At 39.4% G+C, this 57,671-nt stretch carries 53 protein-coding genes, 3 tRNA genes and 1 riboswitch (2 of these 57 running past the window's edge); of the genes, 11 read left to right on the top strand and 45 right to left on the bottom strand.

The features are described 5' to 3' along the window. The 5 genes from ACMKPP_RS02430 to hcp all read right to left on the bottom strand — a co-directional run. A protein-coding gene (locus ACMKPP_RS02430) for a penicillin-binding transpeptidase domain-containing protein (protein ID WP_182321337.1) crosses the window boundary here: on the bottom strand, window positions 1–1,378 show its 5' portion. The gene continues 590 nt to the left of window position 1, outside the view; 1,378 of the gene's 1,968 nt are visible here — the first part of the coding sequence; it begins with the start codon at window positions 1,376–1,378; its stop codon lies beyond the left edge, outside the window. Continuing rightward, on the bottom strand, window positions 1,378–2,796 hold the full coding sequence (locus ACMKPP_RS02425; protein WP_058948091.1) for a CCA tRNA nucleotidyltransferase: 1,419 nt from the start codon (window positions 2,794–2,796) through the stop codon (window positions 1,378–1,380). Before ACMKPP_RS02425 ends, ACMKPP_RS02430 begins: the two co-directional genes overlap by 1 nt. A gap of 68 nt (window positions 2,797–2,864) precedes the next feature. After that, window positions 2,865–3,737, bottom strand: coding sequence for an L-serine ammonia-lyase, iron-sulfur-dependent, subunit alpha (gene sdaAA / locus ACMKPP_RS02420; RefSeq protein WP_119206933.1), 873 nt, complete (start codon window positions 3,735–3,737; stop codon window positions 2,865–2,867). 11 nt (window positions 3,738–3,748) lie between these two features. Then, window positions 3,749–4,411 carry an L-serine ammonia-lyase, iron-sulfur-dependent subunit beta gene (sdaAB, locus tag ACMKPP_RS02415; protein ID WP_156720014.1) on the bottom strand — a complete coding sequence of 221 codons (663 nt, stop codon included), beginning with the start codon at window positions 4,409–4,411 and terminating at the stop codon, window positions 3,749–3,751. A gap of 552 nt (window positions 4,412–4,963) precedes the next feature. Beyond that, window positions 4,964–6,529 (bottom strand): hydroxylamine reductase, encoded by a 1,566-nt coding sequence (gene hcp, locus ACMKPP_RS02410; protein WP_418369262.1) that lies wholly within the window; start codon window positions 6,527–6,529, stop codon window positions 4,964–4,966. 272 nt (window positions 6,530–6,801) lie between these two features. Here hcp and ACMKPP_RS02405 point away from each other — a divergent pair, with 272 nt between their 5' ends. After that, complete coding sequence (locus tag ACMKPP_RS02405; RefSeq protein WP_021148534.1) at window positions 6,802–7,527, top strand: Crp/Fnr family transcriptional regulator; 726 nt, start codon at window positions 6,802–6,804, stop codon at window positions 7,525–7,527. Between the two features lie 156 nt (window positions 7,528–7,683). Here the strand turns inward: ACMKPP_RS02405 and ACMKPP_RS02400 are convergent, their stop codons facing one another. From ACMKPP_RS02400 to ACMKPP_RS02385, 4 genes are all read right to left on the bottom strand, one after another. Beyond that, window positions 7,684–9,447, bottom strand: coding sequence for an LPO_1073/Vpar_1526 family protein (locus ACMKPP_RS02400; protein WP_008602460.1), 1,764 nt, complete (start codon window positions 9,445–9,447; stop codon window positions 7,684–7,686). Between the two features lie 9 nt (window positions 9,448–9,456). Continuing rightward, window positions 9,457–10,008, bottom strand: coding sequence for a TIGR01440 family protein (locus ACMKPP_RS02395; protein ID WP_287510068.1), 552 nt, complete (start codon window positions 10,006–10,008; stop codon window positions 9,457–9,459). A 171-nt stretch (window positions 10,009–10,179) separates the two neighbouring features. Beyond that, entirely contained in the window at window positions 10,180–10,740 is a 561-nt protein-coding gene (locus tag ACMKPP_RS02390; RefSeq protein ID WP_004695073.1) for a Fe-S-containing hydro-lyase, read from the bottom strand. A gap of 19 nt (window positions 10,741–10,759) precedes the next feature. Then, the gene (locus ACMKPP_RS02385; RefSeq protein WP_004695072.1) at window positions 10,760–11,602 is read right to left on the bottom strand and encodes a fumarate hydratase; all 843 of its coding nucleotides are present in this window, start codon (window positions 11,600–11,602) and stop codon (window positions 10,760–10,762) included. 740 nt (window positions 11,603–12,342) lie between these two features. Here ACMKPP_RS02385 and ACMKPP_RS02380 point away from each other — a divergent pair. From ACMKPP_RS02380 to ACMKPP_RS02365, 4 genes are all read left to right on the top strand, one after another. Next, window positions 12,343–12,418, top strand: a tRNA-Asn gene (locus tag ACMKPP_RS02380). 4 nt (window positions 12,419–12,422) lie between these two features. Next, window positions 12,423–12,497, top strand: a tRNA-Glu gene (locus ACMKPP_RS02375). A gap of 4 nt (window positions 12,498–12,501) precedes the next feature. Next, window positions 12,502–12,577 (top strand) — tRNA-Val (locus ACMKPP_RS02370). A gap of 109 nt (window positions 12,578–12,686) precedes the next feature. After that, window positions 12,687–13,595 carry a hypothetical protein gene (locus tag ACMKPP_RS02365; protein WP_058948096.1) on the top strand — a complete coding sequence of 303 codons (909 nt, stop codon included), beginning with the start codon at window positions 12,687–12,689 and terminating at the stop codon, window positions 13,593–13,595. Between the two features lie 47 nt (window positions 13,596–13,642). On the opposite strand, the gene atpC is transcribed toward ACMKPP_RS02365, so the two are convergent. The 16 genes from atpC to ACMKPP_RS02285 form a co-directional block, all read right to left on the bottom strand. Then, window positions 13,643–14,050: an ATP synthase F1 subunit epsilon gene (atpC, locus tag ACMKPP_RS02360; RefSeq protein ID WP_418369261.1), complete on the bottom strand. Its 408-nt coding sequence runs from the start codon at window positions 14,048–14,050 to the stop codon at window positions 13,643–13,645. Window positions 14,051–14,053: 3 nt separating this feature from the next. Continuing rightward, window positions 14,054–15,478 carry a F0F1 ATP synthase subunit beta gene (gene atpD, locus ACMKPP_RS02355; RefSeq protein ID WP_004695069.1) on the bottom strand — a complete coding sequence of 475 codons (1,425 nt, stop codon included), beginning with the start codon at window positions 15,476–15,478 and terminating at the stop codon, window positions 14,054–14,056. 18 nt (window positions 15,479–15,496) lie between these two features. After that, window positions 15,497–16,351, bottom strand: coding sequence for an ATP synthase F1 subunit gamma (gene atpG / locus ACMKPP_RS02350; RefSeq protein WP_418369260.1), 855 nt, complete (start codon window positions 16,349–16,351; stop codon window positions 15,497–15,499). A gap of 3 nt (window positions 16,352–16,354) precedes the next feature. Then, window positions 16,355–17,893: a F0F1 ATP synthase subunit alpha gene (gene atpA / locus ACMKPP_RS02345; protein WP_004697546.1), complete on the bottom strand. Its 1,539-nt coding sequence runs from the start codon at window positions 17,891–17,893 to the stop codon at window positions 16,355–16,357. Window positions 17,894–17,909: 16 nt separating this feature from the next. Next, on the bottom strand, window positions 17,910–18,461 hold the full coding sequence (gene atpH / locus ACMKPP_RS02340; RefSeq protein WP_004697545.1) for an ATP synthase F1 subunit delta: 552 nt from the start codon (window positions 18,459–18,461) through the stop codon (window positions 17,910–17,912). A 4-nt stretch (window positions 18,462–18,465) separates the two neighbouring features. After that, window positions 18,466–18,963, bottom strand: coding sequence for a F0F1 ATP synthase subunit B (atpF, locus tag ACMKPP_RS02335; protein ID WP_004697511.1), 498 nt, complete (start codon window positions 18,961–18,963; stop codon window positions 18,466–18,468). Window positions 18,964–18,981: 18 nt separating this feature from the next. Next, the gene (gene atpE, locus ACMKPP_RS02330) at window positions 18,982–19,209 is read right to left on the bottom strand and encodes a F0F1 ATP synthase subunit C (RefSeq protein ID WP_004695064.1); all 228 of its coding nucleotides are present in this window, start codon (window positions 19,207–19,209) and stop codon (window positions 18,982–18,984) included. 23 nt (window positions 19,210–19,232) lie between these two features. Continuing rightward, window positions 19,233–19,925: a F0F1 ATP synthase subunit A gene (atpB, locus tag ACMKPP_RS02325; protein ID WP_004697507.1), complete on the bottom strand. Its 693-nt coding sequence runs from the start codon at window positions 19,923–19,925 to the stop codon at window positions 19,233–19,235. Window positions 19,926–20,170: 245 nt separating this feature from the next. Next, a complete protein-coding gene (locus ACMKPP_RS02320) occupies window positions 20,171–20,407 on the bottom strand; it encodes a hypothetical protein (RefSeq protein ID WP_004697515.1) in 237 nt (78 codons plus the stop codon). Between the two features lie 142 nt (window positions 20,408–20,549). Then, window positions 20,550–20,744: an AtpZ/AtpI family protein gene (locus tag ACMKPP_RS02315; RefSeq protein WP_418369259.1), complete on the bottom strand. Its 195-nt coding sequence runs from the start codon at window positions 20,742–20,744 to the stop codon at window positions 20,550–20,552. Between the two features lies 1 nt (window position 20,745). Then, window positions 20,746–21,888 carry a non-hydrolyzing UDP-N-acetylglucosamine 2-epimerase gene (wecB, locus tag ACMKPP_RS02310; RefSeq protein WP_060919022.1) on the bottom strand — a complete coding sequence of 381 codons (1,143 nt, stop codon included), beginning with the start codon at window positions 21,886–21,888 and terminating at the stop codon, window positions 20,746–20,748. A 57-nt stretch (window positions 21,889–21,945) separates the two neighbouring features. Next, window positions 21,946–23,097, bottom strand: coding sequence for a glycosyltransferase family 4 protein (locus tag ACMKPP_RS02305; RefSeq protein WP_156697260.1), 1,152 nt, complete (start codon window positions 23,095–23,097; stop codon window positions 21,946–21,948). A 34-nt stretch (window positions 23,098–23,131) separates the two neighbouring features. After that, on the bottom strand, window positions 23,132–24,490 hold the full coding sequence (locus ACMKPP_RS02300; protein ID WP_004697539.1) for a PFL family protein: 1,359 nt from the start codon (window positions 24,488–24,490) through the stop codon (window positions 23,132–23,134). 9 nt (window positions 24,491–24,499) lie between these two features. After that, on the bottom strand, window positions 24,500–24,775 hold the full coding sequence (locus ACMKPP_RS02295) for an ACT domain-containing protein (RefSeq protein WP_418369258.1): 276 nt from the start codon (window positions 24,773–24,775) through the stop codon (window positions 24,500–24,502). A 134-nt stretch (window positions 24,776–24,909) separates the two neighbouring features. Beyond that, window positions 24,910–26,547, bottom strand: a complete 1,638-nt coding sequence (locus ACMKPP_RS02290) for a phosphoglucomutase (RefSeq protein WP_418369257.1) — start codon at window positions 26,545–26,547, stop codon at window positions 24,910–24,912. A gap of 165 nt (window positions 26,548–26,712) precedes the next feature. Beyond that, window positions 26,713–27,669, bottom strand: a complete 957-nt coding sequence (locus ACMKPP_RS02285) for a YitT family protein (RefSeq protein WP_195213311.1) — start codon at window positions 27,667–27,669, stop codon at window positions 26,713–26,715. A gap of 211 nt (window positions 27,670–27,880) precedes the next feature. Between ACMKPP_RS02285 and ispE the strand changes: the two genes are divergently transcribed. The 4 genes from ispE (at window position 27,881) to ACMKPP_RS02265 (ending at window position 32,665) form a co-directional block, all read left to right on the top strand. Further along, window positions 27,881–28,777 carry a 4-(cytidine 5'-diphospho)-2-C-methyl-D-erythritol kinase gene (ispE, locus tag ACMKPP_RS02280; protein WP_418369256.1) on the top strand — a complete coding sequence of 299 codons (897 nt, stop codon included), beginning with the start codon at window positions 27,881–27,883 and terminating at the stop codon, window positions 28,775–28,777. Beyond that, entirely contained in the window at window positions 28,774–29,466 is a 693-nt protein-coding gene (locus tag ACMKPP_RS02275; protein WP_004697535.1) for a GntR family transcriptional regulator, read from the top strand. Before ispE ends, ACMKPP_RS02275 begins: the two co-directional genes overlap by 4 nt. Window positions 29,467–29,605: 139 nt before the next feature. Continuing rightward, the gene (locus ACMKPP_RS02270; RefSeq protein ID WP_418369255.1) at window positions 29,606–31,066 is read left to right on the top strand and encodes an alanine/glycine:cation symporter family protein; all 1,461 of its coding nucleotides are present in this window, start codon (window positions 29,606–29,608) and stop codon (window positions 31,064–31,066) included. Window positions 31,067–31,408: 342 nt separating this feature from the next. Continuing rightward, on the top strand, window positions 31,409–32,665 hold the full coding sequence (locus ACMKPP_RS02265) for a Glu/Leu/Phe/Val family dehydrogenase (protein WP_008602423.1): 1,257 nt from the start codon (window positions 31,409–31,411) through the stop codon (window positions 32,663–32,665). A 121-nt stretch (window positions 32,666–32,786) separates the two neighbouring features. Here ACMKPP_RS02265 and ACMKPP_RS02260 read toward each other — a convergent pair whose 3' ends face one another. From ACMKPP_RS02260 to ACMKPP_RS02230, 7 genes are all read right to left on the bottom strand, one after another. After that, window positions 32,787–33,278, bottom strand: a complete 492-nt coding sequence (locus ACMKPP_RS02260; protein ID WP_004697542.1) for a QueT transporter family protein — start codon at window positions 33,276–33,278, stop codon at window positions 32,787–32,789. 471 nt (window positions 33,279–33,749) lie between these two features. Further along, the gene (queC, locus tag ACMKPP_RS02255; protein ID WP_418369254.1) at window positions 33,750–34,439 is read right to left on the bottom strand and encodes a 7-cyano-7-deazaguanine synthase QueC; all 690 of its coding nucleotides are present in this window, start codon (window positions 34,437–34,439) and stop codon (window positions 33,750–33,752) included. A gap of 68 nt (window positions 34,440–34,507) precedes the next feature. After that, the gene (locus ACMKPP_RS02250) at window positions 34,508–35,263 is read right to left on the bottom strand and encodes an exodeoxyribonuclease III (RefSeq protein ID WP_004695049.1); all 756 of its coding nucleotides are present in this window, start codon (window positions 35,261–35,263) and stop codon (window positions 34,508–34,510) included. A gap of 137 nt (window positions 35,264–35,400) precedes the next feature. Beyond that, on the bottom strand, window positions 35,401–35,628 hold the full coding sequence (locus ACMKPP_RS02245) for a hypothetical protein (protein WP_004695048.1): 228 nt from the start codon (window positions 35,626–35,628) through the stop codon (window positions 35,401–35,403). A gap of 13 nt (window positions 35,629–35,641) precedes the next feature. Further along, a complete protein-coding gene (locus ACMKPP_RS02240; RefSeq protein WP_418369253.1) occupies window positions 35,642–36,460 on the bottom strand; it encodes a sulfurtransferase in 819 nt (272 codons plus the stop codon). A gap of 186 nt (window positions 36,461–36,646) precedes the next feature. After that, window positions 36,647–37,051, bottom strand: a complete 405-nt coding sequence (locus tag ACMKPP_RS02235; RefSeq protein ID WP_004695046.1) for a (deoxy)nucleoside triphosphate pyrophosphohydrolase — start codon at window positions 37,049–37,051, stop codon at window positions 36,647–36,649. A gap of 8 nt (window positions 37,052–37,059) precedes the next feature. Then, the gene (locus ACMKPP_RS02230; RefSeq protein WP_008714900.1) at window positions 37,060–39,963 is read right to left on the bottom strand and encodes a DEAD/DEAH box helicase; all 2,904 of its coding nucleotides are present in this window, start codon (window positions 39,961–39,963) and stop codon (window positions 37,060–37,062) included. Between the two features lie 314 nt (window positions 39,964–40,277). On the opposite strand from ACMKPP_RS02230, the gene ACMKPP_RS02225 reads away from it, so the two are divergent. Further along, window positions 40,278–41,207, top strand: coding sequence for a hypothetical protein (locus ACMKPP_RS02225; RefSeq protein ID WP_418369252.1), 930 nt, complete (start codon window positions 40,278–40,280; stop codon window positions 41,205–41,207). Window positions 41,208–41,274: 67 nt separating this feature from the next. Here ACMKPP_RS02225 and ACMKPP_RS02220 read toward each other — a convergent pair whose 3' ends face one another. The 11 genes from ACMKPP_RS02220 to ACMKPP_RS02170 form a co-directional block, all read right to left on the bottom strand. After that, a complete protein-coding gene (locus ACMKPP_RS02220; RefSeq protein ID WP_418369251.1) occupies window positions 41,275–42,828 on the bottom strand; it encodes an ABC transporter substrate-binding protein in 1,554 nt (517 codons plus the stop codon). 383 nt (window positions 42,829–43,211) lie between these two features. Next, window positions 43,212–44,027: an ABC transporter ATP-binding protein gene (locus tag ACMKPP_RS02215; RefSeq protein ID WP_024061594.1), complete on the bottom strand. Its 816-nt coding sequence runs from the start codon at window positions 44,025–44,027 to the stop codon at window positions 43,212–43,214. Further along, window positions 44,020–44,817 (bottom strand): ABC transporter ATP-binding protein, encoded by a 798-nt coding sequence (locus tag ACMKPP_RS02210; protein WP_024061595.1) that lies wholly within the window; start codon window positions 44,815–44,817, stop codon window positions 44,020–44,022. Before ACMKPP_RS02210 ends, ACMKPP_RS02215 begins: the two co-directional genes overlap by 8 nt. Window positions 44,818–44,829: 12 nt before the next feature. After that, window positions 44,830–46,398, bottom strand: a complete 1,569-nt coding sequence (locus ACMKPP_RS02205; protein ID WP_024061596.1) for an ABC transporter substrate-binding protein — start codon at window positions 46,396–46,398, stop codon at window positions 44,830–44,832. A gap of 173 nt (window positions 46,399–46,571) precedes the next feature. Beyond that, on the bottom strand, window positions 46,572–47,393 hold the full coding sequence (gene nikC / locus ACMKPP_RS02200) for a nickel transporter permease (protein WP_021148552.1): 822 nt from the start codon (window positions 47,391–47,393) through the stop codon (window positions 46,572–46,574). Further along, complete coding sequence (nikB, locus tag ACMKPP_RS02195; protein ID WP_004697516.1) at window positions 47,393–48,331, bottom strand: nickel ABC transporter permease; 939 nt, start codon at window positions 48,329–48,331, stop codon at window positions 47,393–47,395. The genes nikC and nikB overlap by 1 nt, the downstream gene beginning before the upstream one ends. Window positions 48,332–48,476: 145 nt before the next feature. Further along, window positions 48,477–48,664, bottom strand: a riboswitch (cobalamin riboswitch). Window positions 48,665–49,070: 406 nt separating this feature from the next. After that, on the bottom strand, window positions 49,071–50,402 hold the full coding sequence (gene potE, locus ACMKPP_RS02190) for a putrescine-ornithine antiporter (RefSeq protein WP_004697529.1): 1,332 nt from the start codon (window positions 50,400–50,402) through the stop codon (window positions 49,071–49,073). 589 nt (window positions 50,403–50,991) lie between these two features. Further along, window positions 50,992–52,419: an argininosuccinate lyase gene (argH, locus tag ACMKPP_RS02185; protein ID WP_418369250.1), complete on the bottom strand. Its 1,428-nt coding sequence runs from the start codon at window positions 52,417–52,419 to the stop codon at window positions 50,992–50,994. Beyond that, a complete protein-coding gene (locus tag ACMKPP_RS02180; RefSeq protein ID WP_004697508.1) occupies window positions 52,419–53,630 on the bottom strand; it encodes an argininosuccinate synthase in 1,212 nt (403 codons plus the stop codon). The genes argH and ACMKPP_RS02180 overlap by 1 nt, the downstream gene beginning before the upstream one ends. A gap of 343 nt (window positions 53,631–53,973) precedes the next feature. After that, on the bottom strand, window positions 53,974–54,675 hold the full coding sequence (locus tag ACMKPP_RS02175) for a hypothetical protein (RefSeq protein ID WP_418369249.1): 702 nt from the start codon (window positions 54,673–54,675) through the stop codon (window positions 53,974–53,976). 123 nt (window positions 54,676–54,798) lie between these two features. Further along, the gene (locus ACMKPP_RS02170; RefSeq protein WP_038125688.1) at window positions 54,799–55,605 is read right to left on the bottom strand and encodes a transglycosylase domain-containing protein; all 807 of its coding nucleotides are present in this window, start codon (window positions 55,603–55,605) and stop codon (window positions 54,799–54,801) included. A 331-nt stretch (window positions 55,606–55,936) separates the two neighbouring features. On the opposite strand from ACMKPP_RS02170, the gene ACMKPP_RS02165 reads away from it, so the two are divergent. Further along, window positions 55,937–56,215, top strand: coding sequence for a metal-sensing transcriptional repressor (locus tag ACMKPP_RS02165; RefSeq protein ID WP_004697521.1), 279 nt, complete (start codon window positions 55,937–55,939; stop codon window positions 56,213–56,215). Window positions 56,216–56,307: 92 nt separating this feature from the next. Here the strand turns inward: ACMKPP_RS02165 and ACMKPP_RS02160 are convergent, their stop codons facing one another. After that, window positions 56,308–56,568, bottom strand: coding sequence for an HPr family phosphocarrier protein (locus tag ACMKPP_RS02160; protein ID WP_215675767.1), 261 nt, complete (start codon window positions 56,566–56,568; stop codon window positions 56,308–56,310). A 137-nt stretch (window positions 56,569–56,705) separates the two neighbouring features. Further along, on the bottom strand, window positions 56,706–57,671 hold the 3' portion of the coding sequence (gene ptsP / locus ACMKPP_RS02155; RefSeq protein WP_101928483.1) for a phosphoenolpyruvate--protein phosphotransferase. It continues 762 nt past the right edge of the window; 966 of the gene's 1,728 nt are visible here — the last part of the coding sequence; the start codon falls outside the window, past its right edge — the gene reads right to left on this strand; its stop codon occupies window positions 56,706–56,708.

The raw sequence follows: 57,671 nt of genomic DNA, 5'->3' as shown, positions 1-57,671 counted from the left end.
ATGTTTCAGTCGTACTTGTTACATCGCCTTGAGAGTTACTATAAGACTTGATGATATGTGGTTTCATCATAGCCCCACCATTAGAAAGGGCACCAAAGACACGAACCATTTGTAATGGTGTAACCGCAATACCTTGACCGATAGACATTGTAGCAACGTCTAGCTTACTCATATCCTCTGGATTATACAAAATACCTGCTCCTTCACCAGGCAATTCAATACCTGTTTCAGAACCAAAGCCATAATCACGTACATATTTCGAGAGAATATCTGCCCCTGTTAATGTACCAATTTCAGCCATACCAGTATTAATAGAGTACTTCAAAATATCTAGCAAACGAACAGGACCATATCCCTCACCATTCCAGTTTCTAATGATATGTCCATTGGCAGCGAAGGCCCCTTTATCGTTATACACAGTGTCTAACTTCCATTTGCCTGCTGCAAGAGCTGCAGATGCAATGATAGGTTTGAATGTAGAACCTGGTTCATATAAATTGGTAACCGCAATATTTTTGAAAGCCTCTTCACCACTTTGGTTGTAGTTATTAGGATCATAACTTGGACGATTGGCCATCGCTAATATTTCACCGGTCTTTGGATCCATAACGATAACGCTGGCATGCTTAGCTCCTGTATCAACCATCGCCTTATCAAGAGCGCGTTCTGCAATAAATTGAATTGTTGCATCGATGGTTAAGGTTACGCTTTTACCCTTATCTGGTAAAAATTTAGATAGTACGGAACCAAAGATGGCATTCCCTTTATTATCAGTAGCTACAATTTCTTGTTGTACGCCCCCCTTTAATTCGTCATCGAGAACCATTTCTAGACCATCAAGCCCTTTATCATCAGTGCCGACAAAGCCTAATACTTGTGCCGCTAAGACACCATTTGGATAATAGCGCTTAGATTCTTCAACGAAATTAAGGCCTGCAATATTATTATCCTTAATAACTTGTTGTACCGCTTTTGATTTGTCTGCATCCATCATACGATTCAACCAGACAAAGGCGGTATCCTCTTGCAAAGCTTTTACAATATTCTCTTTTGACATCGTTACATACGGTGAGATGAGCTCCGCAATCTCTTGAGGAGACTGTTTAATCATCTTCGGATCCGCATATAAAGATTTTGTAACTACACTCATCGCCAATGGCTTGCCATTACGGTCATAGATTGTACCCCGCGGCGATTGTAATTTTCTATCTACTTGAACTTGTAATAAGTTTTTCTTCTCTAGGTCAAAGGTATCAAAGACCTGTAACTGTGCTAAACGACCGATAAGGACGAAAGCAACGGTCATGAGTATGGCAAGGCACCATGTAGTGCGACTCCAATCACTCATGCGTAATAACGCTTTATTTAATAACTTCATCATTTCTCCACTGGACGGCGTAACTTATGGTCTAATGCATCATATAGCGCATCTGGTTCATTGGTAATCACTCCATTTTGTACCTGACCTAATAAATACTGCAATCCTTCCCCCACTTTATTCCCTGCAAGCTTAATAACACGTTCATCATAATTTAAATCCTTTGTATGGATAGGCATCTCTAGGCTCAGATCTGCCATACATTCACCAAAGGCTAAGGTTCCATCAGTCGATGCATAAGGCTTCCCACAGCCTAACACATCAGCAGCACAAACCTTAGATAATTGCTCCCATGCAGTTCGCATAATTTGACTATCTCGAAACTCACCGCTGCGAGCCTCTTTACGGATCCACTTTTTCTCATTAGCTTCCCCATTTTGTACAAAATAGTGAAAGCGCATATGATTTTTTACAATCCAAGCTACACGGCGCACAAAAGCCTTAGGATAACCTAAACGAGTAAGCAAGGTTTCTGTCATTTCAGCACCTAATGTATCATGGCCACGATCCGTCAAACGTCCGTTAATAACAGCTCGTACCGCCGGCATACCCTTTGCTACATCGTGTAACAGTGCACCCCAACGTAATATTAAATCTGGTTCTGTATGAGATACAACGGCTAATGTATGATACCAACCATCAAATTCGTGAAAGTCTTTTTCTTGTGGTAAATTCACAAGATGGTATAGCTCTGGTAAAATAGGCACTTCACGAGCGACGCCATTTTCTACAACGCGACAAGAACACTCGGCCAAGCGAGATTGTACTAATACATCAAGGCCCTTAGCCACAGCGGGCTCTAACATGAGTCGGTCCAGTTCACTACGGACTCTCTCGAGAGATAACCCAGGCACACGATGAAATGCCTTTGGCATAGCTTCTAATAAATCTTCGGTAGGTAAGAAATCTAGCTTTGCCACAAAGCGGCATGCTCTAAATAATCGCAATGCGTCTTCTTCGAAGCGTTGCTGTGCATTCCCAATGGTTCGCAATGTCTTATGCTTGATATCTCGGCGTCCCCCTACTAGGTCTATGACCTCACCAAAACGATTCATAGCCATACCATTGACCGTAAAGTCACGACGCAACACGTCTTCCTCTAAGGTATCGGCATAAGCGATTTCTTCTGGTCGATGACTATCCGCTCCATATCGTTCAGTGCGATACGTTGCAATTTCATATTGCTTTCCTTCTAGTGTAGCTACTACTACGCCAAAGGATTTTCCTACTAAGTCTGTCGTTTGAATATCTTGACCGCGTAGGACTTCAATTACCGTATTAGGACGTGCAGACGTCACAATATCAAAGTCATGAGGCTTTTGATGCATCAAAATATCACGCACTGCTCCGCCAATGATATAGGCTTCATAACCTGCTTCTTCCAATACAGTCAATATTCGATTGGCTTGTTCCATCATGCACACTCCTTTCTGAACTAGTCTAACCTTTATTTTACTACAAATGAAAGCATGAAAAAAGTGCAATCCTATAAGGATTGCACTCGTTCTGCAATAGCTGTACCCGTCGGTGTTACCGCAAGGCCGCCATCACTTGTTTCACGCAATGCTGCTGGCATAGCGCGACCGATATTATTCATTGCTTCAATAACTTCATCTGGTGGAATTTGACTTTCAATATTCATCAAAGCCAATTCAGATGCAGTAATGGCATGAACTGCATAGAAACCATTACGTTTAACGCACGGTACCTCTACAAGCCCTGCTACTGGATCACAGGCAAGGCCCAATAAGTTTTTCATACACAATGCGATAGCATGGCCTACTTGACGAGGCGCACCACCCATCATTTCTACAATGGCACCGGCGGCCATACAAGCGGCCGTACCAATTTCTGCTTGGCAACCACCAACGGCGCCAGCCACACAAGCACGATTCGCCACGACATTGCCAATACCAGAAGCAGCCAAGAAACCTTTTACTACTGTTTCTCTATCTAACTTGTAATGGTCTGCTACAGCTTTCACCGCACCAGGCATAACGCCACAAGAGCCTGCAGTAGGACAAGCAACAATGCGGAACATTTTCGCATTTGCTTCATTAACAGCAATAGCATAGGTCATTGCTTTATACGCAATATCACTCATAAATCTTGGCGTTTGACCATTAAGCTGTGCCGCCTGTCCACCGGACATACCAGAGGCCGTTTTCTCCGCATAATCTATACCATCTTGAATAGAACCTTCAAAGATATCTAACCGATGCTCAATTTCACGAATAACCGCTTCTTCACTGCGGTCATAATTTTCTAACTCATAACGCAGTACTACGTCACCGAAGGAAATATTATTTTCCTCTGCTAAGCGAATAATATCTGCAATTGTATCATATGCATAACTCATCATTCGCCCTCCTATAAAGCTTCAAAGGTCATGACATCTTGAATGCCTGGACACTCGCGCATAAACTGAACGGTAATAGGATTTACCACCGTATCTGTAGTAATGACCATCACTGCATCCTTGTGCTTACCCTTCCGAAACACGCGCATGGTAGCGATATTAATATCGGACTCACTTAATGCTTGGCTCACCAAAGAGATGGCGCCAGGTCTATCTTCATGGAATACAACAAGAGTAAACTCATCGCCAGTAATAGACATATCATTGCCATCTACTTCGGTAATCATAATTTGACCGCCACCAAGAGAACGACCAATCACAGTCATATGACGATTATGTTCATCGTACATATCAAAACGAACCACATTAGGATGACCTACATCAAGAGGAGACTCGATAAAGTTATACTCCATGCCCTCTTTTTCAGCTAATTTTTGAGCAACACGAATATTCGTATCATCCTCTTTAAAACCTAATAAGCCCCCAATCAAGGCACGGTCTGTACCATGGCCTTTATAGGTCTTAGCAAAAGAGCCGTATAAGGTTAAATCTACCTTTTTAGGTGTGGAACGGAATATGCACCGCGCCATCTTACCTAGCCGCGCAGCACCAGCTGTATGCGAACTAGACGGGCCAATCATGACAGGCCCTATAATATCAAAAATACTATTCATACACGCCTCTATATACACATAAACAATGTGAGAAAATCCTATTTCACCTATAGTATAGCAACCAATATCGAGCCTTGTCTATATGCACATTAGAGGCATATTTGTTTGCCTACAGAGGACTACTATTCTTGTGAAAGCTGTTCTAAAACTTTGTATATTGATGGGACGCATCCATATCTACAGTTATAAAAAGGAAAGACTATACTTATGCAGCGACATCTCCCCCTCACCTCACTATTCTGATGAAAGCTATTTTATGAGTTTGTATATTGATGGGACTTATATTTCAGAAACGTTTTACTTATGGGCATAACCTATTGAGGGCCGACTTACGCTGAGTATGGAGGCATGAGATAGGTTATGCCCATTAGTAATCTAGTTGTCGCAATACTGTCAGGCCCCATCAATAAACAAACACTCGATAGATAGCTTTCACAATAATAGTAAAAAAACGCACCTAAGGATAACCCTAGGTGCGTTATTTATAACAACAGTCCTAAATCATAAAAGAGAGGGGACGTAGGACTGTAGTTAACAGATTAATAGATCCTATTAGCCCAAGATAGCTTTCATGTCAGCTTCTGGAGTTGTAATTGGATGTAATTGGAATTTTTCTACCAAAATGTTCAATACATTGCTGGAGAAGAATTTAGGCAAGGAAGGTCCGATGTAAATGTTACGGATACCCAATGCTAACAATGTTAACAAGATACATACCGCTTTTTGTTCGTACCAGGACAATACCAATGTCAATGGCAAGTCGTTTACATCACATTCAAATGCACCAGCTAAAGCTACTGCTACTTGAATAGCGGAGTAAGCATCGTTACATTGACCCATATCAAGGATACGAGGGATACCACCGATTTCGCCGATGTTCATGTCGTTGAAACGGAATTTACCACAAGCCAATGTCAATACTACAGTATCATTTGGAGTTTGTTTAACGAATTCAGTGTAGTAGTTACGGCCTACTTTAGCACCGTCACAACCACCTACCAAGAAGAAGTGTTTGATTGCGCCAGCTTTTACAGCATCAATTACTTTATCAGCAATACCCAATACTGTGCCATGACCGAAACCTGTAGTTACTTCATGACCACCGTTGATACCAGTGAATTCTTGAGCTTCTTTGTAGCCGCCCGATTCGATAGCACGGTTGATAACTGCGGAGAAGTCTTTAGTACCATCTTCTTTTTCTTCGATATGTGCACAACCATCGAAACCTACCATATCTGTAGTGAAGATATTAGCTTTGTAGTTTTCTTTTGGTGGCATAATGCAGTTTGTAGTGAACAAGAATGCACCAGGAACATCAACAAATTCTTTTTGTTGGTTTTGCCATGCTGTACCGAAGTTACCTTTCAATTGAGGATGTTTCTTCAATTCAGGATAAGCGTGGCAAGGCAACATTTCACCATGAGTATAGATATTTACACCTTTACCATCAGTTTGTTCCAATAATTGTTTCAAGTCATGAAGGTCATGACCAGTTACAACGATAAAAGGACCTGGTTCTACAGTCAAAGGAACTGTAGTTGGTACAGGTGTACCATATGTTTCAGTATTAGCTTTATCAAGAACAGCCATACATTTCAAGTTAATTTGACCAAATTCCATCAAAAGATCAAGCCATTCTTCAGCACTGTGATCTTTAGCGAATTCTACCATGCCTTTAACGAACCAAGCGTCAACATCAGCATCGTGGAAGCCAAGGCGAGCAGCATGCCATGCATATGCAGCCATACCACGCATACCTAACAATAATGTGGAACGAAGGGATACGATGTCTTCTTCACCTTTCCACAATTGTTCCCAATCGAAATTTTGTTGAGCGCTATCCACTTTTGCATGGTAAGCATTTACTTCGTCAATGAATTCTTGAACGCGGTCTTCAGAGAAGTTTACGTTTGTTACACACATGAACAAACCGCGCATAATATAATCGATACCTTCTTTAGTATGACCCTTTACGTCTAAAGCGCGAGCCAAGCCAACTAAGGCAGCAGTTAATTCGTCTTGTAAGTTAGCAACTGGTGCAGTTTTACCACATACACCTTGTACAGTACAGCCACCTGGTGCTGCAGATTGTTCGCATTGATAACAGAACATACTCATTTAAAAATCCTCCTTTGCGAGACTTCCTCGCAGTCAAGCTAGATAATATAAAACCTATACATTACACTGATGTTTTATCAGTTGTCTGATTGATTACATTTGAAAGTATAACGTAAAGATGATACAATTTCTGTAGCTTGAGCAACAAATAAAAACTTTTTCAAAAATTTTCCTGACTTCCCTTATGGAACAGGTAGACCATTTAGTCTTATACTTTTATTATACAATAATCATTTTTAATTGCTATAGACTTTATCACACCGGAGGTGCTTATGAAACAAATACTTTCAAACGATATCATTAATCAATATATGCCCACCCTCGTGAAATGTCCTTTATTCAATACATTAGGAGAGCCAGAGCTGCGTAGCTATTTAAATAATGCCAAAGTTATCATCCACAGTTACCAAAAAAATGATTTTATAGCCCTCGCTGGAGATCCTATGGAGGGTATTGGTGTCATTCTTGAAGGCAGCGCTTTACTGACTCGTGAAAATGTAATGGGGCAACGGGTTATTATGGCAAACTTAGAGCAATCAGATATTTTTGGAGAAGCACTACTATTTAGCAAACAGCCTTTATGGCCTGCTACCATTAAAGCAACAAAAGCAACTAAAATTATGTTTATTCCCCTTGAAACCTTTATTAAAACATTACCGGATTGTCATCAATGCCAAACTAAAATCCTATCTAATCTATTAGAGGATTTATCTGAAAAAGCAATTCTATTAACCAGAAAAGTCCACTACCTCACATTAAAAGGGATGCGCGAAAAGATTTTTGCGTACTTAACAGATATTTATAAACGTCAGCATTCTAACACAATTCAATTACCCCACAACCGCGAGCAAATGGCTGAGGTTCTCAATGTATCTCGCACAGCCCTTAGCCGTGAATTAGGACGCCTTCGCGATGAAGGTCTCATTGATATTACAGGGCGCACCGTAACAATTAAAAATATTGAAGACATTGAAGAATTCGGCTTTAACACCTTTTAATACTTAATGTCTATTAAATTTAACAAACTAAAAAGTCTCTCAAGATTATCTTGAGAGACTTTTTTATTACACGACTCATAAAATATATAACGGTTTTAAGTATATAATAACTATATAATATAATTTTTCAAACTATATAGTGCTTAAAATTGTAAATTAGAACCAATGAGACAAATCAAATTCTTCACCAATGGTTGCTTTCACATGAGCACGACCTAAGTAAAGGCCTAACAATGTTAAGCTAATTTTAGACATTGGCGTGCTATCAAAGACATCAGCTAAGTCCAATAGAACCGGTGAAATATCATCCATGATATCACGCGCCTCTTGTCCCCTGAAAGCAGTAGGTTTGCTCTTCATCAGAGCTAAAAGATCACGTTGAACCATAGCATTAGAAATTCGTGTTTGTCTAAAGAATTGTGGTGCTAAAGACTCATCTACCAAGGCTAATTTATAAAGATTGGAGTTCAAGCTACGCACCACATAACGTGGATCCACACCATGACCATCTGTAGCACGGAAGAGTTCTTCCTTAGAGAAACCACGATAGTTGAATACAAACGGATATGAATTCGACAACACTTGGCATAAAGTGATAGGCTCTTGTTCTTCTTGTGTACAGCGTAAGTAGTCCAGCTGGCGATAGAAGGAATCATTTCGAGGTAAATCAGAGATGAATGGCTCAATATATTTTTCCACATAATGTTGGAAGTGAATCAATCCATAGTTATTAGAATTTCTAGAATATTGTAACAATAATGTTAAGGCCATAACTTGGAAGTGACCTAATGTTAAATGAGGTAATACACGTAATGCATCAAAAGCTACGAGGTATGGCGTACTAGATTTAGGAGATTGAACCACATCTAGAAAAGCACCTAACGCAGCGGACTTCATCCACTCTGTATTTGTAGCGGCATATGCCTTTTGCATACTCATCAACGCTTCTTGAATAACAATATTCTCTAGTAATGCATTCACTTCAACAATTTTTGTAATATTGAGAGCCGCTAAAGCATCTCTTGTAATAGATTCTACATAGTGTTGCGTATCACCATGTAACACCCCAAAGGAATGAACAAATGGTGCTATAGCCAACTCAACGCATTTATCCTCATGTGCCGTTTTTGCCCATTGACCATGCGGTTCCTCCTCTTCAGCTAAACTTGTTGCCGCCAATTGTGCTTCAATTTCAGAAGCATCAAACAAACGCGTTTCATCTAATACCGATGGACCTTCCGCGGTTTGTATTTCGTTTGCACCACCTATCATTTGTGTAGCATCTATGCTATCCGCTTCATCAGCTTCAAAGGCTTCCACAGATTCACCCATAGCAATTGTATCTTCAACAGAGTTAGCGCTATTGAGAAGTTCATCTGTAACAACATCGAGGACAATAGTTTTATCCACCAACGGAGTAACACCTTGATTGGCTTGATTAGCTTGCTTAAGATCTGATACAGCTGTCATCACAATGGTTTCATCCCCTATTGGTGTGCCATTATCCGAACCTATTGGTGTTCCATTATCCGAACCTAATGCTAACGCATATTCTCCCTCTGAAACATGACTTGAATTAGACTTTAGAGTACTTCTTTTATTATAAGAGGTATCTATAGGATCAACCAGAGGTTCAGCCGGTTCTCGCTCTTCACCGACCACCGTTTCAACTGTATCCGGAATTGATGCAGTATATACATTAGTTCCACTCGTATGTGTGATTGTTACATTGCCCTCTTGCGACTCCGTTGCAAATATAACATCATTATGCGCTTTAGGATTATTTTTATTACTTATGTTTTTATAGGATTTTTCTTTTGCCTTACTTTCACCATCACCACCGCTAAATACAGCATAGCAAACAGCAAAGAATCCCAATGCCACGACGGCTAATACAAAATACGGTATTAGGTTTGACATACTATCCCCCTACATCAATGCTTCATTATATGCAGCACGCTCACCGCCAATGCTCTTCGGACGAATACGACAAGCGGTCACATGTGCTTTCCCAATTTCTTTCACACAAAGACGTACAGGCACTGCAACGTGTTTCATGTGCATACCAATGAAAGTATCTCCAATATCGATGCCCACATCAGCTTGAATAAATTCAACCATCACAGGATCATCAAAATGTTCGTACGCCACCACAGCCAGGGCACCACCCGCATGACGTTGAGGAACAACATTAACTTCCTCCTCCCATGTCATAGCGCTACGGTCCATAACAAGTGCACGATTAATATGTTCACAACATTGAATCGCCAAGTTAAGTCCTTTAGCCTTAACAGCATTGTATATTTCATCAAATACGACCTGAGCCACATCAAGGTGAGAGTCAGTGCCGATTTTTTTACCTACAATTTCGCTAGTGGAACAGCCAACAACGAATAATTGACCTTCGCGAACCTTTGCTAAATCAAGTAATTCAGCCATCGCGTTGCGAGTTGACTGACGAATAGTTTCTACAGAAGTCATGTTATCGCCTCACTCAAATTGAATGTATAAAATCTATATGTATATTATCATAAAACCGACAGAATCGGTAGACTAAACTCTACACGTAACGGATGAACATCTTATGATTATAGCTTAACAACAAAAAGAGGCTTGCTTTAGCAAGCCTCTTTCAATCACTCAATGGTGATATTAGATTTTTCTGTAAGGTTTTTGGCCTAATTCGTAGAAGTTATTACCTTCAGTATCGCCAACTACGATGCAAGGGAAATCTTCAACAGTCAATTCAGCCAAAGCTTCTGGTCCAAGTTCACCATAAGCAAGTACTTCATATTTTTTGATGGATTTTGCAATCAATGCTGCCGCGCCACCAACTGCTGCGAAGTATGTGCAACCATTTTTCTTCATGGATTCAACTACTTCTGGTTTACGGGAACCTTTACCAATCATGCCTTTGATACCTTGATCAAGCATTGTTGGTGTGTAAGCATCCATACGACCGGAAGTTGTAGGACCAGCGGAACCAATTGGATCACCAGGTTTTGCAGGTGTTGGTCCAAGATAATAAACGAATTTATTTGTCCAGTCGATTGGTAATTTTTCACCACGCGCTAAAGCTTCAGTCATAACTTTATGAGCAGCGTCACGAGCGGAGTAAATTTTACCAGTGATAAGAACGCTATCACCAACTTTTAATTTGCGGGAAAACTCTTCATTATATTCTTCAGTATTAATGCGAATTGATTCAGCCATTGTTTTTACCTCCTATCGATTAAAGTACTACGTGAGCATGACGAGCAGCATGGCACATGATAGTAACTGCAACAGGAAGACCTGCGATGTGAGTTGCACCCCATTCGATGTTTACACCGATACAAGTTGTAGTGCCACCCAATTGTGGTCCAATACCAGTTTTGTTAACCATTTCCATGATTTCTTCTTCTAATTTTGCATAGTCTGCATCTTTATGAGGTACGCTAATGTCACGAAGCAACGCTTTTTTGGACATAACTGCTGCTTGGTCCATAGTACCGCCAATACCAATGCCGAGTACAATTGGAGGGCATGGGTTAGGACCTGCATGTTTTACGATTTCAAGGACTGCATTTTTAACGCCTTCCACACCATCAGCAGGTACGAGCATAGCTACATCGGATTTATTTTCAGAACCGAAACCTTTTAATTCTACTTGAATATCTACTTTATCGCCAGGAACGATTTCAGTGTAGATGATTGCAGGTGTGTTATTTTGTGTATTTTTACGGTTGAACAATGGTTCAGCTACAACGGATTTACGAAGATAACCTTCAACATAACCAGCTGCAACACCAGCATTGATAGCTTCTGTAAGATCACCACCAACGAAATGAACATCTTGACCAACTTTTAAGAATACCATAGTCATACCAGTATCTTGGCAGTATGGACGATCTTCAGCATCGGCAATTTCTGCATTTTTAATAATTTGATCAAGAACGATACGACCTACCGAAGACTCTTCTGTTTCACGGCCTTTTTTCAAACCTTCATAGATGTCTTTTGGCAAGTGGTAAGCTGCGTCCATACACATTTGACGGACTGTTTTTGTGATTTCAGATACTTGAATCTCGCGCAAGATAATCCCTCCTCAGGAAAATAGTTGAATATTAATTCTAATACCGATGAGATAAAATAAAATTCTCAAACATATGAAAGAATATCTATCTCAAACCGATGAGATTAACTCTATACATAAATCGTAGCACACAATATAAGGGGATTCAACGTCTCACCTATACAGTTTTCTCAATGCTTTTCCAGTTTTTGAGAATTGTTTTCATGAATATTTTTGTATATATTTCGGTTTTTCAATAGCCTACATAGACTTTATTCTCCAGTCACTAAAAAAGCCCCATTCTGTGATAAAAGTCATAGTCTATCACATATCAATAAGATTTTAATATCTTATATTTTTACCTACTTTCTTATATATAAATTTGGTTTAAAATGAACCACAAACATAGACTATATCTAATAAGATAAATACACTTTCATCTTAACTGATACTACTTTTCAACTAAATCTTTTAAACTTTTCTATAATGCATATGTATACCGATTATCTTCAATATACTTATATTGCTAACTCCCATTCATTTAGAGCCATACAATCACCTTAGAACGCAGTAAATATCTATAGTTAATAAGCTCTATAGATTTTATTAATTTTAATGACTCTCTCATCAAAATTATTGATAACTAATTTTATTTATAAAGTTATGTCTTTTAGTCATAATTGACAATATCTATTTTATAGTGTTCTAAAAAAAATGCTTGCTTTTATAATTAAACTAACATATAATAACAATCGTACCATTCCTCGATAGCTCAGTCGGTAGAGCAATCGGCTGTTAACCGATCGGTCGTAGGTTCGAGTCCTACTCGAGGAGCCATTTTGGCCCGTTGGTCAAGCGGTTAAGACACCGCCCTTTCACGGCGGTATCCCGGGTTCGATTCCCGGACGGGTCACCACCATGGACGATTAGCTCAGCTGGGAGAGCGCCTGCCTTACAAGCAGGATGTCGGCAGTTCGATCCTGTCATCGTCCACCAGACTAAAGAAGCAAGCTATTAAGCTTGCTTCTTTTTTTTGTATATATGATATAATAATATAAATTGTATAATTTGTAATTTTAAAAGAGTTTTATTAAGAGGAGGAATTATGTTACATAACTTCGGACTCTATAAACGTCCACTACTTACAGTACTTGCTGTACTACTCACAACTGCATTTACAACAGCCAGTGCCGCTATGATCGATTTGAGTCAATTAACACCAAATACAACACAACCTGTAGCTCTTAGCACTATACAAAGTAGCACAAGTAATGAAGCTCCTACATTAGCCCCTGAAACGAATATGGAGCCTGTCATAAAAGTGGCTGCAACACCAACATCTACACCGATTTCTGGAGCTCCAGAAAAAGCCACAATTAATACTTCTAGTACAAGTCATGATGGACACTTAGAAAACTTTCCGAGCCGTAAAGTTACTATTGTTGTACCAGCAAATTTGCGCAATGAAAACACAGCTCAATTTGGTCGCTACATGACAGATCGCTTATCAAATACACTTAAATATCCTTACTATAATACAACCATCGTAAGTACTAACACACCAACTGCAGAAATTAAAGCCGCTGATCTTGCTCAAATTGCAGAGGCCCAAAATTCTGAAATCGTTATTATGCCTGTACCATTACAAGACGTATATGTACAAGTTAATACTATTAATAGCCCAGATCCGTATAATAAGGATAATCATGAAATTTATATCGCCGCAAAGGTTAATGCCCTTTTATACTATTATGATGTAAACGATAAGATAATCCATACTGTTCGTACGGGCTTCAACCAAACTGATGACTCTTTGACTATGCCAACACATAAATCAGTTTGGAACAAAGTTATGACTATATTACTTGATAAATTACCATATAAACGAATTCCAACAGACCGTGACCGTTACCAAGCACCTGGTATCAATTCTGAGGCACCTGTTGTACTAGATTTTCAAGTAGAACAACCTAAGAATACTGCGTACTCCTTAAAAGGTGTGAGCGTTTTATAATCAAAATTAGAAAGATAAAAAGGCTAGCCAGCTGGCTAGCCTTTTTCTTATAACATTTTTGTAACATGCAAGCGCAATAAGGCACGTTGCAATGCTGCTTCCGCTCTTTCTACATCAATATCAGGTGTAGGATTTGATAACCGACCTTCAGCACGCTCTTTAGCTCGACGAGCACGTTCCACATCAATGAATGTTGGATCTTGACAGTCAGGGGTTACAATACTCACCTTATTATGTTCAATTTCACAGAAGCCCCCAAATACAGCATATTCACGAGATGTTCCATCTGGTTGATCAATGCGTAAAGGTGCCAAGTCTAATGCGATAATCATAGGTGCATGGTTTGGCAAAATACCAAAAGCACCATCGATAGCTTTACCTACAAAGAATGTAGATTTGCCTTCGAATACAATCGCATCAGGTGTAATTATCTGTAGGGTCATAGGTTCCGCCATGGATTATTCCCCCTTCTCTTGCATTTCCTTTGCTTTTTGAACGGCTTCATCTATGGTACCAACCATGTAGAATGCACCTTCTGGCAATTCATCATGTTTACCATCCAAGATTTCTCTGAAGCCTCTCAATGTTTCGGACAATGGCACATATTTACCAGGAGAACCGGTAAATACTTCTGCTACGAAGAATGGTTGACTCAAGAAACGTTGAATCTTACGAGCGCGAGATACAGTGAGTTTATCTTCGTCAGACAATTCTTCCATACCGAGGATTGCGATAATATCTTGAAGATCGCGATATTTTTGCAATACTTCTTGTACTCCACGAGCTACTGCGTAGTGCTCTTCACCAAGTACATGTGGGTCCAAAATACGGCTTGTAGAGTCCAGAGGATCCACCGCTGGATAGATACCAAGTTCCGCAATGGAACGAGACAATACTGTTGTCGCATCCAAGTGAGCGAATGTCGCTGCTGGAGCCGGGTCAGTCAAGTCATCGGCAGGTACATATACAGCTTGTACGGAGGTAATAGAGCCTTCTTTTGTAGATGTAATACGCTCTTGCAATGCCCCTACGTCATTAGCCAATGTAGGTTGGTAACCTACGGCAGATGGCATACGACCTAAGAGGGCGGATACTTCGGACCCCGCTTGAATAAAGCGGAAGATGTTATCAATGAACAAGAGCACGTCTTGTTTTTTCACATCACGGAAGTATTCAGCCATTGTAAGACCAGTAAGACCTACGCGCATACGAGCCCCTGGTGGCTCATTCATTTGTCCATATACGAGGGCTGTTTTATTGATAACGCCAGACTCTTTCATTTCGTTCCACAAGTCATTACCTTCACGAGTACGTTCCCCTACACCGGAGAATACGGAATAGCCGCCGTGCTCTGTAGCAACATTGTGAATCAATTCCATAATCAATACGGTTTTACCTACACCGGCACCACCGAAAAGACCGATTTTACCACCTTTTACGTATGGAGCGATAAGGTCAACGACCTTAATACCTGTTTCCAAGATTTGTGTATCTGGAGAAAGGTCATCAAATTTAGGTGCTGGACGGTGAATAGGCCATTTTTCATCAGCCACAACTGGAGCTGGATCATGGTCTACAGTTTCACCAAGTACGTTAAAGATACGACCCAATACACCTTCCCCTACAGGAACGGAAATTGGAGCACCAGTATCTTCCGCTTCCATATTACGTGTCATACCGTCAGTAGAACTCATGGCAACGCAACGAACTGTATCGTCGCCTAAGTGTTGCATAACCTCTACTACGATTTTTTGTCTATCGTGTGCCTTGTGGTCATGGTAGATGTGGATGGCGTTGTAGATAGCTGGTAAATGACCAGCATCAAAGCGCACGTCTACAACTGGGCCGATGACCTGCACAACTTTACCAATATTATTACTCATCGACAGATGTCTCCTTATCTATTGCAAGGCATTAGCGCCACCAACGATTTCAGAAATTTCGTTTGTAATGCTAGATTGACGCAATTTGTTGTATTCAAGGCCTAAGGACTCAATGAGTTCCCCTGCATTATCTGTAGCCGATGTCATGGCCGTCATACGAGCACCCAATTCACTAGCTGCAGATTGCAACAATCCATTATAAACTGTAATTTCTAAGTATTTTGGCAGCAACGCCTCCAAGACGGATACGGCGGATGGCATGAAATCATACGCTTCGCCTTTTACCTCATCTTGTGGTTGCTCTATTGGCAACAAGCGCTCAGCCTGTGCAATTTGCGTCATAGAATTTACAAAACGTGTATAGATCATGATGACTTCGTCTACTTCATGACGTTCATATAGTGAAAGTGCTTCATGCATGATAGTACGCGCATGTTCATAGGATGGTTTATCAGAAAAGCCCGCATAAGACTTATCGATACGAATACCTCTAGATTTCATGCTGTCTCTAGGCTTTCTGCCTGCCGTGATAACACGGTATGTATCAGGAGATTTACCATATAATTGTTCCATAGCAAATTTCAACACATTAGACGAGAATGCCCCTGCAAGACCTTTATCTGCACCTACTACAATATAGCAAGTACGCTCTACAGGTCGCACATCTAAGAGAGGACTTTCAAAGCCTTCTAAATCACTATTAGACATATGACGCAAGATTTGCCCTATCTTTTCTGCGTAAGGACGAGTAGCTTCCGCTTTTGTTTGTGCCCTACGAAGACGAGCAGAAGCTACCATCTTCATCGCTTTTGTAATTTGTTGCGTATTGGTAACACTTTTTATGCGTTTTCGCAAATCTTGTGCACTAGCCATACATTACGCCTCCTTACGAGACACTAATGTATGTGTAGAGCCAAATGCTTCAACACATTCTGGGATTGCTTGCTTCAATAGATTTTCAGTTTCTTCGTCAATTTTCTTAGACGTTTCAATGTTAGTGATGATTTCAGGGTAATTTGCTTTTACATAACGTAAAAGTTCAGCTTCAAAGGACAATACATCTGCCACTTGAATATCTGCTAAGTACCCTTTAGTACCAGCGTAAAGGTTGATAACCATTTCCGCTACACTCATAGGCTCATATTGACCTTGTTTTAACATTTCAGTTAAGCGTTCACCACGATCAAGTTGAGCGCGTGTAGCCGCATCAAGGTCGGAACCAAACTGAGCGAAAGCAGCCAACTCACGATATTGAGCAAGGTCCAAACGCAATTGGCCCGCCACTTGCTTCATCGCTTTAGTTTGTGCGCTACCACCTACACGGGATACGGACAAACCTACGTCAACAGCTGGACGAATACCAGAATAGAACATATCTGTTCCCAAGAAAATTTGACCATCAGTAATGGAAATTACGTTTGTTGGAATGTATGCAGATACGTCACCTGCTTGTGTTTCAATGATTGGCAACGCTGTAATAGAACCTCCACCAAGTTCAGATGAAAGTTTCGCAGCCCGCTCTAATAGACGACTGTGTAAGTAGAATACGTCACCTGGATATGCTTCACGCCCTGGTGGACGGCGCAATAATAGGGACATAGCACGATATGCAGCCGCTTGTTTTGTTAAGTCATCATATACGCATAATACGTGTTTACCTTGGTACATAAAGTATTCACCCATGGCAACACCAGCATATGGTGCAATGTATTGAAGAGGTGCACCTGTGGAAGCACTCGCAGAAACTACGATTGTATATTCCATAGCGCCTGCTTCTTCAAGCTTTTGCACTACGCGAGCAACTGTAGATTCTTTTTGACCAATAGCTACATAAATACAAATAACATCTTTGCCTTTTTGGTTCAAAATAGTATCTAAGGCAATCGCAGTTTTACCTGTACCACGGTCACCGATGATAAGCTCACGTTGACCACGGCCGATTGGTACCATCGCATCAATCGCTTTAAGACCTGTTTGCAATGGTTCATTTACGGATTGACGATCCGCAATACCAGGTGCTGGATGTTCGATAGGACGACGTTCTGTAGCTTGAATAGCACCCTTGCCATCAAGAGGTTGACCAAGAGGATTTACTACACGACCAATCAAGGCATCTCCAGCAGGAACGTCCATAATTTTGCCAGTACGACGCACTTGGTCTCCTTCTTTAATCAAGAAGTCATCACCTAATAGTACGGCACCAACATTATCTAATTCTAAGTTCAAAACCAAGCCATATACGCCGTGTGGTAATTCTAGCAACTCACCGGCCATGGCTCTTTCAAGACCATAAATATGGGCGATGCCATCCCCTACGTCGAGAACAGTACCCACGTCATCGACATTGAGGTCAACATCATAGTCCTGAATCTGCTGTTTGATTATAGCAGTGATTTCTTCAGGCTTCATTTTCATATATACCCATTCACCCCTATCTAATAGAGTTCGTTCTTAATAAAGATTTTTCTAATTCCTCTAAACGACGAGATACAGAACCATCAATGCGTTTATCTCCTACTTGGATAACGATACCACCCATAATTGATGGATCTTGGCGCACAGATAAAATAACATCTTTCCCTGTTACTTCTCGTAATTTAGCTTGTACAGATGCTTCTACCTCAGCTGTGATTGGTTCTGCTACAGTTACAGTAGCTTCCAAAATGCCACGAGCCTCTCGTGATTTTTGAATAAACGCTGCAATGGCCTGCGCAATATAACGATGGCGCCCACGTTTAATCATCACATAGATAAAATGTAAAGCAACTTTGTCGATACTAGATTCAAAGATAGAACCAACTAACTTAATCTTTGCATCTTCTGTAACGATTGGATTTTCAAGGAATGAACGAAGTTCAGGCTGTTCCGCCATAACGGACGCTACATAACCTAATTGCTCCTCCATGAGTTCCAAAATATTTTGTTCTTGAGCTAATTCAAACATAGCTGAACTGTATTTATCTGCTACAATTTCTATGCTCATCGTATCACAACCCTATCGTTTTACTATCAAGTTGACGAATAGCGTCTTCGATCAATTTTGTATTAGTTTCGCTGTTCATATCTTTAGCAACAACTTTACCAGCCATAGCTACAGATAAAGATACCACTTCGTTACGCAAGCTGTTCATAGCACGATCGCGTTCAATAGCGATATCTTGGCGAGCACGATTTTTTTCTTGTTCAATTTGCTCGCGTGCTGTTGACAATTGTTCACGTGTTGTATTTTCTGCTTCTTGAACTGCTTTTTCAACAATTTGTTGTGCCTCTATACGAGCATTAGCAATTTGAGCTGCATAATCAGCTTTAAACCCCTCTGCTTCTGCGCGAGCTTGTTCTGCAGCTTCTAAGTCTTTAGCAATTCGTTCTTTACGTTCTGTCATTATAGCCAATAATGGTTTATATGCAAAACGAGCCAATAGCCAAACTAATATAAAAAAGTTCAACATTTGAGCAAGAATCGTTCCAAGGCTTAAGTCAACCAAGGTTATTCCTCCTCGTTATTATCTGAATAACAAAATAAATGCTACTACTACACCGATGATAGGCATCGCTTCGATCAAACCAATCGCTACGAACATAGTAGACATCAATTGACCGCGCAATTCAGGTTGGCGTGTAATACCTTCAATAACTTTGCTAGATACAAGACCATCACCGATACCTGCACCAATAGCACCACAACCTACTGCAATTGCCGCTGCTAACGCGAATAAACCTTGAGCTTCCATAATATATCCTCCATATAAATTAATTAATGTTCCTCACTAAGCCCCATCCCCAAATAGGATGCAGTAAGAACGGTAAAAATAAAGGCTTGAATAATACCAATAAATAGACTAAAAGCAATCCAAACCCATGGTACCGGCACAAACCAAGGCAAGTTATATAATACTTCTAACAAAATTTCACCTGCCACAATGTTACCGAATAGACGGAAAGCAAGTGTAACAGGTCTAGCAATTTCCTCGAAAATATTGAGTATTAACAAAGCCTTATAAGGTCGTACAAAATGCTTAAAATAAGATAAGCCTTTAACTTTAACCCCCATAACCCATACCACTAATGTACTACATAAAGCTAATGCAATTGTAGTGTTAATATCGGATGTTGGTGATGTTAAAGCCTTGAATGTTGGCATTAAGCCTAACTCATTTCCTACAAAAATAAATAAGAAAAACGTAAATAACAAGGAACTCACCATCGGCCAATGGCGACCCAAATTCGGAGCTAATTGCCCCTCTAAGCCTTCTAATATAGATTCCACTATATTCTGCAAGCCTACAGGCACCAATTTACGTCCCCGGGTGGCTAATACTGTTATCAGTATTACAATAGCCATAGTAACCCATGTAGCAATTAAAGTATCCATATTAAATGTCAACCCCAACCACTGCACGACCTCATGGTGTCCCGCATGTAATTCCACGTTCTCAACCCCTTCCATAAACCTAATAAAAACCTAATATATTTACATTAATATAAATATAATATATATGTATCATCATACATCGTTATAGATATATAATCAACACTTGAAGGGTAAACAATTCCAAATAATCATAAATAGAATGTATTCAATGCATTATTAGAATACGACTCCATGTCTTATTAAAATCCACATCAATACATTAATTGGAATACAATACATTAATTTAAATGCAATAAAATTCTTAATTAAAATAATAAAAATTAGAACCGTCCACTAAACCGCCAATACACTATATAAAGTGCAGGCTGGATAAGTGCAATCGCTACAAACATACTAATTGCTTCTACATGGGGAATCTTCAAACCTAATACGACTAAAGATCCAACAAGCATAAGACGCCACACCATCTGTCTACGCGCCTTACGAACAGCCTTATAAGGATCACCTAATATAATTGCTTGACCATGTAGTGCAAGGCTAAGCAAGTAGAGCACCATTATAAAAATGCCCCACAGCCATCCCCATACATAGTGTTGTAATCCGCATGCAACCTGTATTATTACACCTAAAAAGGCAATAAAAAAACAAGTCAGTAGCACGCGCACTATGAATTTTATATATTGATTCATACATACCTCACTACTTAACTTGTTTATACAACATATAAAACCCTGTTATAGCTCCTATTAGGCCAAATATGACCATGCAGAGTGGTTCCGTTTGAAGCCAAGTATCCAATTTATAACCTAGCCAAATAAAACCTCCTATACAGGAGACCAGTGTGACCCCCGCTGATGTTGCCATGGCGAGGGCTTTCACAAAATCCTTATCCATATTATTTACCAAAACGTTCAGGACGACGCGCATCACCTAAGAATTCATGTCGCAACGCTTGAATGATGCGTTCAGAGGCTTTTCCGTCACCATATGGGTTAACAGAATTAGACATTAACTTATACGCTTCAGCATTGCTCAATAATTCATAAGCGGCTTTATGTACCGCATCTTTATCAGTACCTACAAGGCGAACAGTGCCTGCTTCTACCGCTTCAGGACGTTCTGTCGTATCACGTAATACGAGAACTGGCTTACCAAGAGCTGGGGCTTCCTCTTGAATCCCACCTGAATCAGTCAAAATCAAGTAAGATTTAGCCATCAAGTTTGCAAATGGTTCATAGTCAAGAGGGTCAATTAATGTAACACGCTCCACAGAACCAAGTTCCTCTTGTACAACTTGGCGAACTTTAGGATTTTTATGTACAGGGAAAACAACTTGAATATCTTCAAATTCATTGATTAAATCTCGAATGGCTTGATATACATGGCGCATAGGTTCACCTAAGTTTTCTCGGCGATGTGTGGTAACAAGAACCGTACGTTTTTTAGGATCAAGAGCATTAATAGCTGCATCATCGAATACATAGCTGTCTTGTACCGTCGTATCAAGAGCATCGATAACAGTATTCCCCGTTACATAAAGATGTTCTGTATTAATATTTTCTTTTTTTAAATTGCTTTCAGAACTAGAAGTAGGCGCAAAGTGATACGTCGCGATCGAACCCGTCAATTTTCGATTCATCTCTTCAGGGAATGGAGAGTAAATATCACCTGTCCGTAGTCCTGCTTCTACGTGACCTACAGGAATTTCTTGGTAGAAAGAAGCCAATGCCCCAGCAAAGGTAGTTGTAGTATCACCATGAACGAGTACCACATCAGGTTTTGCTTCTTCTAATACATCTTTAAGGCCCATCAAAGCACGATTAGTTACATCATATAGTGTTTGACCTTGGCTCATAATATTTAAATCATAGTCTGGGGTAATATTAAACAAGTTTAGTACTTGATCGAGCATATCTCGATGCTGTGCCGTAACGGTTACGATAGGTTCCATATCTGGTGCTGCTTGTAATGCTTTTACAAGAGGAGCCATCTTGATAGCCTCAGGTCTTGTACCAAAGATTGTCATAACTTTTAACATAGTTGCCTCCAACGTAGTAGGATAGAAAAAATGGGGCGCCAAGCGCCCCACAGATGGTTATTCCTTATGAGAATCATCAGTATTCTCCAAGGCTTTAGCCAATTCATCGCGATCAAAGGATATGGTATCATCCGAGTCGCTGCGTTCAATTGTAGGACGTGGTAACGGATGCCCTGCCGCATCACTATGCATGATAACACCAAGGCGTCGTGCAATATAGATACTACACAAGAAAATTACTAATACTAGGGTCGCGCCGACCCAAGCATTAACCTCTGCAACGATAACAGATACACCGCCAAAAAGCGCTGTTACCGCATACATCAACAATACAGCTTGCTTTTGTGTTAACCCTTGTGCCAATAAGCGATGGTGAACATGACCTTTATCGGGTTTAAAGATGGGACGTCCACTGATTTTACGGCGCACAATGGCAAATAAGGTGTCCAAAATAGGCAAGCCTAACACAATGGCAGGTACCACTAGAGCAATCATAGCAGCTGTCTTCACAGCGCCCATAACGGAAATAGCTGCTAATGTATAGCCTAATAACATGGATCCCGTATCACCCATGAATATTTTTGCAGGATTGAAGTTATACCGCAAGAAACCTACAGTCGCACCTGCTAAAGCAAGAGAGATACAAGCAAGATCAGTTTGACCAAGTTGCAATGTCATTGCACAAACAGCGATACATGCGATAAAGGAAATACCTGCAGCCAAGCCATCGAGGCCATCGATGAGGTTTACAATATTTGTAAAACCAACTATCCAGAAAATAGTCAATGGAATAGCCCAATACTTGAGATATACTACACCACCCCAAGGAAGGTTGATGAAATCTACTCGAATATCATAAGCCACCAGGATAGCGGCTGCTATAATTTGGCCCATTAACTTAGTTTTTGGCTCAATTTGTTTAATGTCGTCCCAAATACCAACTAGCACCAAAATGACTGTACCAAGGACAAACCCAAACAATTTATGATCATGCGGAATGGAATCGTTAAAAAGAACCGATCCCACATAACCGAGAAAGATTGCTAATCCACCAAGTCGTGGAATCGCACCATGATGCACCTTTCGAGCATCAGGCTTATCTATTGCCCCAACAGCAACGGCAAAGCGTTTTACCAATGGGGTAAGTGCAAAGGTTATGATGAGCGCTACTGCAAAGGCCCACACATAATCGAGCACATATTCACTCATAAGACACCTCCAACAAGTAGGTTGTAAAAACGGATTAGTTCGTTAAGCTACGAATAGGAGCAGGAATTCTGCCACCGCGGGCAATGAACTCGGCTGCACTATATGGACTCACTTCGATAATAGGAGCATAACCTAATAATCCACCAAATTCAACAACCTCTCCAACAGTCTTACCAGGTACAGGAATTACACGAACCGCAGTTGTCTTATTATTAATCATACCAATTGCTGATTCATCTGCAATGATAGCAGAAATGGTATCAGCAGTAGTGTCTCCAGGAATAGCAATCATATCAAGCCCTACAGAACAAACACATGTCATGGCCTCTAATTTATCAAGTGTCAAACTGCCACAGGATACAGCATCAATCATGCCTGCATCTTCCGAGACAGGAATGAATGCACCACTAAGACCACCTACGTGAGAGGAAGCCATAAGACCACCTTTTTTCACCGCATCATTAAGTAATGCTAGTGCCGCTGTAGTGCCATGACAACCACAAGAGGACAAGCCCATTTCTTCAAGAACATGAGCTACAGAGTCACCTACAGCTGGCGTTGGCGCCAAAGATAAATCAATAATACCAAATGGTTTACCTAGGCGGCGAGATGCCTCTTGCGCTACCAATTGACCTACGCGCGTGATTTTAAAAGCAGTACGTTTAACCGTTTCTGCTACAACGTCAAAGGATTGACCTCGAACGGATTCAAGCGCATGTTTTACAACGCCCGGGCCAGATACACCTACAGAAATAGCACTATCCCCTTCTGTTACCCCGAAGAAAGCACCCGCCATAAATGGATTATCCTCTACAGGATTACAGAATATTACGAGCTTAGCACAACCAAGAGCATCATTATCCTTTGTAAGCTCTGCAGTTTTCTTAACGATGATTCCCATGTCTCGCACTGCGTCCATGTTAATACCAGTTTTAGTAGAGCCTACAGCAACAGAGCTACAAACGATATCCGTAGTTGCCAGCGCTTCAGGAATAGAGTCAATCAAAATGCGGTCAGCTCGAGTGGCGCCCTTTGTTACAAGCGCAGAAAAGCCGCCAATAAAATTAACACCTACAGTTTTTGCAGCACGATCCATAGCTTCCGCCACAGGAACATAAGATGTTAAATCACTACCTCCTGCAACTAGAGAAATGGGTGTTACAGAAATACGCTTATTGATAATAGGGATGCCGAATTCTCGCTCAATATCTTCCCCTGTAGATACAAGATGTTCTGCCTCTTTTGTAATACGGTCATAAATACGGTCACATAGCTCTTTACCAGAACTAGATGCACATTCAAGCAAGCTAATTCCCATCGTAATAGTACGCACATCAAGCTTGTTATCATGAATCATCTGATTCGTTTCTAAAATATTATCGATAGATAACATAAGTGCCTCCTATCCTACGCGATGCATGCTTAAGAAAATATCAGCATGTTGTGCACGGATTTCAACACCTAGTTCTTTACCTTGAGTCGTCAAAGCCTCTTGGATAGCTGTAAGGTTTTTCATGTCTTCAGCCTTAGTTTCACACATCATAATCATATTAAAAACGCCATCAAGGATGGTCTGATTAATGGACATAATATTTACACCGTAGTTAGCAAGTACGGTACTAACCCCAGCAATGATACCAACGCGGTCTACACCGACAACGGTAACAACTAATTTCATAACATCACCTTCTCTAAGCACTACAAACTATATTGACAATATAGGGCATTCGATAAACTATATTAATATATTATATCACATTTATTATTTTTCATGAGTGAAATCTTTATGAGTTTTCTAGTGAAAACAACATGTTACACTTCGTCAGACAAAGCACTTGTTACAATCTCTTCACCAGCAGTTAACAATGCGATAAGACCTTTGTCACCTTTATAGCTTTCACCATAAATTTTATATAAATCTTCAGTGCCAGATGGGCGTGCTACAAACCATCCTGTTTCCGTTTCCACACGAACACCATCGATAGGCATATCTTTATACAGAGAAGTAGTGCGAACATTAGTAATCGCATCACCATCTACTTCGGTAGCCGTAATGGAGCTTGCATTTAATTGTTTCAACTTAACCTTGGCCTCCTTTGTACAAGGCGCATCAATACGACCAAAACGAGGATCGCCACACCCTACAACAAGATTATTATAGAGTCGGTCAACAGTAGCCCCCATAACGGCATACATTTCCATCGCAAGGAGAGCCATTACCATGCCATCTTTATCAGTAGTCCATACGGTACCGTCTTTTTTAAGGAACGATGCACCAGCAGATTCTTCACCGCCAATACCAATCTCACCATCGAATAATAGGGAACTAAAATATTTAAAACCTACTGGAACCTCATAAACAGGAACCTCTTTACTAGCAGCCCATTTATCAATCATAGTGGTACAAACAACGGTTTTACCGACCCCTTTATTTGTCCAACCACGAGTCGTAAACAAATAATCCGCCGCAGTCACAAGAAATGCGTTTGGAGAAGCTAGCCCATGCGGACTAACGATACCATAGCGATCATAATCAGGGTCATTCCCAACAGCGAGATCATAATTACCAATTTGTTTAATTACGTCAGCCATGGCATATTCAGATGAGCAATCCATACGTACCTTACCATCATGGTCATAGGTCATAAAGCTAAACGTTGGATCATACTCATCATTAATAATATCTAGGTTTAGATTATATCGCTCTTTAATAGCACGCCAATAACCTAGCCCACTACCGCCGAGAGCATTAACGAGGACCTTAGGTTTTGCACTTTGAATTGCCTCCATATTAATGATAGAAGATAGTTCTTCTACATATAGACCTTTATAGTCATATGGAACCTGTTGGTCGGGTTCAATATTGTCGATACTAATACGTTTAAATCCTTCTAATTCACAATATGCGTGAACATATTCATTGGCACGTGTTTCAATCCATTTAGTAATCAACGTATCCGCAGGACCACCATTGGTAGCGTTATACTTAATGCCACCATTATCTGGAGGATTATGAGACGGCGTAATCACGATACCATCAGCCTTATCATCGTGGCTTTCATTATAACGAATAATAGCACGAGATATAGATGGTGTCGGCACGAAATCCATATCGGAATCAACCATTGCAGTTACACCATTGCCAGCAAGGACCTCTAGAACCGTCACAAGGGCTGGCTGAGATAAAGCATGTGTATCTTGACCGACGAAAATCGGACCTGTAGCGCCGAATTGGCCACGGCCATCACAAATAGCCTGTGTAATAGCGGCCACATGTAAATCTGTAAACGTACTATTTAAAGATGTACCGCGATGGCCAGATGTGCCAAAGGATACGAGTTGTGTCGGATCTGTAATATCCGGAGCATTATCAAAATATGCATCCACAAGGGTTTGCACATCGATAATATCTTGTTCTTGTACAGGCGTACCTGCTAATTTGTGAGTCATAGAAACCTCTAATCTTATCTTGAGGGCAAGCCCTCTCATTTTACAACCTTGATATTCAATCAATTACATTAAATTATTTCCAAAATGTATGTATCATTCATAAAATATTATATTTACACATAATTAATATAAGATGACAACATCCAGAGATTTTATCATAATTCTTTATTTTGATTTATTACAACTATTTTCATCTATATCTATTACAACATTATTGTTCGCTTCGGTAGTTATATCTTTTGATTTCAGCTGTTTAGATATTTCCGCAGGAACAATAGGTTGAGTAAAACCTTGCCCGATAACCTCTTGGGCATCAGTAATCAAGATAAACACATTTGGGTCCGCTTCTTGAATAACCTCTTTCAATTTATTTACCTGCAGCAAGTTGACTGCAACCATCACAATTTGCTTAGGCGTCCGTGTATAGGCACCAATACCATTAATAATAGTGGCACCACGACCAACCTTATTGATAATACACTCACATACTTCATCGGTGCGATAGGTAATGATAAAAGCAACTTTACGTTGATTAAAGCCGATTACCACCTTATTTGTAATAATAGTATACACATACACACTGATAAGAGTTACAGCTACCGCTTCAAGTCCAACAACGCCGACAGCAACTAAGAGGATGGCACAATTGATAGCGCTATTAATGGACCCCATTTGAAGGCCATAATATTTACGAACGATAAGTGCAATTGGATCAAGTCCCCCTGTATTACCACCTACACGGTAGACGATACCAAGCCCTAGTCCAGTTGTGATACCTGCCATCATAGAACTGAGTAGTGGATCCTTAATGATCATGTCATATTGCAAGAAACTAAACAGATCAATCATCCACGATAACATGAGCGTACCATACAAGGTATTAAGCACTACGCGTTTACCAAGCCACTTCCAAGCAGCCCAAAATATAGGGACGTTCAAAATAACGTTCCAAGAACCAACGGATAATCCCGTTAGATAATACAAAATCAACCCTACCCCACTAATACCAGTACTAACCAGTTTGTGAGGTAGTACAAAGGCATCTAAACCAGCACCAAAAATTGCACAACCAATAGCAACTATGACACATTGATAGACAACATCTTTATACTTGGCGAACATAGCTCCCTCCAAATTGCCATTTCACTATAAATATTCTATAATGAACTAATTAAAACATACGCTGTTTACAATGCTTTTAATAATCAAACAACAGGTATATACAAAATCATCATAAACCACTTAATGGTTATTTTCAATCACTTTATAACAGTATAAAATAAACATATAAACTTAAACTGCATATATTTTGTACATTACAAACGAGGCTATTATGAGTAAAAGTTTTGAGCAACTCGGTTGCAGCAAAATTAATATTGGGCTTGCTATTACAGGCAAGCGTGACGATGGATACCACGACATCGATTCTATATTTCAATCGATTCGCCTTAGTGATTCTATTTATTTCGCTAAGCATCATTCCGTAGTATTTTCTGGTGGCGCTCCCGAATTGCCTGACTACATGCAAAAACTCGTAAGCTATGGAGAAGATAATCTCGCGCTCAAAGCGTTACGCGCCATACAGACCTATACGGGTTGTAAAGCCGGTGCCGCCATCCACCTATTAAAACGCGTCCCTATTCAAGCGGGTCTTGGTGGCGGTAGTGCAGACGCAGCAGCCATGTTATTAGGTCTCAACCGCTTTTGGGACTTACGGCTCACACAAGAGGAACTTTTAAATATTGGTGCCTCACTCGGATCTGATGTGCCGTTCCTACTACAAGGTGGTACAGCTCGCGGAACAGGTCGTGGCGAAGTGTTAACCTATAGTCAATCGCCAGAAGCACATTGGCTATTACTAGTAAAGCCAAAGGTATCTATTTCTACAGCGGTTGCTTATGGTCGCTTCAACGGTAAATCTAATGCCACCGCAAAAACAATCGATACCGTTCTGAATCATCTTCAGAATAATGATTTACAATCTGCTTTCACTAGTAGCGCTAATACTTTCGAAGAATTATTATTCCCAGATCACGAAGAACTAGGAATATGTAAGGAGTTTTTCACTAGCCGTGGTTACCCAACTATCATGACAGGAAGCGGTCCTACGATGGTAGTATTACTTAACAAACCTATGGAAGCCTTGCAATTACAAGAAGAGATTAAAGCAGCTGGTCATGATTGGCTGTCACTCATTACTAAAACATGCACACAGGAGGACTTAGTATGACAAAACGGTTACAACCTATACGACTCGATGCGTATAAACCACTAAGAGAAGTGGTAAGTGAAACATTGCGTCAAGCCATCCAAGATGGGGTGTTAAAACCTGGGGAGCGCCTCATGGAAATTCCCCTTGCCGAAGAGTTAGGCGTAAGTCGTACCCCCATTCGTGAAGCCATACGTAAACTGGAACTAGAAGGCTTTGTCGTTATGGTGCCTCGCCGCGGCACCTACGTTGCCAACATCTCTTTGAAGGATATTACGCAAGTATTTGAAATCCGCTCTGCCCTCGAAGAACTGGCAGCAGGTCTTGCAGCAGAACGCATTACAGAAGAGGAAATCGAAACGCTGGAGAGAATGCTTGTAGAAATCGGCGATCATATGGAAAACAAAAATATGGAATCCGTTGTGGCTGCGGACGTAGAATTCCACGAAGTCCTCTACCGCGCATCTCGTAACGAAAGATTAGCAGACATCGTTCACAACTTGCGAGAACAAACCTATCGCTTCCGTAGTTTTTCTATGAACCAACCAGGTCGTCTTAGAAAAACTTGGGAGGAACATCGTCAATTAGTGGAAGCCATCGCCTCTCACAATGCCGCACAAGCTCGTAAACTAGCTCGAATTCACATGGAACATTCTGAACAAACCTTGTTGCAAGGAATGGAAGAGTCACAAGAATTTACTAAGGCATAAAAAACATCCTACAAAATACTATATAAAGCAAAATCCTTCCTATTTGTGAAGGATTTTTGTTTTACATAGTCTATAGAAATTGATACAATATCATTGATTATTATGAAATATGGATTTTTTTATAGGAAAGGGAGTTTTTATGGAAGCAATGCTTAATGATGCTATATCCACCATAAACGGTTATTTATGGAGTTATTTCATCATTTTTATTCTTATCGGCGCAGGCCTCTTCTTTACGATGACAACGAATTTTGTACAAATTCGCATGATTAAAGAAATGATTCGCCTCGTAATTAACGGCGCAGGTAGCTCTACAGAAAAGAACCATGTATCCTCATTTCAAGCATTCTGTGTTAGTACCGCATCTCGTGTAGGTGTTGGTAACATCGCAGGTATAGCTATTGCCGTTGTACTTGGTGGCCCTGGTGCTATTTTCTGGATGTGGGTTATCGCACTCATCGGTGCTGCCACTGGCTTCATCGAATCTACATTAGCACAAATCTACAAAGAACCTGTTGCTAAGGGCGGTTTCTATGGCGGACCAGCTTACTATATTCGGTATGGTCTAAACAACAAGGCATTATCTGTTCTATTTGCTATTTTAATCAGTATTACCTATGGTTGGATTTACAATTCTGTACAAGCCAATACTTTGGCTGCATCTCTCCAGGTATTCAACCTTGATGTGTCCTATACAGGCGCTGTAGTAGCAGTCCTTCTTGGTATTATCATATTCGGTGGTATCAACCGCGTTGCAAAAGCATCTGAAATCATTGTTCCTATCATGGCGATTCTATACATTGCTACTGCATTATTTGTGGTAATTATGAATATCACCCAATTCCCACATGTAATCTATACTATTTTCGCCTCCGCATTTGAGCCTGTTGCAGCAGGTGGTGGCTTATTAGGTGCTACTGTTATGAATGGTATCAAACGGGGGCTCTTCTCTAACGAAGCCGGGGAAGGTTCTGTTCCAAACGCAGCCGCTACGGCAGCTGTTAACCACCCTGTAGAACAAGGTCTTGTACAAGCATTCGGCGTATTCCTTGATACATTCATCATTTGTACAGCTTCTGCTTTCATCGTACTCATCGTGGGTGATTACAGCACTACAGGTCTAACAGGCATTACTCTTGTACAACATAATCTAGCTCAACAACTTGGTTCTTGGGCGCCTACAGCCGTCGCCATTTTCATCGTTATGTTCTCCTTTAGTTCCTTAATTGGTAACTATTACTACGGTGAAATCAATATCAGCCACTTAACAAATAAACGATTCTACCTACATTTGTTCCGTATTGGCGTAATTCTTATGACATTTGTTGGCTCTGTTGCCTCTCTAGATCTCGTATGGAATCTAGCCGATTTATTCATGGCTTTCTTAGTATTAACTAACGTAAGTTCCATCGTACGCATGGGGCGCACAGCAGGTCTTGCCCTTGACGACTATATCAAACAACGCAAAGCAGGTATTGAAACGCCTGTATTTAACCGTTCCATCCTAAATCACACATATGGCATCGTATGGTGGGGCGATGGTCAAACTACAGACTCCTCCGTACCTCCTACTCCGATTGAAGATACAGTGGAAAAATAAAATATATTGACCTATGAGGCTGGTGAAAGTATCTTTCACCAGTCTTTTTCGTATAATCTTTAAAATACTTTATTAATACATACAGATGGGTCTATATTCTTCGGAATATAGATTTTTATTTTTTGTAAAAGTATCCATTTTCATAGATAAGACTATCCTCCACCAAGAGATTTTAAAGTGACAGATATCACAGTAACCATCTATATTTTTCCTACTTTTAAAGGTTAAAAACTATAGAATATATTTATAAAAATATAAAGGGTATTCTATTTATAATGTCGAATACTTAAGTATGTGAAAAATTAGCACTAATTAATTTACTCTGTTATCCGGGAGGTAATTATGAGCGGTTATAACCCATATGAAAACATGTTAAACACATTAGACGTAGCAGCTGAAAAGCTCGGCTATACTCGTAGTGAATACGAAGTATTGCGTCACCCAGAACGGGAACTAAAAGTAGCAGTTCCTCTTCAACTAGACAATGGCGAAGTTCGCGTATACGAAGGCTATCGATGCCAACATTCCACATTGCGTGGTAGTGCTAAGGGCGGTCTTCGCTTCCATCCAGATTCCGACGAAAATGAAGTGCGTGCACTTGCGGCATGGATGACTATTAAAAACGCTATCGCTAACATTCCTTATGGCGGTGGTAAAGGGGGCATTAAAGTCGATCCAAAAACTTTAAACCCTCGTGAGTTAGAACGCTTAACTCGTAACTTCGTACGCCGTATTGCACCTATCATTGGTGTTAATACTGACGTTCCTGCACCAGACGTAAATACGAATGCCCAAATCATGAGCTGGATTGCTGACGAATACAGCACATTAAAAGGCGAATGGAGCCCAGGTATCGTTACAGGTAAACCAATCGAAGTAGGCGGTTCCTTAGGCCGTAATGAAGCGACTGGTCGCGGTTGTCTCATCGCATTGCAAAGCTATCTTGCTAAGAAAAACTTAGATATTAAAAACCTTACAGTTGCAGTTCAAGGCTTTGGTAACGTAGGTTCCGTAGGTGCTCGTCTCATTGCACAAGCAGGTGCAAAAGTTGTGGCTATCGGCGACGTAAGTGTTAACATCTACAATCCTAACGGTCTCGATGTTGAAAAAGCATACGAATATGCTAACTCCCACGGTCGTTCCCTAGAAGGTTACAGCGAACCAGGCATGACTACAATTGGGCCTCAAGAGTTATTGGCTCAACCAGTGGATGTATTGTACATGGCAGCCCTTGAGAACCAATTAAATAAAGACAACATGGAAAATATCCAAGCTAAGATCATCTTGGAAGGAGCTAATGGTCCTACTACTAATGATGCGGATAAATACTTCTATGAAAAGGGCATTGATATCATTCCTGACGTGCTTGCCAACGGTGGTGGCGTAGTTGTATCCTACTACGAATGGGTACAAAACAAAGCAAGCTTCTACTGGACTGAAGAAGAGGTTAATGAAAGATTAACTAAAAATATGCAAAATAGCTTCGAAGCTGTTTGGGAAATGCAACATAAATACAATGTACCACCTCGTCAAGCAGCGTACATGGTTGCTCTTGAACGACTCGTAGTTGAAACTAAATGGCGTGGCTACAACTGTTAAACTCCCATACCTCCATACATTTTAGCCATAAAAAAGGCGTAAGCTCGATTTGAGCTTACGCCTTTTTATTTGTATTCGTTAATGCTCCATATGAATGGAAATTAACGCCCTCTCTTTAGTTTTATTTGAAAGCACCTAATAAGGCAGCCATGCTAGGACGACTGATTAAGGCTTTCACCAATACAGAACCAAGAATCGCTGGAATGGTTTGACCAACGATAAGATTCAACACTAATGGCCAGTACGGAATTCCAAGTAATGGACTGAGCCACATTGGTACACATAGTGCTGGCACAAATACGATTGGAAGCATGACCCACCAAGCGCTGAGGCCAAGCTTGCGCATTCCTACGATGATGCCAGTCGTCAATACGCCCACACCAAAGCCTCCCATCATATCGAGGATGCCAAGACCACCGAATAGGAAGTTAGAAATGAGGTTGCCAATCCCCATGGGAATCACCAAGAACGGAAAGGCATAAGCAAGTGCATATAATGATGTTGCTATACGAATTTGATACGCCCCGAAGGAAACGCTTTGCGTTACATACAATACAACGATGTACAATGACACAACCATGGCAGAAATAGTCAATTTGCGTGTAGAAATCATAACACTCACCTCCTCAAAATAAAAAAAGCATGGCAAAACTACCATGCTTACAATGCTTATGAATTTCCGTAGTTTTGTTTAGAGACAGGATGGTTTCAAACTGTCTTATTTAGTTGTCGCCTTTAGGCAGTACTAATATATCATATATCTAATATTTTCGCAATTAATTGGGATTAAGGCGGACTTGTAGGATCATCTACGATTAGTATCAAGATTGTAAGGTGGGGGTGGTGGCAGATACCTTTCCTCATCGCTCCACTGGCGAACCGGTCATCGGCCGAAGGCCTCGACCTGCCAAAGTCGCTCTTTGAAAAGGTATCTGCCACCACTTCAAATTTAGCAACTCTACTTATACCCTAATACTAGTGACGTACAAGTCCGCCTTAAATCACATATACATGCTACTCTATTAGAATATATGTAAAGTAGCCGCCTAAAAGGCGACTACTTGTCTAAGCCAGTTTATGGGAATTATAGTGCTGGGTCTTCGACTCCGTTTGCGTGGAAGGCTTTGGCTCTGTCGATACAGGTACCGCAGTGTCCGCATGGTTTGTCTCCACCTTCGTAGCAGGACCAGGTGAGGTGGTATGGTACGCCGAGGCGTAGGCCTTCTTTTACAATGTCTGCTTTATTAGAGTTAATAAAGGGTGCTTCTAAGGAGCATTCTTTACCGGATCCTTCAAAGATGGCGTCGCCCATGGATTTGTAGAATTGTTCTGTACAGTCAGGGTATGCATTGCCCGCCGCATCATCACTGTGAGCACCGTAGTAGATATAGCCGCAGTCTAGAGATAGTGCCAAGGATGCTGCCGCAGATAGGAATAGACCATTTCTAAACGGTACATAAGTGCTTACCGTACCTTCCCCTTCTGCCTCTTGTTGTTCTTTGTAGGAACCTTGTGGAATATCTTCACTAGATTGTACTAATAAAGAGCAGTTACTGAAGGCAAATAGCTTGGTAACATCCATCGTTTTACCTTTCATATTATAGTACTCTAAAATAGCTATGGCAGCTTCTAATTCTTTACTATGTTTTTGACCATATTGAATCGATAAGGGCACCACATTGTCTTTACCAAATCGTTCAATGGCGAGGGCCAAACAAGTAGTACTGTCTACGCCACCGCTAAATAGAACAACAGCTTTTTGTTTTTGAGCCATAGTATCTCCTTTTCTATCACAACAGCCTCATCCGTAGATGAGGCTGTGCTTTTACATTCACTAAAATTTTATAGATCAATAACCAATTCTACTGGACAGTGATCGGAGCCAAAGATTTGTTGATGAATCTTCGCTTCTTGGATTTTATCATCAAGGCGTTTGGATGTGATGAAATAGTCAATTCTCCATCCTGTATTCCGTTCACGAGCTTTCCCCATATAGGACCACCAGCTGTATTGTTCAATAGCATCTGGATAAAGGTGACGGAATGTATCTGTAAAACCTGCCCCTAAGAGTTCTGTCATCTTTGCACGTTCTTCATCGGAGAAGCCTGCATTTTTACGGTTCGTCTTAGGATTTTTTAGGTCAATTTCTTGGTGTGCTACATTGAGATCACCACATAGAATGACAGGCTTTTTCTTATCTAATTCAAGTAGATAATTACGGAATGCATCTTCCCAAGTCATACGATAATCAAGGCGAGCTAATTCACGTTGGCTATTCGGTGTATAACAGCATACCAAATAGAAATTATCATATTCAGCAGTGATAACACGGCCCTCTTGATCGTGTTCTTCAATACCGATGCCATTCGTTACGGACAATGGCTTAATACGCGTGAATACAGCCGTACCACTATAGCCTTTCTTAACTGCACTATTCCAATATTGCTCATACCCTGGCAACTCCAAAGAAATTTGATCGGGTTGCAATTTTGTTTCTTGCAGGCAGAAAATATCTGCATCTAATTCATTAAAGGATTCCATGAATCCCTTTGTTACAGCGGCGCGTAGGCCGTTTACATTCCAAGAAATTAATTTCAATTCTTACTCCTTTACAATACTTTGCATCAATCTAATAGTATTCACCGTATTTAACTTGGTGAAAGTCTCTTTCACATAGAATATACGTCAAGTTTTTGCTTAATGTAAGCTAATCTAAGGATTATATGTTAGCGATACTACTGCTTTTTATGTTTCTTAGCATGTCTTGCTTCAGCACGAGCCTTGCGGGCGTTTTCGTTGGCCTTAAGATCACTTTCACGTTTCTCACGGAAATAGTTAGCCACCGCCGACAAGATAAGGATCACTAATACAGTTACATTAAACATACCAGGTCCAAAGGTATAGATGTGATAACACAAATAACCAAAGGCAACGACTGTTAGTAATTGTTTTAATAGATTCATTCGCCCTCCTAAGTTAGTTTAATGTTTCTACACCTGTGCTAAGCGGGAAGCCTTCATACGTTACCCAGTCACTAGAACTACCAACATATAAAGCAGATTCAAGGCCTACTTCACTCATGGTTAACAACGCATTGCAGGCAGTCACACCAGACCCACAGTACGTTACAACTGGCCTATTTTGGTAGATTTCGTTGTAATACTCAGCCTCTAAATCTTTCAAGGATTTAGGACCATCTACGGTATAGCCACTTTCATAAAAATGATTAACAGCCCCAGGAATATGTCCTGTCATGCCGTCCATCGTATCCACTTGAGATCCATCATAACGGAATGGCGCACGAGCATCAATAATAACATGATCTCCGCTTTCACTAGCCTTGAGCACCTCATCGCGACTCATAACCATATCTGTTTGCAACTCGTAGTTAAAGATAGATGGTTTAGCAAGTAACGGGGTCGGCTCTTTAGTTAAGAGATGGCCCTCTCGAACCCAACGTTCAATACCACCAGACAAAACGCGTACATCTGTTAAGCCCATGTAACGTAACGTCCACCAAAGACGACCCGCTAAAAATAGCCACGAATCATATACTACAACCTTTGAGTTACGAGTGATGCCATAAGACTCAAAGGTATGAGCTAACTGTTCCATATCTGGCAATGGATGACGACCACCATGCTCGCCTAAAGGACCAGTCAAATCCTTGTCTAAATCTACCGCATAAGCCCCCTTAATATGGCCTTTTTTATAATCTTGATACCCTCTAGCATCTAAAATAATGACCTCATCGAGACAAGCTAATAATTCTTTAGGAGTGATAAAATTTGACATATTGTACTCCTTTCTTTGATTATATCGAAAAATACAAATCTTTTAATATTATTATATACGACTACAACGGGATATACAATTTATTTTGGTATAGTGAAAGTTATTTATTCTTGCGATGTAACAACTAGAGTAAACATAAAAAGTCCCTATCTTTGATAGGGACTTTTAGATAATTCAATGTTAAGCTTATAAACGCCTATACATTTCATCTACCGCATCAATATCAGCAGGTAACCAATCTACAGAATATAAGGTTTCTTTAGATAGCCATTTAGCAGCTTCATGTTCTACTAAGGTAATATTAGAATCATTTTTCAACGAACATAAATAACAGTGCATTGTTAAATCAAATTTTTCATAACCGGTATATTCGATAGTAATAATATGCTCTTGAATATTAATATCAGCTTCTAGTTCTTCTTTGATTTCTCTAATAAGAGCTACTTCATGGGGTTCACCAGGTTCAATTTTGCCACCCGGAAATTCCCAACCATCTTTTAAATCACCATATCCACGCTGAGTTGCTAATATGGTATTATCCTTTTTTATAATAGCTGCTACAACTTCAATGTGTTTTCGTTGTTCACTCATAAATATCCTTATCCATTAACAATATAATCATAAATATCATCCCGTACAGGTACTTCGAGTACATATTCTAACTCTACCGCCGCAGTACCATTAACCATAAAAATTTCTTTAGCATTTTCCTGACCAGTAGAATGAATCGGTCCCAAATAATAAAACTCTTTAGACTCTTCATCATCCTTGTTTTTTCTCACAAACAAATGCATAGCAACACCTAGTTCATCAGCATTAAACGCGGTTTGTACATCATCAGAAGCAAAGGTTCTCTTATTTTTAGAAATAGCTTTTAGTAATCCTGGATTCTCAAATCTATCCTCGTATTTAATGGTATCTTGAATATTATCTGCTTTATGATAATTAATAAAAACGGGATATGTCTTTGTTTCTTTATGGAATTTATAACCCCCAATGTTGAGAGGAACTTCGTTTTGAGGCCACTCTAATAATTGGCAAACCTGTTCATACGTATATTTTTCATATAATGCAAATGGTGTATTACCATAAATATTATCTTTGTACTTATCATTGAACTGCTTTAATCCATAAGCAATAAGCTCTTGAACTTGTTCCTTAAAATTATTATCCTCTAAAGCCTGTTTAAAGATTCGAGATATACCATATCTACCATTGGAAAATTCAATAAATTCACTATCGGCAAATGTCTTTTGTGCTACTTGAACACCAAATTGATTTGTCATCATATTGATGAGATTAACACGTCCATATTCCGATAGGTCTACATTATAACTATCAAATAGCTCTTCGGAAACATAATTAATCACATCATCACGACCATCTAGTAATGCTTGCAACAATAGAAGCTCTCTTACACGTATACCGGTCGTTAATTTCTGAGATATAAAATGTAGCATTCTCTCCTGAACCGGTGTAAAGGATATATCATAGTCCTTATCCTTAACCTTTATCAAGAAATGATGATATGACTTAAATTTACTGAAAATTCTACTAACATCAATCGAACCATGATCAGCAAAATCAGAAATTTTAGGAATACGACCTAATTTGAAGCGTAAATTAAAATAGGCTTCTTTAATTAATTTCATATCAGAAAATCTTGCCGTATCAATAGATTCATAAATGCGTTGTTTTGCAATTTTATCAAAATGTACAGTTGAGGTACCTGGAATAATACGATTACCAGCTTGTACATAACGACGCAATGTATCTTTGTTATAGCTCCTATCACCTGATAAGGCTAATGGAATCATAAAGTTATTAGTATAATTCCCAATAAAATCCAAGATAACTACATATTCTTTATCTTCAAATTTACGAAGACCACGTCCGAGTTGTTGAATAAAGATTATCGGACTTTCAGTTTGACGTAGCATAATAACTTGATTGATTTCTGGAATATCAACACCTTCATTAAAGATATCTACGGTAAAGATATAATCTAATTGTAGGTCTGAACGTCCCTGATAATCACCAGTTCCCGTTAATCGAGCAATTGCTATTTCCCTAATTTCTTGGCTATCTTCACCAGTTAAACATACAGTGCGATAAACACCACGCTCGTTAAAAGCATCAGACAACGCTTTTGCCTCAACTCGATTGCTACAGAATACTAGCCCCTTTACACGACTACCACTATGTCCAAAATAGCGAATCTTTTCTATAATTTTATCTACCCGCTCTTTTGTAGACAAGTTTGAAAAGGATACCTCCATATCAGAAATATCTTCTTGAGTATCCACCCACAAATCACTAATGCCAAAATAATGAAATGGACATAGTAAGTCTTCTTCTAAAGCCTGTTGTAATCGGATTTCGTAAATAATATTATGGTCAAATAATTCATACAAATCATAGCCATCTGTCCGTTCCGGACTAGCCGTCATCCCCAATAAAAACTGAGGCTCAAAATATTCAATAATGCGTTGATAGCTATCTGAACCTGCGCGATGTACTTCGTCAATGATAATACAGTCAAACTCCTTTGGAGCATACTGTTTCATTACATCATTACGGCCCATCATTTGCATTGTAGAGAATACATGAGTCGCATTATAGTATTTAGCATTCCCAGAAACTAAACCAAATGTAATAGATGGATCATTATAAATCCGCTCAAAACTAGCGATCGCTTGTTTTGCAATTTGTTCACGATGTACTAAAAATAATATTCTTTTAGGCCTCATTTCTCTCATAGCAAAAGCTGCCGCATAGGTTTTGCCGGTACCCGTAGCAGAGATCAAAAGACCTCTTTTAGCATTATTAGCTCTTAGTTCATTGAAGTTAGCAATAAACTGTTGTTGCATACTATTAGGTTCCAGTTGAAGCAAATCTATTTTTCTAAATTGCTCTGCTACAGTCCTTTGTGAAGTTCGCTCTGGACGCACCCATCTTGGTTTATACCAAGGAATAAAATCTTCATAAGGAATAGAAAATTTTGAATTCCAATACAAGTCAAATTCTTCCGTGATTTCTCTAGCATAGGTATCACTGCAATGAGCTTCAGATCGAGTATTCCATTCACGATTTTTCTTTAATGCATTAATAGTTAAATTAGAACTACCAACTATAATCTGATAAGATTCATCTTTTCTAAAAATGTAGCCTTTTGTATGAAATCCATGACCACTACCTTGTGTAGTGCAATACACTTTTAACTCAATATTATTTAAATTTCCTAAATCTTCCAAAACTTGTGGACTATTAAAACCAAGATAATCCGTCGTTAACACACGTCCTCGGACGCCACGTTCTTCTAACTCTTTAAGAATTGGTTTTAATGTTAATAAGCCTTCTGGAGTAATAAATGCTACCGATATTAAAAACTCATCACAATTGCGTAATCCATCTTCAATAGCAGATAATACATTACGCCCTTCCCCATTAGCAATAAGTTCCGAAGATGTAGCAAAATTGATTAAATGATTCGATTCTGACATAACGAACTCCCCATATAATGAATACTATACTTGCTATTATACCAGCCGCAGCTGCAACGTCTAGAGAGTATATAGTTTTACTTTTAAAAGTATATTTTTATAACAGCTTACAGCCTCATTCATCGTTTAATCGCTAATTATAAATATAAATACATGTTCAAATCTAACATTTTCATCTTTTCCTTATAATTATCGTATCTATACGTCTTTTTTGCCACGTAAAGTTGTGATATAATGTAAATAATTACTCTTAGGGCATTAGTCTGTCCAAATGGATCCAAAAGAGTTAGTGTGTTTTCAAGGAGCGTGCGCAGTTGAAAAAGGGGTACATCAAGTTAATAGCAGCCATTGTGCTTGGTGCTGCTATTATCGGTGGTGGGATCTATGGGGTGTATACACTCTTATCATCCAATACAACGACAATTTTATATCGATCAACCGTTGACGATAAAATCAACGCCATACGACCTTATATTATTGCATTAGATGCATATAACTCGTACAGTGTAGCCTATGCTAGCCAATTACAACCAACGCTTGAAGAGTTGCGCAATGGTTCTCATAATACGACGATTACCTTACCTAAATATAAGGAACTTAAAGCTGCATTAGAGGTAGCAAAACAAGATAGTTCAACGCCCTACGAAGATGTAAACCAAGCGACAAATGATGTCCTCGTAGTGCTGGATCAAATTATTCCTATTGCAGATCAGTTGCAATCTTACTATGTGGAACGTCGTTACGAAAAGGATAATTATAAAGGCAGCGATGAGCTAGCCGCTCAATATGTACCGTTAGCTGAACAGTTCTACGCTACATATAATGCATTAGACTTAGCTTTAGATAACCGTAATAATGAGCTTTATAACGAGCGCATGACTGAGTATCAGGGAGAAAAACGGGAAAATGCGGTTAACTTTATAGAGATAAATCTCATAACCGCACAAACTATTGACCTTATTGATCCAGATGGGAATACAGACACCCAAAAGGTAGAATCAAACTTACAACAAATTACACAACGCCTCAATAAATTACAACCTGGTACTACACCAGAAGTACAAAATGCAGTAAGAGAGTATCAAGACTCAGTAAAAGAATTTGTTGCAGAGGCACGCAACTACATCATTATCAACTCGTCATATGGCGAAGCTTATACGCAATTATTTACCAAGTATAATAAAATGATTGGTAAGGCCAATGCAGTTAATATGGCGGACTTAGACGTAATAGAGAAAAAATAATAGTTGGATAACACAAAGGACTAGCCCGTGTAAGCTAGTCCTTTTATTTTTATGTAAGCATCAAACTTTATTTCTTTTTCAAATCTTTTGTGATGATGTAATATTCAGACGGTGTTATCTTAATACCATCAATATGTTTATTACCTACAATATTGATTTTAGGGTATCCAAGGAATAATGCTACAGCGTTATCTAACATCAGTTGTTGAGCATTGATAACCGCATTACGACGCACCACTGGATCGCTACTACTTTCACCAAGAGCCAACAATTCATCGAAACGAGGATTAGAGAAGCCAGACCCATTAGTTTCAACGCCTATACCCCAATATTGTTTCAAGAACCATACTGGTTGACCCGTATTAGCGGTTACAACACTGGAGATAATCATATCATAATCACCAGATTGAGATAATGTGTCGATAACCGCATAATCTACGATTTTAATTCGTAAATCTACACCGATTTTTTTGTAGTCCGCTTGCAATGCTTCCGCATATAATGGCAATTCAGGACGAGTTGTGTAGGCATAAAAATCAAGTACGAGGTTTTCACCGTCTTTATCTACAATACCGTCGCCATTTGTATCTTCATAACCTTCACGTTTCAGTAATTCTTTAGCACGTTCTACATTATATTTATTAGGATCCCGTAATTGGTTAAAACCATAATCGATAGATGGTGGCAATGGAGCCGCACCAGCTACAAACGTATCCTTCATGAGATTTTTCGCATAAGACTCGCGGTCAGCCGCTGCAATGAGGGCTGCACGTAGATTTGGATTTTGTAGTTTCCCCTTTTGACTCATACGAACAAATACATCACGCAAGGAAGCCATTTCGTAGATAGTGAAGTTCTTATCATTTTGGAAAATACTATATTCGCCAGGTCCAATACTAATAGCCATATCTACATCACCAGATTGTAATGCCATAGCACGCGTATTTGCATCATTAATAGATGGGATTTCAACCTTAGCAAAGCCAGCCTTACCGTCCCAGTAATTATCGTTACGTTTTAGTTCGGCACGCTCTTTTGTGAAAGAAGATACTACGTATGGACCAGTACCAATAGGACCTTCCTTTGCAATATCACGACCATTCGCTTCTGCTGTCACGTCCATAATCAAGAACAATGGATCGCCTAACAAGTTAGGCAAGTTATAATATTCCTTGTCAGTCTTGATGGTCAACTCCTGACCGTTAGCAGTAATTTCCGTATAGTTAAAGAACGTTTTTGCTCGTTTACTCTTAGCAAAGGTCCGTTCTAAAGATGCTTTTACCGCCTCAGCTGTCAATTTATTACCATTTGAAAATTTGACTTTATCATTGATGGTGAAAGTCCACGTCAATTTATCATCACCTTGTTTCCAAGAGGTAGCAAGCCACGGGGTTGCCTTCATTTGATCATCAAACTTGATAAGCGTTTCACCTACACCAAAGCGTACAACAGCCCAACTAAAATAATTTTCTGTTGGTTCTAATGTGCCAGCAAAGTTAATAGCCCCTACCTTTAATACATCATTAGACGAAGAAGAGTCTTGATTCATACAGCCAACAGTCCCGAGCACGGTCATACCAAGGGTCATACCTATTAGTAAAGCCTTGCGTAATCCTTTCATTTATACACCTAACCTTTCTACACACATTAACTATCTATTTATGCTCAGATACTCACTATGTTTTGTATTAACATAATCTAGTAAATATAACCTGCTTTTACAATAGTTAATATAGAGAGAATCTATGTACATCACTTCATATGAGCATATCTTGTTATACCCATAGGGGTATATTTTATACAGTCAACTATACTATAGATTAGGTGTTAACACAATGTATAATTTGAGAAATATTTCAATATATCTATTAAAAAATTTCATATCTTAACTATACATAAAAAATAGCAGTTAGTCTTGAAACTAACTGCTATTTTAAGTTTACCTATCCGCTCTAAGCCTCTACGTTTCAAAGCTATACTTTTAAAAGTTTTAAAACAAGCTCTCTAAGCTTCTAATGCAGCCTCATCCAAGGTAAGTGGCTTATGATCTTGACCAATTTCAAAGATGGAGCTCAATAAAACCTTTGTATATGGATGCTTTGCATCCGCCAAGTGGAAAGCATCTAACTCTTCAACGATAGCACCTTTGTACATTACGACCACCTTGTGGCACATCGTACGAATAAAGGCAATATCATGAGCAATAAATAGGTATGTTAAATTTTTCTTTTTTTGTAAACGCGCTAAAAGGTACGCAATGGAGTCTTGTACGGATACATCTAGAGCACTAGTAGCCTCGTCTAATACGAGGATTTCAGGCTCTAAAACGATAGCACGAGCAATGGCAACACGTTGGCGTTGACCACCAGACATTTCATGAGGATAACGATGCATAAACTCACGTGGTAAATCTACCATTTCCAAATAGTCACCTGCGATTTGCTCTTCCTTTCCCTTTTCAAGAAGACCAAAATTATAGAGTGGCTCGAGGATGATATCTTTGACCTTCATACGTGGATTAAAAGCTGCAGATGGATCTTGAAATACCATTTGAATCTTTTTACGATATTCTTTCGTTTGTTCAGAGTTCATATGTTGAATCTCTACACCATCTACATAAATCTCGCCTTCCGTAATAGGAAGCATCTTCATGATCATACGAACCAATGTTGTTTTCCCAGAGCCAGATTCCCCTACAATACCAAGGGACTGACCTTTTTCGAGAGTTATATTAATATCCTTACATGCTTCAAGCTCACCACCAGTAGGAAGTGGGAATCGTTTATATACATTCTTAATTTCTACTGCGTAATTAGTCAATATAACGACCTCCTCCCAATGTTGGCACAGCGTCTTTTAGTTGTTTCGTATATTCATTAGATGGATTTTCCAAAATGTCTTGTGGGGTACCAGCATCTACAACACGGCCCTTTTTCATAACAATGATATAATCGGACATATACGCTGCTACACCAAGGTTATGCGTAACCATTACAATTGCTGAATTATGCTCTTTAGCTAGTTCAAGCATTTGCATAACCACTTGAGATTGTGTTGTTACATCCAGAGCAGATGTAGGTTCATCACCAATGAGTAATGCTGGGTCCAAAGCTAATGCCATGGCAATACCCACACGTTGGCGTTGACCACCAGATAACTCATGAGGATAACGGCGCAAGATATCTGCACAATTAGGTAAGGCTACGGATTCCAATAACTCAATGGCTCGTCGATCACATTCATCATTGGAGATTTCAATATGAGATGTAAACAACTCTCTAAACTGTTTACCAATGCGAACAATAGGATCCAATGCACTACCACTATCTTGGAAAATCATGGCTATGTCTTTGCCACGTATGGATCTCCATTCAGACTTAGATAGGGTACGAAGGTCATGACCATTAAAGAGCATTGTACCCTCTGTTACCTCACCACCTACAGGCAATAAACCCATGAGGGCCCGGATCACGGTAGTTTTACCGGATCCGGACTCACCTACGATGGTTAATACCTTACCGCGTTCCAAGGTAAAGTTCACATCCATAACAGCAGGCACACCTTGGTACGCAATGTTAAGGTTTTCTACAGTTAGTATGTTTTCTGCCATTATAGCTCCTCACTATTTTGTAATTTTGTTAGTAATCCAGTAGTAATCACTTGGGTACATTACAGCACCTTTCAAGTAAGAACCTGTAACGATATTAGTTTTAGGGTAACCTAAGAATAATGCAGCGCCATCATTCATCAACAATTGTTGAATTTGGATTGCATAATCACGACGTTTTGCTGGGTCGAATTCAGTTTCAGCTGCATCTAACAATTGGTCAACTTGTGGATTGGAGTAACCAGAACCATTTTGAGGGTTGGAACCATTGTTATTAGTGTGCCAGTAGTTAGCCAAGAACCAGATTGGATCGCCTGTATTAGCTGTTACGATATTGGAGATAAGCATATCATAGTCGCCTTCTTGACCCATTTTATCGATCAAGTTATAGTCAACTGTTTTGATTTTCATATCGATGCCAACCTTTTTAAGGTCTGCTTGAACAGCCTCTGCATAAAGTGGTAATTCTGCACGAGAGTTATATACTACGAAGTTGAATGTTAATGGTTTGCCATCTTTATCAAGGATGCCATCGCCATCTGTATCTTTCCAGCCATCTTCTGCTAACAATTGTTTAGCGCGTTCAGGATTATATGCATTTGGATCTTTCAAGTCTTTGAAACCATAGTCCATGGATGGTGGAATTGGAGCGGAACCAGGAATGAATGTACCTTTTAACAATACATCAGCATAGTTTTTACGGTCTGTTGCAGAGATAACTGCAGCACGAACTTTGTCATCCCCAAGAATACCTTTTTGATTAATACGGGCCAATACGACACGAAGAGATGCGATTTCATCTACTTTGAATTTATCATTGCCTTGGAATAAACCAATTTCACCAGGACCGATGTTAACAGCCATATCTACGTCGCCAGATTGTAAGCTCAAAGCACGCGTATTAGGGTCATCGATGGAAGGAATTTCTACAGTTTTAAATGGTACTGTACCATCCCAGTAGTTTTCGTTCGCAGCCATTTCAGCACGTTCTTTAGTGAAGGATTTAACTACATATGGGCCTGTACCGATAGGACCTTCCTTCGCAAAGTTACGGCCATCTTTTTCAGCTTGAACGTCAACGATTAGGAACAACGGATCCGCTAAAAGGCCAGGCATATTAGGATATTCTTTTGTTGTATGAATAACTAATTGTTGACCATTAGCTTCCATAGAGTCATATTCGAAGAATGTTTTCGCACGATTAGACTTTGCAAAAGCACGTTCAATAGACGCCTTTACAGCTGCTGCATCAACTTTTTTACCATTGGAGAATTTCACCTTATCATTGATTGTGAAAGTCCACGTTTTATGGTCTGGGGATACTTCCCATTTAGATGCAATCCATGGTTGAGGTTTCATTTGTTCGTCAAACTTAGCCAATGTTTCACCTACACCATAGCGCATTACAACCCATGCGAAGAAGTTTTCTGTAGGTTCTAATGTGGATGCGAAGTTAGTAACGCCTACTTTTAATACATCTTTGTTAGCAGCACCATTATTATCAGACCCACAACCAGCTATGAAGGAACCCATCATTACAATACTAAGACCTGCTAAAAGGGCCTTTTTCCAAGATTTTTTCATGTAAAATCTCCTTGTACAATTACATACAAAACATAAAAACATTTAAACATCAAGACTATGATAATCCAAAATAGTCAGTGATGGAAAAACCATTATTTATACCTATTCACATAGAAGCTTTTACAAGAGAAATTACCACCAAAAGCTTTCAAAACATGAATAGATATACTATATTATCCTTGGTTTTTAGGATCCACTACATCACGTAAGGAATCGGACCAAAGATTAAAAATAGCAACCACGATAAGGATGGACATACCAGGGAATGCCATGAGCCATGGACTCGTTTGCAAGTACTGGCGACCCTCGTTAAGCATAAGACCCCATTCTGGAGTCGGTGGCTGAGCACCAAAGCCAAGGAAGGATAAACCTGCTACCTCAATCATGATAGCCCCGATATCTAATGCACCTGTTGTAATAACGAGAGGCATAATATTAGGAATGATATGACGTCTGATGATGGCCGTCGTAGATGCGCCCATCATAACAGCAGCCGTTACATATTCCTCACCGCGCACCTTGAGCGTCATAGAACGTACAATACGAGCATATTTTGCCCAACCTACAACAGATAAGGCTAAAATCGTATTTACAATGCTACCACCTAGAATACCAGCAATAGCAATAGCCAATACGATACCAGGGAATGATAACATAATATCAGCTAGGCGCATGAGGACCATTTCGACTTTGCCGCCAAAATATCCTGCTATAGCACCGATGATAGTACCAATGCTCACCATGATAACGACGATGGATACGCCCATGAACAAGGATAATTGAGTACCATAAATGATACGAGATAATACATCACGTCCTAATTTATCTGTACCAAACCAATGTTGGCTGCTTGGTGCTTGCAATGCCTGATTTATATTTGAGGTGAAAGCATCGCCCGGTGCAAGCCAGGGTGCAAAGATAGCGATGAGAACAATGATAATCATCAACCCACTATAGAAAGAGAACAATTTATGTTTTTGAATAAATTCTGCCATTATGCTCTCTCCCTTTTCAATCTAGGGTCTAATAAGATATATGATGCATCGACCAATGCGTTAATACACATATATGCTAAAGCAACCCACAACACAAAACCTTCAATCAATGGATAATCGCGCATAGTAATAGCATAAATTGCCATATTCCCAAGTCCCGGCCAAGAGAATACCATTTCTACGACTGCCACACCACCTAGTAACCAACCAATAACAACACCAAGAATAGTGATGAGTGGTAACACCGCATTAGGTAAAATATGACCGAATAAAATTTTTATCTCACTAACACCGCGAGCACGAGCGCCAATAACATAATCCTTTTGCATTTCCTCAAGGATAACGAGCCGCACTTGACGCATGTATTTAGACCCAACAACAACTGCCAAAGTAATAGCGGGCAAAATAACACCAGACGCAGTCACTCGAGAGGATGCAATCGGTACAAGGCCCAATTTAAGACCGAAGATGTAAATCAGTACAAGACCTAACCAGAACGTAGGCATAGATACGCCTACGAAGGATAGAAATCTCAACACATAATCAACCCATTTGTTACGATTTAAGGCGCTTATAATACCTGCAGGCAATGCATAGAGCAGCGTAAATACTAAAGCCGTACCCGCTAACATTAATGTACCTGGTAAAGCCTCCAACATACGATCTACTACTGGTTTTTTAGCAGAATAACTCATCCCTAAATCACCTTGTGCGGCATTGACGACCCAGTTTGCATACTGTACTACAAATGGTTTATCTAACCCAAGCTGAGCTCGAGTTTCATCGATAAGCTCCTGAGATACGATAGTATCTGCCGTTTCAAGTAACATCGTTACTGGGTCACCTGGTGCTAAATAGGTGAGACAAAATGTCAAAAATGTGATGCCAAACAAGGTAACAATAAATTGCCCCAATTGTTTGACAAAGCGTTTGCCCATAGGCGCCTCCTAAACTCTCTAAACACTAACAACAATTCAAATGACAAACTAATGGTACTAGCTTTTTTATATAGCGATGAAGCTTAAAGGCTAGGGAACGAAAAAAGGTTAGTCGCCTGACTAACCCAAATTAAGCACAGCATATGTATACCATGCCTTTAGAGCAGGCTTTCTGACTCTGATTCATCGCAACATTTCGGCCTTCCCAGTTTCCCAGTGACCCTATAATGAAACCTTACTCCTCATTACAGCTATTTGCATAGTATGGGTTTTTCACCCATTTTCCTCTTTTACGCTCGGTAAATACCGACACTCACTAGTTCATTCATTTTTATCGATTATAAATATACTATATTAACACTCTATTTACAATACATATACCCCTTATGGGTATATATATTTCACGTATTTTCAATATAATTTTTATACTGATAAAAAATATTGATTAGTGATTAAATTCACAATCCTGCATAAAACCATATAAATTAACTTATATAAATAATTTTTTATTATATTTACTGTATAAGACGGTATATATATTAATTTTAATAATAACAAAGCAACGTAAAAACTTTATTATAAAATCTTTTTATGCACAGCAAAAATTTGATTAATAATAAAAATGCTCTTTAAGTTTTTTCAAATTAGACACTCATGAATTATAAGTCTAATTTATAATTATCATAAAAAAGAGGCTATTACCGAAGTAATAGCCTCTAATAAGACGAGATGTATTCAGTTAATCAATACTTTGTTGTAAGCGGTGTGCTCTGCGTGTATCCCACGCTTTACGCAAAACATAAATCACCAAACCTATACTTACTGCCACTGCGCTACCTACCATAGCATCAAAACCACATGCGTAGATTGCATATAAACAATAAAGAACGCCTATACCGAACAAGTAATTAGAGCGTTTAATACGACTTTCAGCTACGCCAGCCATACGCATCATTGTAGGTACTGCCAAAATGCACAATACATACGGTACTACGTTAGTTACAACCGCTAAGTTTACTAAGATTTCAAATTGCTCACGCAAGGATTCGCTTGCAGTGAATAAAGTAAGTAATGTTTCAACAGCGAGTAAAATCAATACACCACGAACAGGAGCATCTTTGCTATTTACACGAGCGAATATTTTAGGGAAGTAACCATGTTCTGCTGCACTTTTGAAGACGCGAGACAATGTGAATTGCCAGCAAAGCAAAGCGCCAAAGCAAGAAATAACCATAGCAGCCATAACGATGTTTGCAATTGTATCATTGAACATGTATACGAATGTCAAACCGAATGGTGCATTAGAATTTAATAAATCAACGTTAGGCACAATACCTGCCATAACGTTTGTGGACAAGATATAAACCACGGCCACTGCTAATGTACCCGCCACAGTTGCGATAGGTACGTTTTTCTTTGGATTCTCAACAGCATCAGCATTAGCCGCTGCGGACTCAAATCCTAGGAAGCCCCATAAAGTTAGGGAAATAGATTGTTTTACCGCATCATAAAGCGGAAGATCATTTGGGTTCCATGCCGCCCAATAAATAGATGGATCAAACCAATACCAGCCGATTGTACCGATTAATAAAACCGGAACAATAGAGCCCCAAATAGTCATATTGCTGAGTCGACCTGTGAAACGATTCCCTCTGAAGTTTAGAATCGCTGCAAACCACAAGAGCACAATTGTTACCTGACTTGTTTGTGTCGCATTGAGGTCAACGCCAAAGAAAGCTGCGCCATAACCTACGGCAGATACCGCGATGGCGATATTAGCAATGATGAGAGATATGCTGTAAGCATAGCTCGCCATAAAATGTCCAGTTTTACCGAAGCGATGTTCTGCATAACCGCCCATGCCCCCTTGTTTTTGGGAGAACATACCCGCTTGAGCAAAAATATACGCTAGTAAAAGCGCACCCACAGCTGTCACGAGCCAAGATAAAACTGAAATAGTACCAACTTGAGCCAAATTAGTTGGTAACATAATGATCCCAGCTCCTAGCATATTGGCTGCTACCATTGTGGTTAGCTGGAATACAGACATTTTTTTAGCGGTGGTTTTCATGTATCAATCCCCTTTCACTAAGGTGAATTTTTTCTCGTCCATAATTCACTTAAAATATATATACCGCTAAGTAAATCCAGTTCGTGCTGTGATGGGCTTGAATGTGAATTTACCGTTTTTATTCTTATTACGAGTTAAATAATAACACCTATGAAACCAAAATAAAAGTACTTTATTGGCGGACAAGCTATATTACACGAATTGAATAAATCATAGGTAATTTATCATCAAAATTGAACAGAACTCATTTTAATTGTGGCAAAGTATATTTTTACCCTATTTTATTCTGTGTATAGATGTAATTTTTCCTATCTATCACGGTTATAGTGTCCTAGTACAAGACTATTATTTCCTCACAGTCCACTATATGTGTACACACAAATGCATCATTTTAATAGTGAATTATCAATTAGAATTTTGGGATTTATAGGTATCGTCTAGCTTTTAAATAAAAAATCGATATACATATAAGTATAATAGGCAATATTAGTCCCTTAATGAAATCCTTATATGTATATCGATCTTATTTTTTCAGATTTTATTGATAACTATTCTTTATTTTTATCTACTGCTTATTCCGCACTAAGCTCTACTCTTGTACAGATTCAACGATTGCTTTCCATTCAGCAATTTGTTTTTCCTCAGCAACGATAATAGCTTTACCATTATTGCGTTGTCGCTCCACACATTCTGGCGCCGTACCAGAATAGTTATTACGACCTGCAACACAAGCTTCAATGGAAATGGCATCAAGAATATCCGCATCAAAGTGATGAGAGATTGCTTTGAAGTCCTCTATCGATAAATCAAGAAGTACACAACCTTTTTCGATGCAATGATGCACCGCATTACCTACGATTTCATGGGCTTCACGGAATGGGACACCTTTCTTCGCAAGATAATCTGCCATATCCGTAGCATTAGAGAAGTCGTCATCAAGGACTGCTTTCATATGAGCCCCATTGACCTTCATACCACGAATCATAGCCGCATTAATGGACAATGCGAAGTGTACTGTATCAATAGCATCGAAGATACCTTCTTTATCCTCTTGCATATCCTTGTTGTATGTAAGAGGCAAGCCTTTCAAAGTTGTTAAAAGGCCTAACAAATGACCATAGGTACGGCCTGTTTTACCACGAACCAGCTCGCAAACGTCAGGATTTTTCTTTTGCGGCATAATACTAGAGCCCGTGCAGTGAGCATCATCAAGTTCAATAAAATTGAACTCATTGGTAGACCACAAGATCAACTCTTCGCTAAGACGACTCAAATGCATCATTACTAGAGATGCAAAGGACAAGAATTCAACTACGTAGTCACGGTCAGATACGGCGTCCATACTATTTTCGTAAATACGAGAAAAGCCCAAAAGCTTTTGCGTATATGTTTGATCAATGCCGTATGTAGAACCAGCTAATGCGCCGGCCCCAAGTGGCATGATGTCAGCATGTTTGAATACCATCAACAAACGATCAAAATCACGTTCCAACATAGAGAAATAGGCCATCATATGATGCCCAAACAATACAGGTTGAGCCCGTTGTAAATGCGTATAGCCAGGCATGATAACATCACTATACTTTTCAGCTGTTTCGATGAGAGCCTTCTGCATATCTACGATGAGTTCACCCATTTCCACAATAGCTTTACGCACGTACATGTGCAAGTCTACTGCACATTGGTCATTACGGCTGCGGCCTGTATGCAAACGACCACCAGCTTCACCGATATCATCAGTAAGGCGTTTTTCAATATTCATATGAATATCTTCAAGAGCCACGGAGAACGGAAACTCTCCTTTATCAATCTGATTTTTAATCTTCGTTAAACCTACTAAAATAGCATCTCGATCTGCGTCGGAGATAATATGTTGTTTTGCCAGCATAGTCGCATGAGCCTTGCTGCCTGCAATATCTTCGGCGTACATCCGCGCATCAAAAGCGATAGAGGATGTAAAATCCTCTACCGCTTTATCAGTGCCTTTTGTGAAACGCCCGCCCCACAATTTAGCCATTATTTACCTGCTTTCTCTTTCATCAATGCATTAATTTTGAGAGGTAAACCGAACAAGTTGATGAAACCTTCTGCATCAGATTGATCGTATACATCATCTTCTTCGAATGTTACGAAATCTTCGCTGTACAAAGAATATGGAGAAGTACTACCTGCAGAAATGATATTTCCTTTGTACAATTTAAGTTTTACTTCACCTGTTACAGTTTTTTGAGTTTCGTCAACAAACGCTTGTAACGCGTTCATCAATGGTGCGAACCACATGCCATCATATACGAGTTCAGCGTATTTGTTAGCAATGAGTTCTTTGTAGTGGTATGTAGCTCTGTCGAGGCATAGGTATTCAAGTTCTCTATGAGCATACATGATGATAGAGCCACCTGGGTTTTCATAAACGCCACGGGATTTCATGCCTACCAATCTATTTTCGACGATATCTACAACGCCTACACCATAGTGTGCACCGATTTCGTTGAGTTTTTCTAATATTTGTAATGGAGTACCTTCTTGACCATCTACAGCTACAGGTACACCTTCTTTGAAGGATACAGTTACATAACCAGCTTCATCTGGAGCTTGTTCAGGTGTATGTGTTACCAAGTACACATCATCTTTAGGTGCATTTGCTGGATTTTCAAGATCGCCGCCTTCATGGGACAAATGCCATACGTTTTGGTCCATAGAATATGGATGAGATTTTGTAGCTACAACTGGAATATCGTGTTTAGCAGCATATTCCATACAGTCTGTTCTAGATTTCAAATCCCATTCTCTCCAAGGAGCGATGATTTTCATGTTAGGAGCTAATGCTTTGATAGTCAACTCAAAACGAACTTGGTCATTACCTTTACCAGTCGCACCATGAGCGATTGCATCAGCGCCTTCTTTTTTTGCAATATCTACAAGAATTTTACCAATTAAAGGTCTCGCGAAGGATGTACCTAATAAATATTTACCTTCATAGATTGCACCAGCTTTTACAGTAGGCCATACATAATCTTTTACAAACTCTTCCTTAGCGTCAACGATGTACGCTTTAGATGCGCCAGATTTGATCGCTTTTTTCTCAACTGCATCATAATCCTCAGGTTGGCCCAAGTCTACACACACTGCAATAACTTCAGCGCCATAATTTTCTTTCAGCCAAGGAATGATAACAGAAGTATCTAAGCCACCAGAATATGCGAGTACTACTTTATTTGCTTTACCCATGATAACACCTCATAAACCACTATCTATTTAGACTCATATAATCAATACAGTATCAGATAATTGTGAAAGTACCGTGGTATCTTCTATTACCGACAAGCATTTTCTCCTTCTGACAAAAAATAGTATACACCTGTATAATTATAAATGCAAGTATTATTTTTATACAATTATATAATATTATTCGGAACGTAACCATTCGAGAGTAATAAAGCTCCAACATTTTAAACCAGCATATGTTATAGCTTTTTTTGTGTTTACTAATTATTAATACCTGTAAATCATTTATTAGTTCAAGCAAATCATTATTTATATAGTTTTAATTTCCACTTTGGAATATATGGCCTTAAATTATATCAATAGGTGAAAATTGGTAATCTAAAGCTATCTTATAATCATCAGTTGTATCAAGGGGTTCTTTTAAAGTCTCAATAATAAAAGACTTAATTTCACCTATAATCGAGTAAAGCTCATTTTGTTCTTCATTAATAATAGCTTCAATGCGAACATCTAAATCATAAGATCTAGAAATTCTATAATTACCTGTAGAGTAATCTACATTTCTAAATAACTCCAATATATTCATCTTAGATATTGCTGTATCAAAAGCATTTATAGCATTTAGGATATTATGTTTCGCCATTACATTTACACTGACAATGGTCTGATTACAAATATGTGGAATTGTATCAACAATATATTCTTCTCTAACAGTAGCTCGCAACGATTCATCAGCCATTATTAACCCTCTATCCAAGGCTTTATCCCAAAAGCAATGTCTTACAGCCATACAATCATGTTCATCATCATAATAAACTATCCAGTTTTCAATTTTATAAGCATCAGCTTGTTCAATGTAAAAGATTTCACGAGCATAGGAATCTACATCAAGCAATTCAGACTTATAATCTACTCCTCCAGGACCTCTTAAATAATAGGCTATAAAATTCTCCAGCCTAAGCATGGCAAACTTAATTATAGGTTTTACACCTATATAGATAGAAGAAAAGTTACCCTTTTCATAACGCTTTAATTCAACATTATCCAATATCTACGCTCCTTATGCTCGAAATTCTCTCTAAAAAATCATCTTAATAACACAAATGTATCAAAAAAATCTCTATTAGCCAATTATTAATCAGCTAACAGAGATTCTAAAATAGTAATTTAATTATTCTTCCACAAGCTCCAAGTCCTGTTCGTACGCATAGTCTGCCTCGGCTTGTGTAATCATGCCTTGGTCTACCATTTGTTCGAGCACCAGCTTTTGCCGTGCTTTAGCACCTTCATAGTTCGTATAAGGATCTAAATAGGACGGTGCATTGGGTAATGCTGCGAGCAAAGCACTTTGCCCCAATGTTAATCGGCTTGGGCTTGTCCCAAAGTATCCGTGAGCTGCTTCGTAGATACCGTAATAATTATGACCATAATATACGGTATTCAAGTACATGGTAAGGATTTCTTCCTTAGAGTAGTAATGTTCCATTTCACTAGCGAGGATGGCCTCTTCCACCTTACGACTCATGATACGCTTCGAGGAAAGGAACAGATTTTTTACAAGTTGTTGTGTAATAGTACTACCGCCTTCCAAGGTTTCACCTGCTATAGTGTTTGTGTACAAGGCGCGAATAATACCGAGTACATCAATAGCTCCATGTTTATAATACCGCTTATCTTCAATAGCGATTAGTGCATTTTTTGTATACTCAGGAATAACATCCCCTTTCACCCAATGTTCTTTTGAAACACGTTGATTAAGAGCTATCTGTACTTTATCTCTAAATGTAAACAGTCGTATAATTCGATCCGTACGACTGAGCGTGTCTTCACTTTGTTCTATTTGTTTTTCAACAATTGTATGAGCTTTACTCTCACGATTTGTCCCTTGAAAGCTATGGTATCCGTCATATATAAACATAGCCAAAATCATGACCACCACGAACACAACTAGATTTCGAAGGTAGCGAAATACTTTCATTTCTTTCACCTATTTCTTAAAGGTCTGTAATATAAACACATGTAACTATAGGTTTATAATCTAGCTATCTATACAATACCTTATATACATATACAAATATAAAGTATATTAAATGTATTGTATCACATCAATCAATAAGAAGATATGTAAAACACTAGTTTTTACGTCCACTCATACTACAAATATATTTAATATATCTTAATAATGGCATGATACCCTATATCTATATATACCGATTAATGCATATTAGTTATACTTATTAAGTTGTATTAAAAACTTTAAATAGAGTATAATGTATGAGATGATAAAAACATGCCTATGGAGGAGTAAAATGAAACAGTGTATGGATTCAGAAAATCTGCATCGTCGATTGCGTAAAATCTTAGGTCAAGTGCAAGCTATTGATCGAATGATTGAAGAAGACATTCCCTGCGAAGATGTGTTGAGCCAAATTAATGCAGCTAAATCTGCACTACATAAAGTAGGACAAGTAATTCTTGAAGGACATATCAACCACTGCGTACGAGATGGTATCGAACATGGTGACGTAGAAAAAACCATTAGCGACTTTACAAAAGCTGTAGAACGCTTTGCAAATATGGGTAAATAAAAAAGGACTCTACAAATGAATTGCACCCAAAAATTAGACATAATTTTGGGAGGTGCAGTTCAAAATGTAGGGTCCTTTTTATTACCCCAATATTAATCGTGGTTAGTTGTTAAGAATTCGCTCAATGCAGCGAGTACATCATCTTCGTCAGCACCGTCAGCAGTCAATGTAACGGATGTACCTTTTGTAGCACCCAAAGTCAATACAGTTAAGATAGACTTAGCATCCGCTGTTTTGCCATTGGCAGCAATAGTCACTTTAGAAGCAAACTTAGCAGCCAATTGTGTGAAGGCTGTAGCAGGACGAGCATGTAAACCAGATTCGTTAGTAATTTCTACTGTTAATTCTTTCATGATAACCTCTTTCTATCTCGATAGGCAGAGCCTATCTCATACGTTCTAATAGATATATTGTATCAATATCAAGCATTTCAATTCAAGTATATTACATCCTATTTGCTATGTAATAATCCTATTTAACAAAAGTAAAATTATAATAAACCTTTTTCAGCTAATACAGATTTAGCGTATTCTGTAATTTCTTCTGCTGTGTCCATAGTAAGTGCTTTATTTGCTACCTCTTCACATTCTGTTTTGGAAACAGAACGCAAAATATTTTTAATAAGAGGAATCGAAGAAGCCGTCATGGAGAATTCGTCGAGGCCAAGGCCCAACAGAATCATGGTCGCCACAGGGTCGCTAGCAAGCTCACCACACATGCCTGTAAATTTACCTTGTTCATGACTAGCATCAATGACGTGCTTAATAAGACGTAACACACCTGGATGCAATGGTTGATACAAGCTACCAATTGCTTCGTTCATACGGTCTACTGCCAATGTGTATTGGCAAAGATCATTCGTACCGATACTAAAAAAGTCTACATATTTAGCAAGAATTGGAGATATAACAGCTGCCGCTGGTACTTCGATCATGATGCCAACCTTGATATCCTTGTTAAAATCCTTACCCTCAGCCGCCAGCTCCTCTTTACATTCATCAAGCATAGCATTCGCTTGCTTCACTTCCTCAACGGAAGCAATCATAGGATACATGATGTGAATATCACCAAACGCACTAGCTCGTAATAAGGCACGCAATTGTACCTTAAAGATATCTGGACGATTTAAGGATATACGAATAGCGCGGTACCCTAGGAATGGGTTCATTTCACTTGGTAAATCAAGGCATTTCAATTCCTTGTCTCCACCGATGTCCATGGTACGGATAATAACAGGCTGCCCCTTCATATCTTGGGCTACCTTTTTATACTCTTCGAATTGTATTTCTTCTGCAGGCAATTCGTCATTTTCCATGTAAAGGAATTCTGTACGGTACAAACCAATACCTTGTGCGCCCATAGTGAGCGCATGTTTAGCATCCTTCGCCTTACCAATGTTGCCAAATAGCTCTACATGATGACCATCAATAGTAGTAGCTTCAAGATTAGCGGATTC

Source organism: Veillonella parvula (assembly GCF_048309325.1).
Taxonomy (GTDB): domain Bacteria; phylum Bacillota; class Negativicutes; order Veillonellales; family Veillonellaceae; genus Veillonella; species Veillonella parvula_T.
The sequence above is the reverse complement of the archived record's forward strand: the minus strand, read 5'-3'. Positions and strand labels throughout refer to the sequence as shown.

Coding starts and splice junctions, on each gene's coding strand:
- ACMKPP_RS02425 (WP_058948091.1), bottom strand. CDS start 2,796: ATGATGGAACAAGCCAATCGAATATTGACTGTATTGGAAGAAGCAGGT.
- sdaAA (WP_119206933.1), bottom strand. CDS start 3,737: ATGAGTTATGCATATGATACAATTGCAGATATTATTCGCTTAGCAGAG.
- sdaAB (WP_156720014.1), bottom strand. CDS start 4,411: ATGAATAGTATTTTTGATATTATAGGGCCTGTCATGATTGGCCCGTCT.
- hcp (WP_418369262.1), bottom strand. CDS start 6,529: ATGAGTATGTTCTGTTATCAATGCGAACAATCTGCAGCACCAGGTGGC.
- ACMKPP_RS02405 (WP_021148534.1), top strand. CDS start 6,802: ATGAAACAAATACTTTCAAACGATATCATTAATCAATATATGCCCACC.
- ACMKPP_RS02400 (WP_008602460.1), bottom strand. CDS start 9,447: ATGTCAAACCTAATACCGTATTTTGTATTAGCCGTCGTGGCATTGGGA.
- ACMKPP_RS02395 (WP_287510068.1), bottom strand. CDS start 10,008: ATGACTTCTGTAGAAACTATTCGTCAGTCAACTCGCAACGCGATGGCT.
- ACMKPP_RS02390 (WP_004695073.1), bottom strand. CDS start 10,740: ATGGCTGAATCAATTCGCATTAATACTGAAGAATATAATGAAGAGTTT.
- ACMKPP_RS02365 (WP_058948096.1), top strand. CDS start 12,687: ATGTTACATAACTTCGGACTCTATAAACGTCCACTACTTACAGTACTT.
- atpC (WP_418369261.1), bottom strand. CDS start 14,050: ATGGCGGAACCTATGACCCTACAGATAATTACACCTGATGCGATTGTA.
- atpD (WP_004695069.1), bottom strand. CDS start 15,478: ATGAGTAATAATATTGGTAAAGTTGTGCAGGTCATCGGCCCAGTTGTA.
- atpG (WP_418369260.1), bottom strand. CDS start 16,351: ATGGCTAGTGCACAAGATTTGCGAAAACGCATAAAAAGTGTTACCAAT.
- atpA (WP_004697546.1), bottom strand. CDS start 17,893: ATGAAAATGAAGCCTGAAGAAATCACTGCTATAATCAAACAGCAGATT.
- atpH (WP_004697545.1), bottom strand. CDS start 18,461: ATGAGCATAGAAATTGTAGCAGATAAATACAGTTCAGCTATGTTTGAA.
- atpE (WP_004695064.1), bottom strand. CDS start 19,209: ATGGAAGCTCAAGGTTTATTCGCGTTAGCAGCGGCAATTGCAGTAGGT.
- atpB (WP_004697507.1), bottom strand. CDS start 19,925: ATGGAAGGGGTTGAGAACGTGGAATTACATGCGGGACACCATGAGGTC.
- ACMKPP_RS02320 (WP_004697515.1), bottom strand. CDS start 20,407: ATGGTGCTCTACTTGCTTAGCCTTGCACTACATGGTCAAGCAATTATA.
- ACMKPP_RS02315 (WP_418369259.1), bottom strand. CDS start 20,744: ATGGATAAGGATTTTGTGAAAGCCCTCGCCATGGCAACATCAGCGGGG.
- wecB (WP_060919022.1), bottom strand. CDS start 21,888: ATGTTAAAAGTTATGACAATCTTTGGTACAAGACCTGAGGCTATCAAG.
- ACMKPP_RS02305 (WP_156697260.1), bottom strand. CDS start 23,097: ATGAGTGAATATGTGCTCGATTATGTGTGGGCCTTTGCAGTAGCGCTC.
- ACMKPP_RS02300 (WP_004697539.1), bottom strand. CDS start 24,490: ATGTTATCTATCGATAATATTTTAGAAACGAATCAGATGATTCATGAT.
- ACMKPP_RS02295 (WP_418369258.1), bottom strand. CDS start 24,775: ATGAAATTAGTTGTTACCGTTGTCGGTGTAGACCGCGTTGGTATCATT.
- ACMKPP_RS02290 (WP_418369257.1), bottom strand. CDS start 26,547: ATGACTCACAAATTAGCAGGTACGCCTGTACAAGAACAAGATATTATC.
- ACMKPP_RS02285 (WP_195213311.1), bottom strand. CDS start 27,669: ATGTTCGCCAAGTATAAAGATGTTGTCTATCAATGTGTCATAGTTGCT.
- ispE (WP_418369256.1), top strand. CDS start 27,881: ATGAGTAAAAGTTTTGAGCAACTCGGTTGCAGCAAAATTAATATTGGG.
- ACMKPP_RS02275 (WP_004697535.1), top strand. CDS start 28,774: ATGACAAAACGGTTACAACCTATACGACTCGATGCGTATAAACCACTA.
- ACMKPP_RS02270 (WP_418369255.1), top strand. CDS start 29,606: ATGGAAGCAATGCTTAATGATGCTATATCCACCATAAACGGTTATTTA.
- ACMKPP_RS02265 (WP_008602423.1), top strand. CDS start 31,409: ATGAGCGGTTATAACCCATATGAAAACATGTTAAACACATTAGACGTA.
- ACMKPP_RS02260 (WP_004697542.1), bottom strand. CDS start 33,278: ATGATTTCTACACGCAAATTGACTATTTCTGCCATGGTTGTGTCATTG.
- queC (WP_418369254.1), bottom strand. CDS start 34,439: ATGGCTCAAAAACAAAAAGCTGTTGTTCTATTTAGCGGTGGCGTAGAC.
- ACMKPP_RS02245 (WP_004695048.1), bottom strand. CDS start 35,628: ATGAATCTATTAAAACAATTACTAACAGTCGTTGCCTTTGGTTATTTG.
- ACMKPP_RS02240 (WP_418369253.1), bottom strand. CDS start 36,460: ATGTCAAATTTTATCACTCCTAAAGAATTATTAGCTTGTCTCGATGAG.
- ACMKPP_RS02235 (WP_004695046.1), bottom strand. CDS start 37,051: ATGAGTGAACAACGAAAACACATTGAAGTTGTAGCAGCTATTATAAAA.
- ACMKPP_RS02230 (WP_008714900.1), bottom strand. CDS start 39,963: ATGTCAGAATCGAATCATTTAATCAATTTTGCTACATCTTCGGAACTT.
- ACMKPP_RS02220 (WP_418369251.1), bottom strand. CDS start 42,828: ATGAAAGGATTACGCAAGGCTTTACTAATAGGTATGACCCTTGGTATG.
- ACMKPP_RS02210 (WP_024061595.1), bottom strand. CDS start 44,817: ATGGCAGAAAACATACTAACTGTAGAAAACCTTAACATTGCGTACCAA.
- ACMKPP_RS02205 (WP_024061596.1), bottom strand. CDS start 46,398: ATGAAAAAATCTTGGAAAAAGGCCCTTTTAGCAGGTCTTAGTATTGTA.
- nikC (WP_021148552.1), bottom strand. CDS start 47,393: ATGGCAGAATTTATTCAAAAACATAAATTGTTCTCTTTCTATAGTGGG.
- nikB (WP_004697516.1), bottom strand. CDS start 48,331: ATGGGCAAACGCTTTGTCAAACAATTGGGGCAATTTATTGTTACCTTG.
- potE (WP_004697529.1), bottom strand. CDS start 50,402: ATGAAAACCACCGCTAAAAAAATGTCTGTATTCCAGCTAACCACAATG.
- argH (WP_418369250.1), bottom strand. CDS start 52,419: ATGGCTAAATTGTGGGGCGGGCGTTTCACAAAAGGCACTGATAAAGCG.
- ACMKPP_RS02180 (WP_004697508.1), bottom strand. CDS start 53,630: ATGGGTAAAGCAAATAAAGTAGTACTCGCATATTCTGGTGGCTTAGAT.
- ACMKPP_RS02170 (WP_038125688.1), bottom strand. CDS start 55,605: ATGAAAGTATTTCGCTACCTTCGAAATCTAGTTGTGTTCGTGGTGGTC.
- ACMKPP_RS02165 (WP_004697521.1), top strand. CDS start 55,937: ATGAAACAGTGTATGGATTCAGAAAATCTGCATCGTCGATTGCGTAAA.
- ACMKPP_RS02160 (WP_215675767.1), bottom strand. CDS start 56,568: ATGAAAGAATTAACAGTAGAAATTACTAACGAATCTGGTTTACATGCT.